This window comes from Cupriavidus sp. BIS7, assembly GCF_000292345.1.
GTDB lineage: Bacteria > Pseudomonadota > Gammaproteobacteria > Burkholderiales > Burkholderiaceae > Cupriavidus.
This window is the reverse complement of the sequence record NZ_ALOU01000027.1, coordinates 56,250-112,246: the sequence shown is the minus strand read 5'-3', so window position 1 is coordinate 112,246 and position 55,997 is coordinate 56,250. Positions and strand designations below refer to the sequence as shown.

Here is a 55,997-nt window from a genome sequence, read left to right as displayed (position 1 = left end):
CATGTCCCCGGTCTGCACACGTGGGAGAGGGGAGCGAACCGGAAGAGTTTGATGCTCAAGCCGGTGAAGGCGGCGGAGTAATTCGCTGGAATACCATCATCACAACCATGTCCGCCACGCCGCCCCCCGCCGAGTCCGCACTCGCACCAGCCCCCACGCCCCGCGCACTGTTCTTCGAATTCGCCCGCATGGGGTTGTCGGGCTTCGGCGGCGTGCTGCCGTTCGTCCGCCGCTCGGTTGTCGAGCGCAACCGCTGGCTCGACGATCGTGACTTTGTCGAAATCCTGAGCCTAGGGCAGGTACTGCCGGGGCCCAACGTCATCAATCTTGCGCTGATGCTCGGCCTGCGCTTCGCGGGGCTGCGCGGCGCGCTGGCGGCATTCTGCGGATTGGTGCTGGTGCCGCTGATCGTGGTGCTGTGTGCCATGGGCCTGTATCTGCACTATCAGAACGTGCCGCAAGTGCGCCAGATGCTGGCCGGCATGACTGCCGTGGCGGCCGGGCTGATCCTGTCCACAGGCTTGAAGCTCGCGGCAAGCCTGCCGCGAACGGTGCGGACGATTGTCGTGGGTGTTACCGCATTCGCTGCCATCGGGCTGTTGCGCTGGCCGCTGCTGCCGGTGATGGCCGTGCTGGTCCCCGTCGCACTGATCCTCGAACACCGCGCGATGCGCAAGGCGGGCGCATGACGTCGCCCGAGATTCTGCGCAGCCTGCTTGGCCATTTCGGCATGCTGTCACTGCTTGCCGTGGGCGGTGGCGGCACCGTGATCCCTGACATGCATCGCTTTCTGGTCGAGGCCAATGGCTGGATGACCGATGAACAATTCGCGGCGCTCTACGCCATCTCGCAGGCATCGCCGGGGCCAAACATCCTGTTCGTTGCGCTGTTTGGCTGGCAGGTGGCGGGGCCGGCGGGAGCGTTTGCGTCGATGCTTGGCATCTGCGGCCCGTCGAGCCTGATTGCGTTGGGGTTCGAGTACTTCGCGGGACGATCCCCGCATGCCGTGTGGCCGGGGCTGATCCGGCGCGGACTTGCGGCGCTGACCATCGGGCTGCTGATGTCTACGGGCTGGGTGCTGGCTGGCAGCGCCGGCCACAAATGGACGGCCGTGCTAGTAACACTGGTGACGGTGGGGTTGATGCTGAAGACAAAGGTGCACCCGCTGGTGCTGGTGGGGTTGGGGGCGGGTGCGGGGTTGTTGGGGTGGGTGTAGGGAAAGTGGCCCATGCTGTTTGCATGGCCACTTGCACATTGGGCAGTTCAATCAGAGATAGATGAGGCTAAGCGTCGCCAGCCCATCGATGGGGATCGCACTCGTCAATGCCGGAAGCTCCGAAGTAGGACCAATTGCGAGTCGCACAAATAGCGGCTGCACAATTGTGGAGTATGCACTTGGAGAAGTTGTCCCACTAGCGGCCCAGCTGTGTGCCCGCCTGCCACCTGACACCACCCAAGATTGGTCTGTGTCGTTGAAGCCCCCCCATGTAGCGCCATGGTCGTACGAACGGAGGGTGTCAACACTGCTCCCGTCCGCAGTAGCAGTGCCACGGTTGATCCCGATTCCGTAAGCGCCGATGTTATGGCCAGCGACCGTTCCTACACCAAACACAAAATTGCCGGTGCCAAAGCCGTTTGCTATGGCATTACCCGCGGAGACATTTGCAGTGGAGGCGCGATTGTCTGCCGAAACAAGGCTAACCCGGGTCGCTGCGTCACAAGTAATAGTTAGTGTCAGATTTCGCTCTGCCAGCGTTGTCGCGCTAGTCTCACTCTACGTCAGCGCCGAAATCGTCCCAAAATCAACTGTCCCATTCCCGGACAAACTGACATTGCAAGCCGAAGGCCGGATCGTCCCCTGTACGGCAAGGTCAGCGGACTCGGCGGCATGGGCCCCAAAAGATGCGGCCGCGAGCATCGTGGCGAGTGCGGCCAGGCGGATAGTGGTGGTTTTCATGATGGTATGACCTGATCCAGAGGTTCAAGGAAGCATCCCTGGCGGGAGTACCTGAATTCTGGCTTCTGGGCCGTCATCAAGAAATCGTAGATCGCTGAATTTCAGTCGCTAACAGCATCAATCGACCCCGACAAAGCCCCCGGTCTGGTGCGCCCACAGCCGCGCATACAGACCGCCGCGTTCCAGCAGCTCTGCGTGCGTGCCGGTCTCGACGATATGGCCGCCGTCGAGCACCACCAGCCGGTCCATGCGCGCAATCGTCGATAGCCGGTGAGCGATGGCGATCACGGTCTTGCCGTGCATCAGTTCTTCCAGGCTTTCCTGAATCGCCGCCTCCACCTCGGAATCCAGCGCGGACGTCGCTTCGTCGAGGATCAGGATTGGCGCGTTCTTCAGCAGCACGCGTGCGATGGCAATCCGCTGCCGCTGGCCGCCGGAGAGTTTCACGCCGCGTTCGCCGACCAGTGCATCGAGGCCGTGATTGCCGTGCGAATCAGCGAGCGTATCGATAAAGTCATCGGCCCGCGCGCGGCGCAGCGCTTCGCTCAGTTCGGCCTCGGTACTGTCTGGCTTGCCGTAGCGCAGGTTGTCGCGGATCGATCGATGCAGCAGCGACGTATCCTGCGTCACCATGCCGATCTGCGCGCGCAGGCTCTCCTGTGTGACACCGGCGACATCATGGCCATCGATGAGGATGTGGCCGGATTCCACGTCGTAAAGCCGCAATAGCAGATTGACGAGCGTGGACTTCCCCGCGCCAGATGGCCCGACCAGGCCGATCTTCTCCCCGGGACGCACGACGAGGTTCACGTTGTCGATGACGCCGCCGCCTTTGCCATAGTGAAAACCGACATTGTCGAATCTGACTTCGCCGTGTCGGATATCGAGTGGTCGTGCTTCGGGCCTGTCAATCACGCGTCGCGGCACGGCAATCGTCTTCATCCCGTCCTGCACCTGGCCCACGTTTTCGAAGATGCCGTTCACCACCCACATGATCCAGCCGGACATGTTGTTGATGCGGATGACCAGTCCCGTGGAAAGCGCAATCGCGCCGGTAGTCACCAGCCCCTGGTTCCAGAGCCACAACGCGATGCCCGTGGTGCCGGCAATCAGCAAGCCGTTCAGCGTGGTCACCGTGACGTCCATCGCGCTGACCATGCGGCCCGCCAGCCGCACCTTGTCGGTCTGCTCGGCCATTGCGTCGCGCGCATAGGTTTCCTCGTGCCGCGTGTGCGAGAACAGCTTGAGCGTGGTGATGTTGGTGTACCCGTCGACGATGCGGCCCATCAGGCGCGAGCGTGCATCGGTGGCCACCACCGAGCGCTCTTTCACGCGCGGCGTGAACCAAGCCAGTGCGGCGATATAGCCGATGATCCAGATCACCAGCGGAATCATCAGCCGCCAGTCGGCCTCGGCAAACAGGACCAGCGAACTGACTGCATAGACGATGACGTGCCACAGCGCATCCACCGCCTGCACGGCCGAATCGCGCAGCGAGTAGCCCGTCTGCATGATCCGCTGGGCAATGCGTCCGGCGAAGTCGTTCTGGAAGAACGACAGGCTCTGCTTGAGCACATAGCGATGGTTCTGCCAGCGGATCATGTTGGCCAGGCTCGGGTTGATGACCTGGTGCACGAGCACGTCGTGGGCGCCGATCATCAGCGGGCGCAGGACCAGCGCGACGAGCGCCATCCACAGCAGTTCGTTGCGATGCCGCGCGAAGAACGATCCGTCGGGCGTCTCGCGCGCAAGGTCCACCAGCCGGCCAAGAAAGCTGAACAGGGCCACTTCGACCAGCGCGCCAATCAGGCCGACAACCAGCAGCGCGATAAACACGCCACGGACCTCGCGCAGGAAATGGATATAGAAGCGCCACACGCTCTCGGGCGGCTGGCTGTCGGGCAGGCCGCGGAACGGGTCGATCAGTTTTTCCAGGCGGCGCATCAACATCGGGGCGGTCCTTATCGGGTCAGCTGGAGTGGACCGATCATCATACGCCCAAGAAAAAGCCCCGCTCGCTGGCGGGGCTTGAGGCTGTCTCAGAGTGGCAGATCAGTGAATCACCATCTGCGTGAACGGATGCACATAGGCCTGCAGCGTCACGAAGCAGCCAACCATGATCGCCAGCGCGATCGAGTGGAAGAACACGTAGCGCAGGATCTCGCCCTCGTGGCCGTACCACTTGGTGGCGGTGGAGGCCACGACGATCGACTGTGCGTCGATCATCTTGCCCATCACGCCGCCCGAGCTGTTAGCCGCGGCCATCAGCGTCGGGGACAGTCCAAGCTGTTCCGCCGTGGTCTTTTGCAGACCGCCGAACAGCACGTTCGATGCGGTATCCGAACCGGTCAGCGCCACGCCCAGCCAGCCCAGCATCGTGCCGAACAGCGGGTAGAGCACGCCCGTCTGCGCAAAGGCCAGGCCCAGCGTGGCGTCCAGGCCCGAGTAGCGGGTCAGGTAGCCGATGCCGAACATCGCGCAGATCGTCAGCAGCGAGTAGCGAACGAGCTTGATCGTCTCGAAGTACTCCTTGAACAGGCGCGGGATCGAATAGCCCATCAGCAGGCCGCCGACAATGGCCGATGCCAGGATGCCGGTACCCGCCATCGACAGCACGTTGAACGCGAACACGGCCGGCTCGGCGATTTCCTTGGGCACCACGGGCGGGCCCTTGATCACGGCCTTGTCCAGACCGGGGATCGCAAACTTCCATTGCCAGATCCCGTCCATCAGTTTCTTGAACTCGGGGACGCCCCAGACGAACACGAAGACAGTCAGGATCACCCACGGCATCCAGGCCTTGACCACCGAGATATTGGCCGATGCGGCTTGCGCCTTGGCTTCGGCCTCGATTGCTTCGGGGTGATCGACCTTGGAATCGTCGTGACGGCCCAGGATGCGCGTCGAGGTCCAGATTTCCTTCGGATGCCAGATCTTCAGGAATGCGGTCAGGCAGCCCATCGACACCAGCGCCGAAATCACGTCCACCAGCCACGGGCCATGGAAGTTCGACACCAGGAACTGCGGCACCGCAAAGCTGACGCCGGCCACCAGGATCGCCGGCCAGATCGCCAGCATGCCGCGGAAGCCCGCGAAGGCCCAGATCAGCCAGAACGGCACCAGCACCGAGAAGAACGGCAGTTGACGGCCGATCATCGCGGACAGCTGCACCTGGTCGATGCCGGTGACCGACGACAGGCCGATGATCGGAGCGCCGAGCGCGCCGAAGGCCACCGGCGCGGTGTTGGCGATCAGCGCCAGGCCCGAAGCAGCCAGCGGCGAGAAGCCCAGGCCGATCAGGATGGCGCCGGTCACGGCTACCGGCGTGCCGAAGCCTGCCGCGCCCTCGAAGAACGCGCCGAAGCTGAATGCCACCAGCAGCAACTGCAGGCGGCGATCCTCGGTCACGCCCGAGATCGAGTTCTGCAACACCTTGAATGACCCGTTCACCGTGGTCAGCCGGTGCAGGAAGATGATATTGAGTACGATCCAGCCGATCGGGAACAGGCCGGATACGATGCCAAGCCCGGCCGCCTTGCCGGCCATTGCCGCGGGCATCCCGAATACGAACGACGCCACGCAGATACCGACCACCAGCGCCAGTCCGGCCGCCAGGTGGGCCTGCATGTGAAAGAACGCCAGCGCTGCGAGCAGCACGGCAACCGGGACCCCAGCGGCAATGGTGGACAGCGCCATACTGCCGAGCGGGTCATACACTTGACTCCACACGATTGAATCCTCCTCTGGAAAGAAACGGCGGCCTTCCTCTGACGGGCCTGGGCTGCCGGACTACATGCACGTTCACAAGCGGCGAAATCGCCCCCCGGACGGACAGAAAGGGGATTGTAAAGACGGGTTCCGGGCAATCTGCCTTAAATGCGGTCATCGTGACGATGAGCCGGATTCAGGGATCAGGGTTTGCTCGGGGGCAGACTGCTGCACCTTACACCCTCGCGGGAGCGTACTCCTTAATGTGGGCATCCGAAATAGGGAATGTGGAGGGAAGGGAGCAAAACCAACACGGTGGTCAGGATGTGCGAAAGCCCATGCGCAATGGTATGGGTTTTCGCTTTGGGTTCCGATTGTGGAACAGGGGCGCGAGGAGGGGGCCTGGGCGGTGATCAGAGATAGACCACCTCGAACGTCGCCAGACCATCCAGGGAGATGTTTGTCGTCAGGTCAGGCAATGCAGATGTCGGTCCAATCGCCGGGGTCAGCGTGAACTGCTCCGTCATGGATGAGTAGGAGCCGGGCGTTGTCTGGCCCGAGTTTGCCCAGCCGATGATCGAGCTGTTGGTCGGCCAGCTGACGATCAGGGCGTTGGCGCTCGCCGCGGCCCACGAAACGCCGGCATTCGTTGAACCCACGAGTGCGACGGTATTGCCGTCCGCGGTGGGATTGGCATTCCGGCGAACGGTGAATGCACCGATTTTCTTTCCGCCAACGGCACCGAATCCGTAGGCATAGATATCGTTGTTAGCACCGAGCGCGGTCCGTGCAGCCTGCTGGATTGTGCCGGTCCGGCCATCGATGGACCGCAGGCCCACCCTGGTCGGAGCGTCACATGTCACGGTGAGGCTGAAATTCTGCGCGGGTAGCGTGGTGGCGGCGGTTGCGGACAGTGTCTGCGCGCTAATGGTACCCAGGTCGATCTGGCTGGCCGAGGTGGTCACATTGCACGCCGACGGGCGAATCATCCCCTTGACGGCGAGATCGGCGGTTTCCGCGGCATATGCCCCCATTGACATTGACGAAGTGACCGCCAGGGTGGCGAGGGCGGCGAACTTGATAGCGGTTTTCATGATCTTTTGACCTTTCTTGATGAATTCAGTGGTCCCAAGCGGTTCCGATTGAATTCTGGTCAAAGTCACGAGCCTGCTTAATAGTCGTTCACTTAAATCTGGATACGGGCGCTTCGCCCGGCTCGCACGCCGCCCCGAAAAGGGGCGGGTGCGCAGCAGGGAGTTACTTCAGTGGCAGTTCGAGGATACCCGTCGCCGCCGGCCGTGTCCGCATCGCTGTCAGCCAGCGTTCCAGGTTCGGCCTGGGCGTGTGCGCCCTCGGCATGCCCATCCAGCGGTGCGCCGCGCAGGCCAGCGAGATATCGGCCATCGTGAAGCGGTCTCCGCCGATGAACTCGCGGCCTTGCAGCGCGTCGTCCAGCATCTTCGCCAGCGGCTCGGCCCGCTCGCATGACTTGGCGATCACCGCCTCGTCGCGCTGCGCGGCCGGCGTGCGTACCAGTTGCAGGAACGCCTGGACCATCGCCGGGCTGAACGTGGTGGTTTGCCAATCCATCCAGCGGTCCGCCGAGGCGCGCGCCTTGACGTCGGACGGCCACAGCGTGTCCTCGCCGTAGCGCGCGCACAGGTAGCGCACGATCGCGTTCGATTCCCACAGCACGAACGGCTCGCCGGCCACGTCGGTGTCGCGGAAGTCCTCGATCACGGGAATCATGCGGTTTGGATTGAGGCGCACGTACGCCTCGGTATCGAGCTCGCCCTTCTGATTGCCGATGTCGATGCGTTCGTGGTCCAGGTGCAGCTCGCGCGCGCACCAGACCACCTTCTGCACGTTGATCGACGATAGCCTGCCCCAGATGCGCAGCATGTTGAGTGGCTCCTCGGGTTCCATGGCGTCTGCCTGATCAGGCGGCCCGTGCCTGCGGCGCGGCCTGTGCGATCGCTTCGCGGAACACTTCGCCCAGGATCGTCACGCCTTGCTCGATGCGCTCGGCCGACACGGTCACAAAGGCCAGGCGCAGCGCGTTCTTGCGCGGATTGCCTGCGTAGAACGGCGCGCCCGGCACGTAGGCCACGTTGCGGCGCACGGCTTCTTCCAGGATCTGCATGCTGTCCAGGCCCTCGGGCAGCTCCACCCAGATGAACATGCCGCCTTCGGGCACGTTCCAGGTCACGCCTTCCGGCATATGACGCTTCAGCGCGTCCAGCATGTACGCGCACTGCTTGCCGTAGAGTTCGCGGATCGTCGGGATATGGCGATCGAGCAGGCCATCCTTGATCGTCTCGTAGGCAACGCGCTGCGTGAACGTCGGCGTATGCAGGTCAGACGCCTGCTTGGCCTGGCACAGCTTGAAATGCAGTTCGGGCGGGGCGATCACGAAGCCCAGGCGCAAGCCGGGGGCCAGGATCTTCGAGAACGAGCCCATGTAGATCACGCCGTCCGGGTTCATCGACAGCAGCGACGGCAACTGGTTGCCCGAGTAGCTCAGTTCACCGTACGGATCGTCTTCGATCAGCAGCACGCCAAGGTCCTTCGCGCGCTTGACCAGTTCCTGGCGGCGCTCCAGCGGCAGGCGGCGGCCGGTGGGGTTCTGGAAGTTCGGCAGTGCGTACAGGAAACGTGCGCCGGCGGTCAGTTCGGGCGTCAGCGCCTCGGGGATCAGACCCTTTTCATCGGACGGGATCGACACGAATTCCGGTTCGAACAGCGAGAACGCCTGTAGCGCGCCGAGGTAGCTCGGCGTTTCCACCAGGATCGGGCTGCCCGGGTCGATCATCACCTTGGCGATCAGGTCCAGCGCCTGTTGCGAACCCGTGGTGATCAGCACGCGTTCCACGCCGACGTTGTAGCGCTTTGCCACGAACTCGCGCAGCGGCATGTAGCCTTCGGTGGCCGCGTATTGCAGCGCGCCCTGCGGGTTGTCAGCGAATACACGGGCCACCGCCGCTTCCATGGCCGCTACCGGGAACGACGCCGGCGAGGGCAGGCCACCGGCGAACGAAATGACTTCCGGACGCTCGGTGACTTTCAGGATTTCACGGATAGCCGAGCTGGTCAGTTGCTGTGCTCGGCGGGAGATGGCCCATTTCATGATTGGTCTCGTGGTGGGGGAATTCAATGCGCCGGTCCCTGGGGGCCGGCGCGGTATTGTCTGTTCGTATGGTTTCTGACTGCTTCAGATCTCGACGATCATTTCGATCTCGACGCAGGCGCCCAGCGGAATCTGCGCCACGCCGAATGCGCTGCGCGCGTGCTTGCCCTTTTCGCCGAACACTTCGACAAGGAACTCCGAGCAGCCGTTGGTGACCAGGTGCTGCTCGGTGTATTCGAGCGTGGAGTTCACCAGGCTCATCACCTTGACGATGCGATTGACGCGGTTCAGGTCGCCGATATGGGTGTGCAGCGTGGCCAGCAGGTCGATGGCGATGCTGCGCGCGGCCTGCTTGCCGGCTTCGGTGTCGATATCGTGGCCAAGCTTGCCGGCCCAAGGCTTGCCGTCCTTCTTGGCGATGTGGCCAGACAGGAATACGGTGTTGCCGGTGGTGGCTGCCATGACGTAGGCGGCGGCGGGGGCGCCGGCGGTCGGCAGTTCCACGCCCAGGCGGGCAAGGGTGTCATAGACGGACATGCATGTCTCCTGTCAGTGAAGTCGTCCTGGAAGGATGGGGGGCGCCTCCTCGGGCGTGGCAGCCGGTGGCATGGCGGGTGCGGTGTTGCGCACGGCGGCGCGTCGGCCAAGGGCCACGATGGCAATCACCGCAACTGCAAATGCGACGGTGGTGGCATCGAGGGGCTCGGCCAGGATCAGCGCGCCGCCCGCCAGCGTGAGGAACGGCTGCAGCAATTGTATCTGGCCTACGCGGGCCACGCCGCCTTTTGCGAGCCCGGCGTACCAGAACAGAAAGCCGATGAACATCGAGAACACGGACACATAGGCCATGCCCAGCCAGGCGCGCGGCGATGCCTCGGCGATTGCCGGGGCATTGGTCAGCCACAGCCAGGCCACCACGGGCAGCAACACCGGCAGCGACACTACCAGCGCCCAGCTGATGGTCTCCAGCCCGCCCAGTTCGCGTGACAGCTTGCCGCCCTCCGCATAACCGAGTGCGCCGAGCACCACGGCCAGGAACAGGAACCAGTCGGCGTGCTGCAGGCCGCCCGCGCCTTGCCACAGCGCAAAGGCCACCACGAGCGCGCTGCCCGTCAAGGCCGAAAGCCAGAAGCCCAGCGATGGCCGCTCGTTGCCGAACCACGCGGCAAACACGGCCGTGGCCAGCGGCAGCAGGCCGATCACGATCGCGCCGTGCCCGGCGGGCACTTCGCGCATTGCCAGCGAGGAAAACACCGGGAAGCCCACCACCACGCCCAGCGCGGTCACGGCCAGCCGCAGCCACTGGCCCCCGCGTGGCCATTTTTCCGGCGCCAGCGCACCGCGCGCGGCCAGCAGCGCCAGCGCCAGCGCCGCGGCGATCACGGCACGCGCGAGCGCAACGAACGTGGCATCAAGCTCGGCCACGGCCATGCGCGTGAACGGCAGCGTCTGGCTGAAGATCGCCACGCCGATAAAGCCGAGCAGCATGCCGCCGGAAGGAGTGTGGTGCCGAGTCATGGTCTTAGTGTGCTTGTGAGGCAATTGCAATCCATATGGCTGTCAGCGCCAGTGCCAGCCCCATCGCGCCGTTGAACCAGCGCACGCGCTTGCCCTGCATCAGCCAGCGCCGCAGCGATGCGCCCAGCACGCCATAGGCGCCGTTGCTGAAGAAGCCGAACACCGCGAACATCACGCTGACCAGCAGCACGCGCTGCCCCGGTGACGGCGCGCCCGCCATATACGATGCGGCCACCGCCAGCGCCAGCATCCACGCCTTGATGTTGGCGTACTGCAGCGCGGCCGATTGCCAGACGTTCATCGGCCTGAGCACGGTTTTCTCGGCCAGCGACGTGCTGCGCGCGATCCGGTAGGCCAGCCACAGCAGGTAGAGCACGCCAATCACGTGAATCGCCGTGGCCAGCATCGGACTGGTCAGAATCAGCGCCCCAACGCCGCTGGCGCACAGCGCGATGATGCTGGCGAAGCCGAACGACACGCCAATGCAATGCGGCAGCGTGGCACGCAGGCCGAAGTTGGCGCCCGTGACGGCGGCAATCGTCGTGTTCGGTCCGGGCGTGAAGGCACCCACCGCAAGCAGTGTGGCCAACGCAAGGAACTGGGCTGCCGAGAGCCCCGTGAGCCAGGCTTCCATCATCGGCTACGCAAAGTTCACGACCACGCGCCGATTGGTGCGGCTCTTCTTCTCGATCTTGGTCACGGCCACCGCACCGATCTCGCCCGTGTTCGCCACATGCGTACCGCCGCAGGGCTGCCGGTCAACGCCGGGGATCTCGACGATGCGGATCGTCGACGTGCCGGCTGGCGGCGCGGCGCCGATCGTGCGTACAAGGTCGGGCTGCGCGGCCAGTTCCTCGGGCGTGATGCGGTCGATGCTGACCGGCGTCTTCGCATTGATCAGCGCGTTGAGCTGCTCGGTCAGCACGGCTTTGTCGAGCGTCGACTCGGGCAGGTCGAAGTCGATGCGGGCGGAGTCTGGCGAGATGCCGCAGCCCGTCACCGGCACCGGGATCAGCGAACCGAGCAGGTGCAGGCAGGTATGCAGGCGCATGAGCTTGTGGCGGCGCGCCCAGTCGATCTTCACTTCGACGCGGTCGCCCACCTGCAGCAAAGGCGCATCCGGGGCCGGGACGTGCAGGATGCGCGCGCGGTCGTCGGCGTAGACGGTGTCAGCCAGCATGACGATGCGGCCGTCGGCGGTGGTCAGCGTGCCGGTGTCGCCGGCCTGTCCGCCGCTGCGTGCGTAGCAGACGGTCTGGTCCAGCTCGATGCCTGCTTCGCTCACGGCTACCACCGTGGCCTGACAGTGATCGAGGTAGGCGTCGTCGTCGAAACGCTTTTGCGTGGTGGCGGACATGGCGGGGGCTCCTTCAGTGTTTGTCTGTGTGTCTTCAGCGCAGGGTCTTGATGCCCGCTGGGGTTTCGATATCGGCGGCCAGCAGTGGCGGGCCGTCGGTCTGTTCGATTTCGATCAGGTCCATGGCGCCAATCCACGCCAGCCCTTGCCGCAGCAGTTCCGCATGCGGATGCTGGCCGTGCAGTCTGCGCAACGCCAGGTCCTGGCGCGGCAGGCTGATGGCCGGGTGACTGGAAACGTCCCACTGGATCAGCGTGGGGAACAGGCCATCGCCCGCATGCGCCGCGTCGCCGTGCCAGGCGGGCAGGCTGCCATCGTCGGGCACGGTCAGGCGCCAGCGCAGGTCACCGCGCGTCATCGGGATTACCGGGGCGATCCGGTCCGGGTACTGCGCCTGCCAGCGCGACAGGTCGGTCGGGCGATCCACGCGGGCCGCCCAGTGCGCCAGGAACGGGCCTTCGCGCAATCGCTGCTGCACGAGGTCGCTATCCAGGCCGAACCAGCGCGGACGTTTGGGCGCCGGGGCGGAAGGGTCGATCGCGATCACTTCGAGGTACAGGCCGCCATAGAGCCCCATGACGCGGTTGTGGGTGCCCATGCGCGGGTGCGTGCCGCCGCCCTGTGGGGCAACGCCGAGGGCGCTGGCCACGTACTCGGCTCCCGAGTCCAGGTCGGGGGCGGCAATCACGAGATGGTCGATGGCAAGTGTCATGGTCGGTTGATGTTAGTCAAGCTCGTCGGTACAGTACCGATACAGTTGAGCAGATCGTCTTCAGTACAGTTGCGGGAGCGCCACATGGAAGGCAGCCAGAAGGATAACCGGGGGGATCACGACGGTGCAGCAGGCAGCACACGGGCATTGCGGCTCGTGATGCCGGCGACGGGGCTTGAGCAGCTTCCGGACCCGATTCCATCCGCCCAGATGACGCTGGTGGAGCAACTCACGGAGTGGGCGCGGCTGCGCATCGACGAACGGGTGTTCCGGGCCGGCATGCGCATGCCGTCGATTCGCCAGCTGGCGACGGAGAAGGGGATCTCGCGTTTTACGGTGGTGGAAGCCTACGAGCGGCTGGTGGCTCTGGGCTACCTGGAATCGCGCCGTGGCTCCGGCTTCTACGTGCGCGAGCGCGCGCCGCATGCGTCCACGGTGGTGCAGCCGGCCTCGCCGGCCATCCGCAATGTCGATGTCACCTGGCTGCTGCGCAGCATGTTTCATTCGGCCGAAAGCCACAAGGCGCCCGGCTGGGGTTTCCTACCCAATGACTGGCTCGATGGCGAACTGGTCTCGGGCGCGCTGCGAAGCCTGGGCCGCCAGCCCGGCAACCATTTCCTGGTCAGCGGCACGCCGCAGGGCTTCCTGCCACTGCGGCAGCAATTGCGCACGCGGCTGGAGGAACTGGAGATCGGGGTTACGCCCGACCAGATCGTCATGACCTCGGGCATCACGCAGGCCTTCGACCTGATCGCGCGCCAGTTCCTGCAGCCTGGGGATACCGTCGTGGTGGGCGACCCCGCATGGTTCGTGATGTTCGCGCGCTTTGCCACGCAGGGCGCCAACGTGATTGGCGTGCCCTATACGGTCGATGGTCCCGATGTGGAAGCGCTGGAGCGGATCGCCCAGGCGCATCGGCCCAAGCTGCTGGTGGTCAACTCCGTGCTGCACAACCCGACCGGCACCTCGCTGTCCGCCGCGCGGGCATTCCGGCTGCTGCAACTGGCCGAACAATACGACTTCACGATCGTCGAGGACGACATCTACTGCGATCTCTGCCCGCCTGGCCATGCGGCCACGCGGCTGGCAAGCCTGGACCAGCTCAGGCGCGTGATCTACCTGGGCAGTTTTTCGAAGACGCTGGCCGCCAACCTGCGCGTGGGTTTCATCGCCGCCAGCCCGGACATGGCCGTGACGCTGACCGACAGCAAGCTCGTGACCGGCATGGCTACGCCCGAAGTCAACGAGCGGGTGGTCTACAAGGTGCTGACCGAAGGGCACTACCGCAAGCACGTGGAGCGCGTGCGCGGCCGGCTGGACCGTGCGCGCGACGAGACGCGCGACCAGCTTGAACGGCTCGGTTTGCGCATTTTCCCCGGCAACCACGCGGGCATCTACCTGTGGGCCGATACGGGCGTCGACACCAACGTGATCGCCACCGCCGGGCATGAAGAGGGGTACCTGTTCGCGCCGGGCAGCCTGTTTTCGCCGTCGCAGATGCCGTCCACGTGGACGCGCTTCAACGTGGCCAGCAGCGGCGACCCCGGCATGCTGCGCTTCCTGGCCAGCCAGATGGAGCGCCTGTCGGGCCAGCCCGCCAGCCAGCCCGCCAGCCAGCCCGCTAGCCAGCCCACTACCGTGGGGACTTGAAAAACCGCGCCTCGAACCCTATGTCGAGCCCCATCGATCCCGTTCCGGAATCACGGGCCGGGCAAGTTGGCGCACGTTTTCGTTTTTAAGAGGAGAACCATGACCGCACCGCACGAAACGATGAGCTTCCAGGCGGAAGTGAAGCAACTGCTGCACCTGATGATCCACTCGCTGTACAGCAACAAGGAAATCTTCCTGCGCGAGCTGGTTTCGAATGCTTCCGACGCTACCGACAAGCTGCGCTTCGAGGCGATCGCGGATCCCGCGTTGCTCGAGAACGATGCCGACCTGGCCATCCGGATCGAAGCCGACCCGGCCGCCCGCACGCTGAAGATCACCGACAACGGCATCGGCATGAGCCGCGACGAGGCAATCCGCAACCTCGGCACCATCGCCCGTTCGGGCACCCGGGAGTTCTTCCAGCAACTGTCCGGCGACCAGCAGAAGGACGCCGCGCTGATCGGCCAGTTCGGCGTGGGCTTCTACTCGGCGTTTATCGTGGCCGACCGCGTCACCGTGGAAACGCGTCGCGCGGGCCTGAGCGCCAGCGAAGCCGTGCGCTGGGAAAGTGCCGGCGATGGCGAATTCACGATCGACGCGATCGACCGCGCCGAGCGCGGCACCACGATCACGCTGCACCTGCGCGACGGCGAGGACGATTTCCTGTCGTCATACCGCCTGCAGCACATCATCCGCAAGTACTCGGACCATATCTCGCTGCCGATCCGCATGCCCAAGGAAGAATGGGATGCCGAGGCGCAAAAGCAGAAAGCCACGGGCGAGTGGGAAAGCGTGAACCAGGCCAGCGCGCTCTGGACGCGCAACAAGGCTGACATTACCGACGAGCAGTACCAGGCGTTCTACCAGCACATCGCGCACGACCACGAGGCGCCGCTGTCCTGGACCCACAACCGCGTGGAAGGCCGCAGCGAATACACGCAACTGCTGTATATCCCGGCGCGCGCGCCGTTCGACCTGTGGGACCGCAACCACAAGGCCGGCCTGAAGCTGTACGTGAAGCGCGTGTTCATCATGGACGATGCTGACCAGCTGCTGCCGGCGTACCTGCGCTGGGTCAAGGGCGTGGTGGATTCGGCTGACCTGCCGCTGAACGTATCGCGCGAACTGCTGCAGGAAAGCCGCGATGTGAAGGCCATCCGCGAAGGCTGCACCAAGCGCGTGCTGTCGATGCTCGAATCGCTGTCCGATAGCGAGGACGAAGCCGAACGCGCCAAGTACAAGACGTTCTGGGAGCAGTTCGGCCAGGTGCTCAAGGAAGGCATGGGCGAGGATCACGCCAACGCCGAGCGCATCGCCAAGCTGCTGCGTTTTGCCACCACCCACAACGACACGGCCGAGCAGTCGGTGTCGCTGGCCGACTACGTGGGCCGCATGAAGGAAGGGCAGGACAAGATCTACTACGTCACCGCCGATGCCTGGGCGCCGGCCAAGTCGAGCCCGCACCTCGAGGTGTTCCGCAAGAAGGGTATCGAGGTGCTGCTGCTGACGGACCGCGTCGACGAATGGATGCTGTCGTACCTGCAGGAGTTCGACGGCAAGCAACTGGTGTCGGTGGCCCGTGGCGACCTGAACCTGGGCGGGCTGGCCGATGAGGCTGAGAAAGCCGAGCAGGAAAAGGCCAGCACCGAATGGAAGGAAGTGGTGGATCGCGCCAAGGCCGTGCTCGAGGGCCAGGCCAAGGATGTGCGCGTGACGCTGCGCCTGACCGATTCGGCGTCATGCCTGGTGTCCGATGACGGCGACATGAGCGGCTATCTGCAGCGGCTGCTGAAGCAGGCCGGCCAGAAGGCGCCCGATGCCCAGCCGATCCTGGAACTGAACCCGGAACACGCGCTGGTGAAGAAGCTGCGCGACCTGCCAGATGGCGATGCATTCGGCGACCGCGTGCGCGTACTGTTCGACCAGGCCCTGCTGGCCGAAGGCGGCATGCTCGACGATCCGGCTGCGTATGTGCAGCGGGTGAACCGTCTGCTGGCTTGATGGCTGGCATCACAGCCTGATGCGCTTGCCCTCTCCCCCAGCCCCTCTCCCGCGAGCGGGAGAGGGGAGCGAACCGACAGGGTTAGCTATGCCCTTGGTGTTCTCCCCTCTCCCGCCTGCGGGAGAGGGGCGGGGGAGAGGGCAAGTCGGTCCATCTCTAATCACCCCATCCCGATGACCACCAAACGCTGCTTTCCTCCGGTCGTCGATACCCACACCCGCGTACTGATCCTCGGCAGCCTGCCGGGCGAAGCCTCACTTGCGCAATCGCAGTACTACGCGCACAAGCAGAACCAGTTCTGGCGTCTCGTCGGCGATGTTCTCGGCGTGGATCTGGTCGGCATTGAATATGCCGATCGGCTGCAGACGCTTCTGGCGCATCACGTCGGGCTATGGGACGTGGTGGCGGAAGCCAAGCGGGAGGGGAGTCTGGATAGCAACATACGCGACCACGCTGGCAATGACCTGGTGGGTTTGATCGAGTCGTTGCCGGAGCTGGCGGTCATCGCGTTCAATGGCGGGACCGCTGAACGCATTGGCTTGAAGGCCCTCCAGCGGCATGGCGACCAGCACCGCATTGTCAGGTTACCTTCCAGCAGCCCCGCTCATACGCTGGCATACGCGCAGAAACTGCTTGCGTGGGAAGCGTTGCGGGAGTGGTTGGGGGGGCAGGGCACTCGCTAGCGCCGTGGCTAGCGCCGTGGCTAGCGCAGATGGCGGACAAGGAAGTCCGTCTGATCGACAATCGAGCGCTCCCACAACGGCCCGCTGTAAAGGCCGAAATGCCCGCACGGATAGGTCTTCACCTCGGCCCGGGGCGTGCGTGCGGCCGCTTCATGGGCCAGATGCGCCGGCGCCAGATGAGCGTCCTCTTGCCCGATGCAATAGAGCGTCGGGCACTGGATCTTCCGCACGCCGGTAATCGGCCGGTACATGCCGTAATGCAGGGCAATGCGCGCGCAGACCTTGTTCACCCAAGTGGATTTCTCCGGCGTTACGCTCTCGAACCAGGACAGTGCGTCGGGCGTTGCCATGGCCGACCACGAGCCCGGGCGCCCGGCGGCCGCGATGTAGAACGGCGACAGGCCGACGAGCGAGCGCGCTGCGTCATACAGGCCGGCCAGCGTCAGTCGTGTCAGTTGAACAATCCCCAATGCCGGCAGGTTGCGCAAGCCGTCGCAAGTGGGCACTTGCGCTACTGCAGCGGCAACGGCCCGATCGCGCGCCGCCATCGTCAGCACATGGCCACCGCTCAGCGATGAACCGAACAGCGCGATGCGTTTTGGATCGATGCCGGGCAGGCTGCGCGCGAACGCAATCGCCGCTGCCCAGTCCTGCAACTGGTGGCCAATCTTCAGCAACTGACGCGGCATGCCATCGCTGGCGCCAAAGTACCGGTAGTCGAACAGCAGCACGGCCAGACCTGCCTGCGCGAAGCGTTCGGCAAAGGCGTCAAACCGCTGCTCGCGCACGGCCGAGAAGCCATGCGCCATCACCACGCATGGCAGGGGTCCGTCCACGCCCTCCGGGCGATAGAGCCAGGCGGCACACCGGACGTTGCCAGAACGAAACTCGACATCATCGCGCGTCATTTGCAGATCTTCCTGTCGTACCGGCCAAGGGGCCAAGGGCCAATGAGATACGGCAGTATGCGCAAACGCCCGGCAGACGCTTGATCGTAGGTGACAATGATTTGATGATCGGGGACAGTCGGTCTTGTGAGGCCGCTTTGTGAAGCGGAAATTGGCCCGCAAGGCGGGCCGATGCTGCCGATACCTCCGTTGACGTTATTACTTGCTACTGCTGCTGGTGTTGTTCATCGCGGCGAACTGCTGGGTCAGGTACGTGCTGGTGTTCTGCATCTGGGACATCAGCACATCGAGTTGCTGGAACTGCGCCTGGTAGTTCGCGATGGTCGCGTTGATCTGGCTCTGCGTGTCTGTGTACTGGGTTCCGAGATCCTTCAACGTGCTGTTGATGCCTGCCGTAGCCGCCGTAAGCGAGCCGTTGCTGCTGGTCAGGCCAGTGATGAGTGTGCTGATCTGATTGCCGTAGCCGCTCGTGCCGTCGGTATTGCCGAACAGGCTGGCCACCGCGCCCGCGTTGCTGTTCAGCGCCGTGGTCAGCTTGGAGGTATCGAGCGCCAGCGTTCCGTCGTTCTGAAACGAAATGCCGATCTGACCGAGATTGGTGAATGCATTGCCCGATTGCTGATTGTTCAGCACGCTGCGCAGCTGATTCTGAATGATGCTCAGTGTGGAATCGCCCGTCAGCGGGGAGCCTGTCTGCGTGCTGGGGTCATAGGCCGACAGCGACGCGGCCGTGCTCTGGAGGTTGTTGTAGGCCGTGACGAATGCCTGCACGCCGGTGATGATCGAGCTTGTGTCGCGCTGGACCGATACGCTGGTCGTGCCCGTCTGAGCCAGGCTCAGCGTCACGCCTGCCACCGCGCCGCTCACCGAGTTGCTGGCGCTCTGGATGCCGATGTTGTTGACCGTCAGCTGCGCGTTCTGGGCCTGGACAGTCTGTTGCATGTCCTGCGTGCCGGCAGGGTCGTATGTGGCGAGGCTGGAGAGCGCCGAGCCGCCATCCGTCTCGTTGACCGACATGCGCACGCTGTTGGTGGCGCCCGTGCTGTTCGAGTTGATCACCAGGCGGTAGGGCGTGCCCGAGCCATCGTTGATGATGCTTGCGGTGACGCCGGCATTGGCCTTGTTGATCGCGTCAGCAACGCCCTGCAGCGTGTTGTTGCTGCTGTCGATCGTGATATCCACACCGGTGCTGCCGCTGTTGGCCGTGAACGTGGCGCCGGTGTACGTGCCGTAGGTCGGGCTGGACGTGTTGGTGTCGAGCGTGCCGCCGGTGATGGCGCCGAAATCGATATGAATTGTGCCGGTGCCGATTGCCGTGGTCTGGCTGGACTGCCCCTTCGACACGAGCGATTGCGCCTGCGCCAGTTGCGTGACGTTGATGGCATAGCTGCCGGTGGCTGCGGTATTGCTTCCCGCCGCGCTGAGCACCGCGGTGTTGCTGGAACTGGCAGTGGTCGCCTGGAAGAAGGACGGGTTGCCAAGCTGGTTGGCCGATGCCTGGAATGCTCCCAGCATGCTCTGGACCTGCCCGTAGGCGGACAGCTTGGTCTGGTAGCTCTGCTGCTGTTGCGTGATGGCCGTAAGCGGCGCCTGTTCGGCCTGCGTGAGCTGGTCGAGCAGGGAGCTGAGGTCAAGGCCTGAGCCGACGCCAAGGTTTGTGATCAGGCCGGTGTTTGAGGAGGTACTGGATGCTGTAGCGGATGTAGTGGTCATGGATTACTTTCCGGGACAAGCAGACGTTTGTCTGCGACGGTTTCGGCCGGGCATGTTGCGTGTGCTACACGCTCGGCCTCTCGTCACACTAGCAACCGGAAAGACGGGTCTTGCGGAGGAATTGGCGCGGCTTTACGCGGTATTTAACCGCTTGTGATGATGCGTGACAGACTCGGTAATACTCGGGCGGGTGTTGTATGTCTGCGCATGCCAAATCCATACAAAGCGGATACACAGATCGGGAAGCGCCTCCGCCTCCAGCGTGGTCGACACGCAGCGCTGGAGGCGGTGCCACTGCACCTTGGAAGCGCGATTGGCCTGGCCGATCAGCTGGGGTTCGGCTGCGTGGCCGCAAAGCTTGGCCGCGCGCGCATCGCCGCGTGGGCGCGCCGGATATTCGGCCGCGACTCCAGCATCGCCGCTGTTTCCGGAAAGAGGCCCAGGTACTCGACGATTGGCGCGAAGAACAGGTCGGCCATCGTCAGCGAGTTGCCTGCCAGGAAATTGCCTCCGCCATACGCCTGCTCCAGTATGTCGAGCTGTTTGGCGATCTCTGGCAGCGCGGCATCGATCGTCTTGCGATCCGGCTGACCATCCTCGCCCTTCGGGAATACATACTGCAGGACGTAGCGGCGCACCATCGCGTCATATGCGTGGCAGTTGATCAGGCTGATCCACTGCTCGCACCGGGCACGCGCCGTGGGGCCGGCCTGCGAGATCAGGCTCGGGCCGTCGAAGGCTTCCTCGATATAGTTCAGGATGCCCCGCGTTTCGTAGAACTCCAGCGGGCCGTCCGCAAATGCCGGGATGCGTCCGAACGGCTGGTGCTCCAGAAGTTCGGGGTCGCGCGGAGTCAGCGGCTTGAGCGTGTAGGCGATGCCTTTTTCCGCCAGCGCCATCCGCACGGTACGCACATAGGTGCTGCGCCCGTCGCCATAGACCGTGATGGTGCCCGCGCTGCCTTCGGCATCGGCATAGTCGCTCAGGCGATTGAACACCGATTGCCAGCCGTGCGAATGCGAATCGCGCGTGGCCGCGTCCGGGAACCCGCTGTGGCGCATATGCAAGAGCGTGCCGCCGTCCTTGTCGGTCAGCGTGACCTCGATCAGCGTGCGCGTTCCCTCGGGCAACTCGCCGCCTTCCCATTGCCATGTGTAGGCCAGGAAATTGGCGCGGTCGATCTTCTGGTATTCGCCGCCAACCGTGTGGCGCGAGCCGTCGCGGCCGCCCATCACAAGCCGGTAGCGCCCGCCGACCCTGGCATCGGCGCTGACCTCCAGCACGTGCATGCCGCGCGGGCAATGCCAGGCCGCCAGGGCAGCCTGGTCCGTGAATGCATCGAAGACCCGCTCGCGCGGCGCGCGAATCTGGCGGGTCATCTCCAGATGAAACGTAGCAGCTTCGGTCATGACTTGAACCCCTTGTCATCGGTGACGATATGCGCCTGCTCGATAAAGGCGACGAGCCTGTCGAGGTTGTCCTCCCAATGCCGGCGATAGGCTTCCAGCCAGCCATGCGCATCACGCAACGCACCGGGGCGCAGATGACAGATGCGCCAGCGCGCGTTGACCTCCCGCTCGATCAGCCCGGCATCGGACAGCACGCGCAGGTGCTTGGAGATGGCCGGGGCCGACATATCGAACGGGCGGGCCAGTTCGCTCACCGGGGCCTCGCCTTCGGAAAGCCGCGCAAGAATCGCGCGGCGGGTCGGGTCGGCCAGTGCGGCAAAGATGATGGAGAGCTGATCTTCGGTATTGGGCATGCGCTCATTTAACTATTTGGTTAAATGAAGGTCAAGGGGAGTTACATGTGAATTGCAAGGTGCCTGCCGGGGAGTGCGTGAGGGGTGGTGTCAGTCGCCTGGCGGGAAATCGTCCGGCCAGGCGACGGTCATCTTCGTGACGAGCGGGAGGTCGTGTGCTGCTCACGCCGTCGTATCGACGATGTTGCCGGTGCTTGCGCCGCTTTGCTGCTGCATGACCTCGGCCAGTTTGGCGTATGCCTGTTGCAGGGCGCCGTTGGTGGTGGCCACGGCGCCCTGCAGGGTGGCTACCGTGCTGGCCTTGGTCCGTTCGTCGGTGCGGGCGTTCTGGGCGGCCTGGAGCTGCTGCATTTGCGTGGCGAGCAGTTTCTGTAGCGTCTTGATCTGCTGCTTGATCGCCGTGATGACGGCCGATTCGCTGTCACTGCTGCTGGAGCTGTCCGTGCCACCGGCGCTGGCGGCGCCTCCGGACTTGCCGGCTTTCCCAGCCTTGGCGGCTGCAGAAGGGGCGGCGATTCGGCCGTTGGCCGAGGCGCTGGTGTTCCAAGTGTTGCCCTGGGCCGAAGTATCGGCCGCCGCAGGCGAGGTCGCGGCGGTGGCTGCCGCGCTGCTGGCCGTGGATACCTGCGGCGTAACGCTGCTGATCGATGTCATGTCTTGATTTCCGGTCGAGGATGGAGCCCACCTGTCACATCGGTCCGGATCTGCAAAAACTTTAGGGCTGCCGCCGATGTCCTACCGGCTTCTGTCACAATCGCGGCCATGCATCATCCCGGTTGCACTTCTTCAGGATTGATCTGATATGTCCTCTCTTGGTATCGGCGGCATCGGCCTGCATGTGATCGTGGCGATTTTCTTCGCCGTACACGCCGTGCGCACGCACCAGAACATGTACTGGCTGTTGTTGCTGTTCATATTTCCCGGTCTGGGCAGCATCGTCTATTTCTTTGCGATCTATCTGCCGAGCCTGCGCGATTCGCGCGGTGCGCGGGCAGCGTCGCGTGCGATCAAGCAGATCGTCGACCCGAATCGCGCCGTGCGCGAGGCGCGCGAGGCATTCGACCGCGCGCCGACTGTCGACCACCGCATGCGCCTTGGTGCCGCACTGCTCGATGTCGGCAATGCGGCGGAAGCGCTGGAGCACTACCAGGCCGCGGCCAATGGTCCGTTCGCGTCTGATTCGGCGTTGCTCGAAGGGCTGGCGCGCGCGCAGGTGGCTACGGGCCGTCATGCCGATGCACAAGCGACGCTGGAGAAGCTGTTCTCCGCGCACCCGCAGGCACGCGATCAGTCCGAGCCCGCGCTGCTCTATGCGCGTGCACTGTCGGCCATCGATGCGCCCGGCACGCGTGAAGCGTTCGAGCGCGCGCTGACCTGCGCTAGCGATGCGGCGCCACGCTGCCTGTTTGCCGATTGGCTTACCCGGCAGGGCGATGCGGCCGACCGCGAACGCGCCAGGTCGCTCTATACCGAAATTGTTCACGACGCGCGCCACTGGCCGCGTCATGCCCGCGAGCACAATCGCGAATGGCTCCAGCGCGCGCAAGTCGCGCTGGGCCAATGATCCGCGCCTTGAGCGCGTTGTTTTCTTCCATGACGCTTTTGAAACGCAAATCTATCGAGGCCGTGGCCTCGCGCCGCCCGGCGCGCGGCGAACGTGAATCCTCGCGCACGAATTTTTCCAGGGATGCCGGCGAGAAACGCATGACGCCGCGCTTTGCACCGGTCACGTTCTCGGAAATGGACGGCGTGCGCTATCTCCATTTCGGCACCGAATGGGTACAGGGTGCGATGCGCCTGCGCAAGCCCGATGCCATCGAACTCGAATACGCCCAGCAGATGATGGCGTGGCTGCTGTTCCTGTCCCCGTCGGAGCCTGACTTCCACGTGGCGCAACTGGGCCTGGGTGCGGCGGCACTGACCAAGTTCTCCCATCGTCATTTCGCGCGTGCGAAGGTGACGGCCGTGGAGCTGAACCCGGCAGTGATCGTGGCCGGCCGAAGCATGTTTGCGCTGCGCGACGACGATGCGCGGCTGACGGTGCTGGAGCAGGATGCGTGGGACTACGTGATGGACGGCGCGCACACGGCAACGATCGACGCGCTGCAGGTCGATCTGTATGACGCCACGGCCCGTGGGCCGGTGCTGGACACTACAGCGTTCTACCGCGCCTGCCGCCGCGTGCTCAAGGCGCCCGGCGTGATGACGATCAACCTGTTCGGCGACCACGACAGCTTTCCGAAGAACATCGTGCGCATCTGCGACGCGTTCGACAATCGCGTGCTGGTCTTCCCCGAGGTGCACGACGGCAACGTCATTGCAATGGCGTTCAATGGGCCGGCGATCGATGTGTCGTGGGAAACGCTGGAGGCGAGGGCCGAAGTGGTCGAGTCCGCTACGAAGCTGCCCGCGAAGGACTGGGTGAAGAAACTGCGCGCGGCGAATGCGCGGCAGGAAGAACGGCTGGTAATTTGAGGTAGTGGTTTTCTCCCCTCTCCCGCCTGGCGGGAGAGGGGCAGGGGGAGAGGGCCAGCGGCTCAAGATGCGTTTGTCGCAATTTGAACCTCAAAGCCCTCTCCCCCAGGGGAGATACATCACTCCTTGTAGAAGAACTGCGCCAGCGACCACTCGTCGGTCCGGGCCTCATACCGCAGGCCCTTGCGCATTGCCCACATCGCCAACTGGCTGTGCGATGGAATGATTGCGTGGTCGGCCAGTGCAAATTTGGCGGCCGCGCGAGCGTTCTCCTCGCGGGCCTTGTCGCTGGACACGGTGGTCAGCGATTTCTCGATCAACTGGTCGAGCTGCGGATTGCTGTACTTGCCCCAATTCCACGTGCCGTAGCCGGTCTTCGGATTCGGTGTGCCGGTGATCGAGCGAAGCGCCACGTCGGCCGCTGCCGAACCCCAGCCGAGCATCTCGAAAGCAAAATCACCCTGCCGTGCGCGTGTGAAGTACACGGCGACGGGCAGCGTCTCCACCTTGGTCTGGATGCCGATGCGCGTCAGCATGCCGGCGGTGGCCTGCGCCACCTGCGCGTCGTTCAGATAGCGGTTGTTGGTGGCATGCAGCGTCAGGCCGAAGCCGTCGGGGTAACCGGCGGCAGCCAGCAGCTTCTTCGCCCCTTCGGGATCGTAGGCTTCAGGCTTGGTGCCCGGATGGCCAAAGATCTGCGGCGAGACGATCGACGAGGCGGGCACCGCCAGGCCTTCCATGATGCGGCTGACAATCGCGTCGCGGTTGATGGCCTTGCTGATCGCCGCACGCACGCGCGCGTCCTTGAACGGGTTCTTGCCCAGCGGTTTGCCGGCCTTGTCCGTGACGTAGGGCGGGTTGTCGCGCCACTGGTCCATCTGCCAGAAGATCGTGCGCCACGATACCGTCTGCTCGATCTTGAACTTCGGGTCCTTCCTGAGCCTGGCTACGTCGGTGGACGGCACGGCTTCGATCACGTCGACATCGCCCGCCAGCAGCGCTGCCGAACGGGCGGCGTTGTCGGTAATGATGCGGAAGATCGCGCGGTCCCACTCGGGCTTCGGGCCCCAGTAATCGGGATTCTTCGCCATCACAATTTCCTGGCCGCGCGTAAAGCGCACGAACTTGAATGGCCCCGTGCCGATCATCGCCTTGCCGGAATCGAAGTCCGCCTGGCTCAGGTTCGCGGCGATCTTCTTCGGCATGATCGGCACGCTGTTCAGGTCATTGGCGATGTTCGCGTAGTTGGGCACGCTCATTGTCAGGCGCACCGTCAGCGCGTCGGGTGTTTCAATGCGGGCAATCGGCTTGGTGTAGCTGGTGAACGATCCCGGGGCATTGGTCAGCTTCTCCGGGCGCTCCAGCGATGCCTTGACGTCTTCGCTCGTGAACGGCGAGCCGTCGTGCCACTTCACGTTCGGGCGCAGCTTGATTTCCCACGTGATCGCGTTGACGGGTTTCCACGAAAGCGCGAGTCCGGGGATATAGCGCGCGTTCTTGTCCAGGAATACGAGCGACTCGAAGATATGGAGCGCGATGGCATTGTTCGGACCTGAATTGTTCCAGTGCGGGTCCATTGACGTGACATCTGCGGAAAGGCCGATGCGCAAATCCTCGGCGTGGGCGGCCCGGGCGGGCAGCAGCGTCAGCGCGGCGGCGCTCAAGGCGATCGACAGGGATGCTTGCAGCAGCGTGCGGCGGATCATCGGTGGGCTCCTCGAGCGGTGTTGGGCGGTGTTTGGCGGTGTTGGCCGCTATTGTGCCGGTAAATATACATCGTTGCCGACCCGGTACAATCGCGCCCATGTTTGCCAATTCCCGCACGATTACTTCGGCCCAGTCCGATATCCATGAGCATCTGGCCGCGCTGGTCGAACGTCATCTGGCCGAGCCGTTCCGCAAGCCCATGGGCGCGCCGAGCCAACGCGCGTTCGATGCGGCAATCGAGGCGTGGCAGCGTGCGGGACAAGCACCGCTGATCATCGATGCCGGTTGCGGTGTCGGCGAAAGCACGCTGCGTCTGGCGACAGCGTTTCCCGACCACTACGTGATAGGCGTCGATCAATCAGAAAAGCGTCTGACGGCGGGCAAGGACTGGTGGGACGCGCCAATGCCAGGGAACTTCCATTGGGCCCGCGCCGACCTCGTTGATTTCTGGCGGCTGTTGCAGGCGGCCAGCGTGCCGGTTGCGCGGCACTATGTGCTGTATCCGAATCCCTGGCCCAAGATTGGTCATCTGGCACGGCGCTGGCACGGGCACGCCGTGTTTCCCGCGCTGGCCGCTTGCGGTGACTATCTGGAATGCCGCAGCAACTGGAAGATCTATGTCGACGAGTTTGCTGCCGCGCTGGCGATGGTGGGGCGGCCTGCGCGTGTCGAAGCCTGGCAGCCTGAAGTTGCGATGACGCCGTTCGAACGCAAGTACGCGGCGTCGGGGCACGAACTCTGGCGCTGCGTCAGCGTTTGGTGAAATGAAAAACCCGCCAAACTGGCGGGTTTCTTGTCAGTGGAACAGCGGCTGCTGCGTCGGGGCGTCTTCGGGCAGTTCGGCGTGCACGATCTCGCCAGAGCGGTCCGCGTAGAGCGGGGTACCGCAATCCTCGCAGTACTCGGGATCGAACAGCGCGGCATGACGGAAGATGTCTTCGACGCCGGCGTTGCGCAGTTCCTCGCAGATCTGCTCGACCGGGTTGCCTTTTTCCTCGGCGTCCACCTCGCCGGCTTCGCGGCCATAGACGGGCCAGACGATGCCGTAGATCACTTCCTTCTCGCCACGCATGGTGAAGCCGACGCGGTATTCCTCGACCACTTCCTCGCCGAAACCCGCCACCACGGCGGCCAGTTGGCCGGCCGGCACGTCAAGCGTGCCGCAGAGGTAGTTCACGGCCGCCCGCACGGTCAGCGGGCGAATGCTCTTGTCGGACTCGCGGCACGACAGGAAGAACGCGTCCGGCAGCAGCAGTTCGAATTCGCAGCCGGGCAGCAGGACCGCGACGGTAGGCTGCACCTGGTTGCGCCATTGCTCCAGGCAAACGGAGCGCTCGGCATGGTGCTCCTTGGCATCTTCCTGCCAGCGGAACAGGGCGCTTTCGTGCGGGGCCACCACCACGGCCAGCAGGTAGCGCGGATCGGCCAGGATCGGGGCGGTTTCGGGCAGGTCGCGCAGATCCACCTTCGGCATCGTGCCGGCCAGTGCCGCCGAGGCCAGCTTCTGGGTCAGCGCGAACGTATCGCTGTGGCTGCGCGGCAACTGGTCGATGCTGTAGAGGTACGGCGACAGCGCGACCTTGGTGTTGGTGGCCAGCACGTGCGCCTGCAAGTGCACGGCGAGCGTCTGGGCCAGTTCGGGCTTCAAGGCGCCCGAGGGGATCGCGTAGCGCGTATGGGCCAGGATCGGCGCGGCAATCAGCAGCGCATCCTGCTTGACGCCGTCGATTTCGATCGTCGCCGACTCGGCCAGTGTCTCGGCCTGCTCGGCCAGCACGTCGGACGCATCGGCGTTGTGCTTGAACAGGTGTTCGAGCGCCGCGTCGAGCGCGGTCTGGCTGCCGTTCTTCAGCAGGCGGTAGAGCCGCTGCGACAGCCGCCGCTCCCAATACGCGTCCTCCATGCGGCTGCCCGAGGCGTCCAGGGCGAGCGCGTCCGCCACCAATCGCTCGGCGTCGGGAGAGAGTCGGGAGGAAGACTTGGGGCGAAAACCTGCCATAAGTAGAGAACGTCCGTTTTTCGTAAAACGGTATTCTACTCGCTACGCTAGCGGGTGCAGTTCTCGCGAACCCTCAAACGAGGCGCGGAAACCCGTACTGGCTTACTTTTGCGCGGCCGGGGCGTGCGATTCGGTACCGTGCGATTCGCCGGCCATCGAGACTTCGCCGCCACCCTTGGTCAGCAGGTAAAGGCATGCGCCTGCAACGACTACGAACGCGATCAGGATCTTGGCCATGTCATGTCTCCGGATTGGTATGGGCAGCGCCGTGCGTTGCGCCGAATACTTATTGTGGGGACGAGTCTGGCAGTACAGGCTTGCGCAAAACTTACGCGAGGGGATGGGGATTACCCGCAAAACAAAACCGCCGCCCCGCGTTGAAGCGGGAGCGGCGGTTTCGGTCCGATGCTGGAAGGTTACGCCGCCAGCAACTGACGCAGCACGAACGGCAGGATGCCGCCGTGGTTGTAGTAATCGACCTCGATCGGCGTATCGATGCGCAGCAATACCGGCACGCGCTTCGTGTCGCCATTGGCGCGGTGGATCACCAGCGTCACGTCCTGCTGCGGCTTCAGTTCGCCTTCGATGCCCTCCACGTCGAAGGTTTCATCGCCGACGATGCCGAGCGACTGCACGCTGTCATCGCCCTTGAACTGCAGGGGCAGCACGCCCATGCCCACCAGGTTCGAGCGGTGGATGCGTTCGAAGCTGCGTGCGATCACGGCCTTGACGCCGAGCAGCTGGGTGCCCTTGGCAGCCCAGTCGCGCGACGAGCCCGTGCCGTACTCCTCGCCGCCGAACACCACGGTGGGCGTGCCTTCGCCGATGTACTTCATCGCGGCGTCGTAGATCGACATTTCTTCGCCGGTGGGCTGGTGCAGCGTGATGCCACCTTCCACGCGCGAGCCGTCGGCCTTGGCCGGGATCATCAGGTTCTTGATGCGCACGTTGGCGAACGTGCCGCGCATCATCACCTCATGGTTGCCGCGGCGCGAACCGTAGCTGTTGAAGTCGGCCTTGAGCACGCCATGCGACAGCAGGTACTTGCCGGCAGGGGAGGTGTCCTTGATCGAGCCGGCCGGCGAGATGTGGTCGGTGGTCACCGAATCACCGAACACGCCCAGCGCGCGGGCGCCATTTACGGTGACGGCTTCGCCGCTTGGCTCCAGCGAGAAGTCCTGGAAGAACGGCGGCTCGGCGATGTAGGTCGACGTCGGCCAGTCATAGACCTGACCCTTCGTGCCCTTGATGTTGGCCCACAGCTTGCTCGGCTTCTTGACTTGCTCGTAGTTGCCCTTGAACGTCTTGGCGTCCATGGCGTACTTCAGCAGCGCATGGATTTCCTCGGAAGTCGGCCAGATGTCGCCGAGCCAGATGTCCTTGCCACCGCGGCCCTTGCCGACCGGCTCGGTCATCAGGTCGCGCGAGACCGTGCCGGCGATGGCATAGGCCACCACCAGCGGCGGCGACGCCAGGAAGTTGGCGCGGATGTTCGGATGGATGCGCGCTTCGAAGTTGCGGTTGCCGGACAGCACGGCGGCAGCCACGATGTCGTTCTGCACGATCGCTTCGTTGAGTGCCGGCGTCAGGTCGCCGGCATTGCCGATGCACGTGGTGCAGCCATAGGCCGTGACGCCGAAGCCGAGCTTTTCGAGGTACGGCAGCAGGCCGGCGGCCTTCAGGTATTCCGTCACCACGCGGCTTCCCGGGGCCAGTGACGTCTTGATGTGCGGCGCCACGGTCATGCCGGCTTCCACAGCCTTCTTGGCCAGCAGGCCGGCGGCCAGCAGCACGCTGGGGTTCGACGTGTTCGTGCACGACGTGATCGCGGCGATCAGCACGTCGCCGTTCTTGACCTTCACGCCATCGGCGTTGGTGTATTCGCGGTCGAGGTCGGCGGCGTTCTTGTTGAAGCCGTTCTCGGACACCGGCTTGCTGAACAGCGACGAGAACGTGTTCTTGACGTCGCCGATCTCGATACGGTCCTGCGGGCGCTTCGGGCCGGCCAGCGACGGGGCCACGGTGCTCAGGTCCAGCGACAGCGTCTTGGTGTAGTCGATCTCGCCAGCGCGCGGCACGCCGAACATGCCCTGGGCGCGGAAGTAACCTTCGAACGCGGCGATCTCCTCGTCGGTGCGTGCGGTGCCACGGAAGTACTCAATGGTCTTTTCGTCCACCGGGAAGAAGCCCATCGTGGCGCCGTACTCGGGCGCCATGTTGCCGATGGTTGCACGGTCGGGCGTGCTCAGGCTGGCGGTGCCTTCGCCGAAGAACTCGACGAACTTGCCGACGACCTTCTCGCGGCGCAGCATCTCGGTGATGGTCAGCACCAGGTCGGTGGCGGTCACGCCTTCGCGCAGGCGGCCCTTCAGTTCCACGCCTACCACGTCCGGTGTCAGGAAGTAGACCGGCTGGCCCAGCATGCCAGCTTCGGCCTCGATGCCGCCCACACCCCAGCCCACCACGCCGATGCCGTTGATCATCGTGGTGTGGGAGTCGGTGCCCACCAGCGTGTCCGGATAGTAGACGCCATCCTTCTTGTGCACGCCACGGGCCAGGTATTCCAGGTTGACCTGGTGCACGATGCCGAAGCCCGGTTGCACCACGCCGAATGTGTCGAACGCCTGCATGCCCCACTTCATGAACTGGTAGCGCTCGTTGTTGCGCTGGAATTCCAGTTGCATGTTCAGGTCCAGCGCCTTTTTCTCGCGGAAGTGGTCAATCTGCACCGAGTGGTCGACCACCAGGTCCACGGGGACCAGCGGTTCGATCTTCTTCGGGTTCTTGCCCATCTTCTCGGCCACGTTGCGCATCGCGGCCAGGTCGGCCAGCAGCGGCACGCCCGTGAAGTCCTGCAGCACCACGCGCGCCACGACGAACGGGATTTCATCCACGCGCTCGCCATTGGGCTTCCAGTTGGCCAGTTGCCTGACGTGTTCCTCGGTCACCTTCTTGCCGTCGCAGTTGCGCAGCACGGATTCCAGGACCACGCGAATCGACACGGGCAGGCGTTCGATCTTGATGCCCAGGGCCTTGCCCAGTTGCGGCAGGGAATAGTACTGACCACGGCCGCCGGTGCCGATTTTGAATTCTTTGAGGGTTTTATTGAGGTTGTGGGGCATTACCTGACTCCAATCGAAAGACAACGCGGGATTCGAATTCTGGACGCTCTTGTTCTTGAGACCCCGGTGCGCGATTGGGTTCCGCCGCCTTGCAAGCGGCGCGGCCGGCAGACCGGACGCGCACCGTTACAACAACTCGGCTCGGCCCGTGCGGCGCAGGCTGGCGCGCCGCACGGGTCAGGCAAAGGTAAGACTAGGACTTTACTGCGGAATTTACTGCTTCGGCGCTTGAGCAGCCGGCTGGCCGTCGGCGGCCGGCTGGGCTGCCGGTTGCGACGGTGCCATCAGCAGCGGCGTGGCCACCGGGGCGCGCAGCGCGCCGGCTTGCGTCGGTGCGGAGCCGCCAGCTTGCATGGCGGCCGACTGGCATTCGTCCGCTACGCGCTCGCCCAGGTTCCGGTTGAACAGCATGGCCTTGCTCGGGATCACGACCAGGTCCATGCCCGAGCGTGCGTCGAGGTAACGGTCGGCGCCGGTCACGGTGTTCTGGCGCTGCAGCTTGTATTCCTTGCCTTCCCAGTTCAGGCCGATCACTTCATCGCGCAGCAGGTTGCCGTTGAGGTAGATCGAATGGCCGAGTTCGCATTGCCACTTTTCACCCTTCGGCTCGACCGCGGCGGCTGCCTCGGTAGATTTCTTGGTGCTCTTCTTCGCGGTTGACTTCTTGGTGGCGGCCGGCTTTTTGGCGGGCTCCTGGGCCAGTGCAGCGCCGGTGGAGGTCAGGGTCAGGGCGCCAAGGCAGGCTGCCAGCACGAGGTGTTTCATTGTGTGTTCCTTCCGGATTGCTGGATAAAGTCAAAAACGGCTCGTCTCTTGTACGGTCCGGCTGGGAGCGCGGGAGGCGCTCGGGCTACAACTTTCCGCCGCTATTCTCTACGATTTGCCTGACATGGCGAAGCCCATCAGACATTGGTTACATAATCGCGTGCGGACGGCTTGTCATCGGCCACTTGGCGGCAAAAATGAGCAGTGTTCGCGCGATTCCTGCCGCCCTGGCGTCAATCGAAGAATAGTTCGGTAACTGGCGCAGGCAACGTCGTGCCGGTGGCGTGGGCGCGCTGCATCAGCGACCAGTAGTAACGATAGCTCGCGCGGTCGTGAAGCTGGCCGTCGTGGCGGATCGGCGCCCAGTTGTTTTCGTGCGCGGCAAGCAGGATCTGGCTCGCGGCGCCAATTTCGCTGTCGCTGGGGCGGAAAGCAGCCACGATCGGCTCGATCTGGGCCGGATGGATGCTCCATTTGCGCAGGTAGCCGAATTCGGTACGTGCCCGCAGCGCGTCTTCACCGGCGCGTTCAGGATTCTGTACATCGGTACTCACGTTGTGCGACGGCACCTTGCCGTGGCGATGGCAGGCGGCCGAGATTTCCAGCATGGCGCGGCGGATCAGCGGGTGCTGGAACTGACCGGGCGAGCGCATGGCATCGCCCGGAATCGCGCCGTGGTGTGCCGACACAAAATCCATCAGGCCGAAGCTCAGGCATTCCACCTGCACCAGCGAGGCAATGTCGAAAGCCTGTTCGAGCGCCGCGTGCGTCTCAATCAGCACATGAATCGGAATGTGACGTGCGATGCCTGCGGATCGGGCGACGTGGTTGACGTGGTCGGTGACGCGGGCCACCTCGACCACGTCGGTCACCTTCGGCACCACGACGTAGGCCATGCGCGCGCCGGCCGCCTCGACCAGGATTTCCACGTCCTCGCGCCAGCTCGGGTGCGCCGGGTCGTGAATGCGCACGCCGACCCGGTTGTGCGCGTTCTCCGCGCTGTTGATCAGTTGCGCGCAAAGTGCGGCGTGTTCGCGTTCGAGTCCAACGGCGGCGCCGTCTTCGCAGTCGAAAGTGATGTCGAACACGGGCCCAAGCGCTTGCTGCAGGGCGAGCGACTTGCGCATGAGCTTTTCGCTGCCTGCATAGTGGTCACAGACCGGCAGTTGCACCGGAATGGCTTCGCCCTGGAACAAGACCTCGGATGGATGCACTTTGAATACTTAAGGTGAGTAGGGTTATTCGGGGGCGCGTTGCGCGCGCCCAAAGAAAAACCGGGGTCCGCGCCGATTTTCGAGAATCGATGCGGAACCCCGGTCTTTCATGAGCGGGTTGGCTCGCGGAGGATCAGCCCAGCAGGTGTTGCACGCCGGCACGCTCTTCTTCGAGTTCCTTGAGCGTGATGTTGATCTTTTCCTGGCTGTACGCGTCGATTTCCAGACCCTTGACGATTTCGTACTTGCCGTTGGCCGTGGTGACCGGGTAGCCGAACATTACATCGTTCGGAATGCCGTATTCACCGTTCGACGGGATGCCCATCGTGACGACCTTGCCGTTCGAACCCAGCACCCAGTCGTGCACGTGGTCGATGGCGGCGTTGGCAGCCGAAGCGGCCGACGACAGGCCACGGGCTTCGATGATGGCGGCGCCGCGCTTGCCGACGGTCGGCAGGAACACGTCGTTGTTCCACACCGGATCGTTGATCATGTCCTTGACGCTCTTGCCGTCGACGGTGGCGTAGCGGTAGTCGGCGTACATCGTCGGGCTGTGGTTGCCCCACACGAACATCTTTTCGATCGACGTCACCGGCTTGCCGGTCTTGGCGGCGATTTGCGACAGGGCACGGTTGTGGTCCAGGCGCAGCATGGCGGTGAAGTTCTCGCGCTTCAGGTTCGGCGCCGACTTCATGGCGATGTAGGCGTTGGTGTTGGCCGGGTTGCCGACCACCAGCACCTTGACGTCACGGCTGGCCACTTCGTCCAGTGCCTTGCCTTGCACCGTGAAGATCTGGGCGTTGGCTTCGAGCAGGTCCTTGCGTTCCATGCCCTTGCTACGCGGACGGGCACCCACCAGCAGGGCAACGTCGGCGTCCTTGAAGGCGACCTTGGGGTCGTCGGTGATCACCACGCCGGCCAGCAGCGGGAACGCGCAGTCTTCCAGTTCCATCACCACGCCCTTGACGGCGGCCTGGGCTTGCGGGAGATCGAGCAGTTGGAGGATGACCGGCTGGTCTTTGCCGAGCATGTCGCCGTTGGCGATGCGGAACAGCAGGGAATAGCCGATCTGGCCTGCGGCGCCGGTGACTGCGACGCGCATTGGGGCTTTAGCCATGAGTAAGTCTCCAAACGAAAAGAGGGGTAACCGGTCGGTGGCGCTCGGGTCTCCAGGGAATGGAGCGGCCCGGCGCGTCACCGGGTGCTGGTCGCGTGTCGCCACGAAGGCAGGCTGGCGTGCGCCGCGGAACCCGCGGGCACTGCACGCGGCCGGGCGGCGAGGAGGGCGCTTCCGGCCAGAGTGCGAGCGTCGTGGGCGACAAGGCGTAAGTCTACTACTGCTGTGTGGTGCGTCGCATCCCGGAAACGGTTTGGGGAGCGACGGCGCGGACCTGCGCGAGTGTAGGGTGCCCCCCGATTGATGTCAATTCATATGTCTTATATAAGACATAAGACATTTCATAGCGCGCTGGACGCGATTCTCTTTTTTGTGGTTGAATCCGGGCTATGTCATCCCTGCCTACGTCCCTGACCGCAGCCGCCGCCAACGGTACACCGGAGTCAGGCGCCCCCCTGAGCGGCGCCGGGACGCAGTCGCCCTCGAATACACCGGGCGCGTCCGTCGCGCCGGCCGGTGTCTCGCCGTCACCCACTTTCAGCCCGCTCTACCAGCAGATCAAGGCCCTGATCATGCAAAGCCTGCAGACAGGCGAGTGGAAGCCGGGCGAGATGATCCCCAGCGAGATGGATCTGGCCGCCCGCTACAAGGTCAGCCAGGGCACCGTGCGCAAGGCCATCGACGAACTGGCCGCCGACAACCTGGTGGCGCGCCGGCAGGGCAAGGGCACGTTCGTGACTACCCATTACGAGGACGTGGTTAAATTCCGCTTCCTCCGCCTGGTGCCCGACGAGGGCGAACCGCATTATGGCGCCAGCCGCGTGCTTGAATGCAAGCGCCTGCGCGCACCGGCCGAAATTGCCCGCCTGCTCGATATCCGCACTGGCGACAGCGTCGTGCAGATCCGCCGTGTGCTGACTTTCTCGAATGAAGCCACGGTGCTGGACGAGATCTGGCTGCTGGGTGCCAACTTCAAGGGTCTGACGGCCGAGAAGCTCAATGAGTGGAAGGGCCCGATGTACGCGCTCTTCGAAGCCGAATTCGGTACGCGAATGATTCGTGCCTCGGAAAAGATCCGGGCAGTCGCCGCCGACGATACGGCTGCCGAATTGCTGTCTGTTGAGCCCGGCTCGCCGCTGCTTTCGGTGGAGCGCGTGTCATTCACCTACGGTGATCGCCCGGTGGAAGTCCGGCGTGGCCTGTATGTCACGACACGGCACTATTACCAGAACGACCTGAGCTGAGCTGAAGTGTCATGACCATGGAAAGTCTGTCCGGTACGCTGATTATTGTCATGCGTATATGGGACGCGCGCCGGCCATTGTCGATCGTGAATGGAATCGTCGGAAACTTTGTGCCCGGGGTGGTGCGCGCATTGTCGCGTGCGATTGTCGGGCGCTCCGCGTTGGTGTGCGATAGGCGAAAATTATTGGTGCGCCGCGCAACAAAGGCGCTAAAATCACGTGGATTTGCTCCCCTGCATCCATTTGCATCCAGTGAACCCACACGCTTGGTGCAATCAGGTGCATTTACGGTAACCGCTGTGCGGTGCCAATGCAATCGGGGGTAATGGCAATGTCGTTCTTTTGCAGTTTTCTTTTCACAGCAAATGGGGTCTCGCATGGCTGAAGCCGTCAAACAAGCCAGGCCGGAGTTCCGGAACATCGGTATCGCGCAAATCTCGCGCTACCGTTTGCCCTGGGCCGGCAAGGTATCCATCCTGCATCGCGTAAGCGGTGCCATGATGTTCCTCCTTCTTCCTTTCATTCTGTACCTGTTTGAGCAGAGCGTCACCTCCGAACTGAGCTTCGCCAAGTTCTCGGCCCTGTTGTCCAACGGCTTCGTCAAGCTGGTGATCCTGGCCCTGATCTGGGGGTACCTGCATCACTTCTGCGCCGGTATCCGCTTCCTGCTGCTCGATGTGCACGTCGGCGTTTCCAAGCCCGCTTCGGCCAAGTCGGCTGTCACGGTGCTGGTGGTCAGCCTGCTGCTCACCCTGATCTTCGGCCTGAAGCTGTTCGGCCTGTTCTGAGGAGAATCAAGGTGGCAAACAATAATATCGGTCCCAAGCGCCTCGTCGTTGGTGCGCACTACGGTCTGAAAGACTGGCTCGCGCAACGCGTCACCGCAGTCATCATGGTGGTGTTCACCGTGGTGCTCGCCTTCGTGTATCTCGCCTTTGGCAATCCTTCCTACGAAGGCTGGTCGGGTCTCTTCGCCAATCAGTGGATGAAGATCCTGACGTTCCTTACCATCCTGTCGCTGCTGTTCCACGCATGGATCGGCATTCGTGACATCTGGATGGACTACGTGAAGCCGATGGCCGTGCGCCTCGTGCTGCAAGTTCTTACGATTCTGTGGCTCGTCGGTTGTGCGGGCTACGCTGCTCAGATTCTCTGGAGGGTGTAATAAATGGTCGCAGTCAAGACTGGATTGCCGCGTCGCAAATTCGACGTGGTCATCGTCGGGGCGGGCGGCGCCGGGATGCGCGCATCCCTCCAGCTCGCAGAAGCCGGCCTGAACGTGGCCGTGCTGTCGAAGGTTTTCCCGACGCGCTCGCACACCGTGGCGGCGCAGGGCGGTATCGGTGCTTCGCTCGGCAACATGAGCGAAGACAACTGGCACTATCACTTCTACGACACCATCAAGGGCTCGGACTGGCTGGGTGACCAGGACGCCATCGAGTTCATGTGCCGTGAAGCACCGAAGGTCGTGTACGAACTCGAACACTTCGGCATGCCGTTCGACCGTAACGCCGATGGCACGATCTACCAGCGTCCGTTCGGCGGCCACACCGCCAACTACGGCGAAAAGCCGGTGCAACGCGCCTGCGCGGCCGCTGACCGTACCGGTCACGCGCTGCTGCACACGCTGTACCAGCGCAACGTTCGCGCCAAGACCCACTTCTTCGTGGAGTGGATGGCACTGGACCTGATTCGTGACGAAGAAGGCGACGTGCTGGGCGTGACCGCGCTGGAAATGGAAACCGGCGAAGTCTACATCCTCGAAGCCAAGACCACGCTGTTCGCGACCGGCGGCGCCGGCCGTATCTACGCGGCTTCCACCAACGCCTTCATCAATACCGGTGACGGCCTGGGCATGGCGGCGCGTGCCGGCATCCCGCTGGAAGACATGGAATTCTGGCAGTTCCACCCGACCGGCGTGGCCGGCGCGGGCGTGCTGATCACGGAAGGCGTGCGCGGCGAGGGCGGTATCCTGCGTAACAAGGATGGCGAGCGCTTCATGGAGCGCTATGCCCCGACGCTGAAGGATCTGGCGCCGCGTGACTTCGTGTCGCGCTCGATGGACCAGGAAATCAAGGAAGGCCGCGGCTGTGGTCCGAACGGTGACTACGTGCTGCTGGACCTGACGCACGTCGGCGCCGAGACGATCATGAAGCGCCTGCCGTCGATCCGCGAAATCGGCATGAAGTTCGCCAACGTCGACGCGATCAAGGAACCGATCCCCGTCGTGCCGACCATCCACTACCAGATGGGTGGCATTCCGACGAACTTCAACGGTCAGGTCGTGGTGCCGAAGAACGGCAACCCGAACGAAGTGGTCAACGGCTTCTACGCGATCGGCGAATGCTCGTGCGTGTCGGTGCACGGCGCCAACCGCCTGGGTACCAACTCGCTGCTGGATCTGGTTGTGTTCGGCCGTGCCGCCGGCAACCACATCGTTGCCAACGCGAACAAGCAGAAGGAGCACAAGCCGCTGCCGGCCGATGCCGCCGACCGCGCCATGGCCCGTCTGGCCAAGCTGCAAGGCACGACCTCGGGTGAGTACACCCAGGACGTTGCCAACGACATCCGCCGCAACATGCAGTCGCATGCCGGCGTGTTCCGTACGCAGAAGCTGATGGACGAAGGCGTCGAGCGCATCCTGGAAGTGGCAGAGCGCGCCAACAACATCCACCTGAAGGACAAGTCCAAGGTCTTCAACACCGCGCTGGTGGAAGCCCTGGAAGTGTCGAACCTGGTGGAAGTGGCCAAGGCCACGATGATCTCGGCCGCAGCCCGCAAGGAATCGCGTGGCGCCCACGCCCACAGCGATTTCCCGAATCGCGACGACGACAACTGGCTCAAGCACTCGCTGTTCTACAGCGAAGGCAACCGTCTCGACTACAAGCCGGTGAAGATGCAACCGCTGACGGTGGAATCGGTTCCGCCGAAGGCCCGTACGTTCTGATCCCCGCGTCGTAGAGAAAACAGGACCCACAGAAATGAAGCGTATTTTCGAAGTCTACCGCTACGATCCGGACAAGGACGCCGCGCCCCGCATGCAGACCTACGAGGTAGAACTCGACGGTCACGAGCGCATGCTGCTGGACGCGCTGGTCAAGCTGAAGAAGCTGGATGAAACCATCTCGTTCCGCCGTTCGTGCCGCGAAGGCGTGTGCGGCTCGGACGCGATGAACATCAACGGCAAGAACGGCCTGGCCTGCCTGACGAACATGCGCGAGCTGCCGGACCGCATCGTGCTGCGTCCGCTGCCCGGCCTGCCCGTGGTGCGCGACCTGATCGTCGACATGACGAACTTCTTCAAGCAGTACCACTCGATCAAGCCGTTCCTGATCAACGACGAGCCGCCGCCCGAGAAGGAGCGTCTGCAGTCGCCGCAGGAGCGTGACGAGCTGGATGGCCTGTACGAGTGCATCTTGTGCGCCAGCTGCTCCACGTCGTGCCCGTCGTTCTGGTGGAATCCGGACAAGTTCGTCGGCCCGGCCGGCCTGCTGCAGGCCTACCGCTTTATCGCGGACAGCCGCGACCAGGCCACCGGCGAGCGTCTGGACAACCTGAACGACCCGTATCGTCTGTTCCGTTGCCATAGCATCATGAACTGCGTCGACGTGTGCCCGAAGGGCCTCAACCCGACGAAGGCGATTGGCAAGATCAAGGAATTGATGGTTCGCCGCGCTGTTTAATCGGCCGGTATAAACTGCCTTGTGTGCGCCCAAGCAGAATCAGCGTGAACAGGCAGTCTGTAGTTGATGTAAGCGGCGCGTCAGTCCGATGCGGTATCAATCGGGTGGCGCGCCGGTCGCAAGAAGGCTGACCATGAGTCTTTCCACCACTTTCTCCCATCAGGCCGACCCGCACAAGCGCGCACGTCTTCGCTGGCGCGCACGCCGCGGCCTCCTGGAGAACGACATCATCGTCGAACGTTTTTTCAACCGTTACGAGGAGAGCCTGTCCGACGAGGACGTGGCATCGCTGGGCGAGCTGTTCGAGCTCAGCGACAACGAGTTGATGGACCTGCTGCTTGCTCGCAAGGAGCTTGACGGTGAGCTCGACACGCCCCCGATGCAGCGCGTTCTTGGCCTGCTGCGTTCGGTCTGAGTTTGGTCAACATTATTATTCACAGTATTTGAAGGAACCGACATGACGCCGTCCGATGTGAAAGCCACGCTATCGTTTTCCGATGGTTCCCCCAGCGTTGAGCTGCCGATCTACCAGGGCACCGTTGGCCCGGACGTGATCGACATTCGCAAGCTGTACGGACAAACCGGCAAGTTCACCTATGACCCGGGGTTCATGTCGACCGCTTCGTGCAACTCCAAAATCACCTACATCGACGGTGACAAGGGCGAACTGCTGTATCGCGGCTACCCGATCGAGCAGCTCGCAGAGAAGTGCGATCACCTCGAAACCTGCTACCTGCTGCTGAAGGGCGAACTGCCCAACGCCAAGCAGAAGGAAGAGTTCGTGGGCGCGGTGATGAACCACACGATGGTTCACGAGCAACTGCAGTTCTTCCTGCGCGGTTTCCGTCGCGACGCACACCCGATGGCTGTGCTGACGGGCCTGGTGGGTGCGATGAGCGCGTTCTACCACGACGCGATGGACATCGACGATCCGCACCAGCGCGAGATCTCGGCCATCCGCCTGATCGCCAAGATGCCGACGCTGGTCGCCATGGCGTACAAGTACAACATCGGCCAACCGTACATCTACCCGCAGAACGACCTGTCCTACTCGGGCAACTTCATGCGCATGATGTTCGGCACTCCGTGCGCTCCGTACACCGTGAACCCGGTGCTCGAGCGCGCGCTGGACCGCATCTTCATCCTGCACGCCGACCACGAGCAGAACGCGTCGACCTCGACCGTGCGCCTGGCCGGTTCGTCGGGCACGAACCCGTTTGCAGCCATCGCCGCCGGCGTGGCCTGCCTGTGGGGTCCGGCCCACGGCGGCGCGAACGAAGCCGCGCTGAAGATGCTGGAAGAGATCGGCAGCGTGGACCACATCGGCGAGTTCATCAAGCAGGTCAAGGACAAGAATTCGGGCGTGCGCCTGATGGGCTTTGGCCACCGCGTGTACAAGAACTACGATCCGCGCGCCAAGCTGATGCGTGAGACCTGCCACGAAGTGCTGAACGAACTGGGCCTGCACAACGACCCGCTGTTCAAGCTGGCGATGGAGCTGGAAAAGATCGCGCTGGAAGACGAGTACTTCGTGAGCCGCAAGCTGTACCCGAACGTGGACTTCTACTCGGGTATCGTGCAGCGCGCGCTGGGCATCCCGACCTCGCTGTTCACCTGCATCTTCGCCCTGGCACGTACGCCGGGCTGGATCTCGCAGTGGGAAGAGATGATCACCGATCCGGAATACAAGATCGGCCGTCCGCGCCAGCTGTTCAACGGCGCCGCTTCGCGCGCCGTGCCGGATCTGGCCAAGCGCTGATCCACGCAGGTCTGCCGGGGTGGTGAAAGCCGCCCCGCACCGCAACAAAACAAAACGCCCCGGCTTGCCGGGGCGTTTTGTTTTGCAATGACTGACCACGGTTGCAACCGGTTGTGCAAAGCGGGCAAGGCATCACTTGTCTGACTATGCACACATGTTGTGAAACCTGAATTTCACGATGCTTCCTGCCGTGCGAGGGTTGCAACAGACAGCAATAGTTGTCGGATTTTCCGCAATTCGGGAGAACCTCACTCCATCTGGTTGCAACTTTGCCCCTATAATGCGGGCAGCTTTGCCACCGGCAGCCGGGCCACCCTTCCGGCCAGCCGGGTTGGAAAAGCGGGGCAGGCGAAGCGCTTGCGCAATAGAGAACGCATCAACGTTGTCTTTCCGAACTTTTGGCGGCCGCCCTATTCCTGGGATTGGCGGACGCCGACACATGCCGGGCCCCGCACTGCTTCACTGTCTTCACCGCAGGCCCGACTTCCGCTTTGGGCCTTACCGTTCGCCACGTCAGGCGGCGCTTCTCCCGCGGGTGTTGTTCGATTGCGCCGGTCATGCCGAATCTGCCCGGGTGACCACTACATAATCGAGGAGCTCCTGATGACGTTGTCCCGTCTCACGTCCACTGCCATGGCCGCCGTGCTTGCCACTGCCGGCCTCGCTGCCTTCACTTCGGCCAACGCCGAAACCATCAAGATCGCCATTGCCGGCCCGATGAGCGGCTCGGTTGCCCAGTACGGCGACATGGTCAAGGCTGGCGCCCTGACCGCCATCGAGCAGATCAACGCCTCGGGCGGCGCCAACGGCAACAAGTTCGAAGCAGTCATGATGGATGACGCCTGCGAACCGAAGCAGGCCGTGGCTGTTGCCAACAAGATCGTGAGCCAGGGCATCCACTACGTGATCGGCCACGTGTGCTCGGGTTCGACGATTCCGGCATCGGACATCTACGAGAACGAAGGCATCGTGATGGTTACGCCGTCGGCCACCGCGCCGCAGCTGACCGAGACGAAGAAGCGCAACTTCATCTTCCGTACGATCGGCCGTGACGACCAGCAAGGCCCGGCAGCCGCCCAGTACATCATCAGCAAGGTCAAGCCGAAGAAGGTCGCCGTGCTGCACGACAAGCAGTCGTACGGCCAGGGCATCGCCAGCTCGGTGAAGAAGGACCTGGAAGCGGCCAAGATCCCCGTGGCGGTCTTCGAAGGCATCAACGCCGGCGATTCCGACTACTCGGCCATCATCACCAAGCTGAAGTCGCAGGGCGTGGACTTCGTCTACTTTGGCGGCTATCACCCGGAAATGGGTCTGCTGCTGCGCCAGGCACGCGAGCAGGGCGTCAAGGCGACCTTCATGGGTCCCGAAGGCGTGGGCAACAAGGACGTGACGGCGATTGCCGGCCCGGCCTCGGATGGCATGCTCGTGACGCTGCCGGCGGATTTCTCGGCCGATCCGGCCAACGCCGCCCTGGTGAAGGCTTTTGCCGACAAGAAGCGTGACCCGAACGGCCCGTTCCAGATGCCCGCCTATGCGGCCGTGAAGATCATTGGCGATGCGATTGCCGGCGCCAAGAGCACGGACCCGACAAAGGTGGCCGCGTACATGCACAAGAACGCGTTCAACACGCCGATCGGCAAGGTCGAGTACGACGCCAAGGGCGACCTGAAGTCGTTCAAGTTCGTCGTCTACACGTGGCACAAGGACGCCACGAAGACCGCCGCCAACTAAATCCCGGCGCCACTCTGGCGAGACGCCCCGCTCCCGACCCGGTGAGCGGGGCGTTTTGGTATCGGCCTGATGTCGACTGATCGTCACATGATGACGATCAAGCCCCCGCATCGGGCTTCTCGATCCACAAGGTCCCTCGCATGAACGAATTTCTTCCGCAGTTCACCCAGCAACTGGTCAACGGCCTGACGCTGGGTGCGATCTATGCGTTGATCGCCATCGGCTACACGATGGTCTACGGCATCATCGGCATGATCAACTTTGCCCACGGCGAGATCTACATGATCGGCGCATACGTGGGTCTCGTGACGCTGACCGCCATTGGCGCGCAGGCGGGCTATCCGCTGCCGCTGGTGCTAGGTGCGGCGCTGATCGTCGCCGTCGCCGTGACAGGCGTCTATGGCTATGCCGTCGAGCGCGTGGCGTATCGCCCCCTGCGTGGCGGCCCGCGCCTGGTGCCGCTGATCTCGGCGATCGGCATGTCGATCTTCCTTCAGAACTATGTCCAGATCGGGCAGGGCGCGCGCGACGTGTCTGTGCCGATCCTGATCTCGGGCGCCATCGAATTCCAGATGGGCGGCGATTTCACGGTGACCGTTCCGTACTCGCGCCTGCTGATCGTCTGCGTGACATTGCTGCTGATGATTGCGCTGACGATGTTCATCGGCCGTTCGCGCATGGGCCGCGCGTGCCGCGCCTGCGCCGAAGACATGCGCATGGCCAACCTGCTCGGCATCGACACGAACCGCGTGATCTCGTTCACGTTCGTGCTCGGCGCGATGCTGGCCGCCGTGGGCGGCGTGCTGATCGGACTGACGATCGGCAAGCTCAATCCCTTTATCGGCTTCATCGCCGGCATCAAGGCCTTCACGGCCGCGGTGCTGGGCGGCATCGGCAGCATTCCGGGCGCGATGCTCGGCGGCGTGCTGCTGGGCCTGGCCGAAACCTTCGCCTCCGGCTATATGCCGTCCGAGTACAAGGACGTGGTGGCCTTCGGCCTGCTGGTCCTGGTGCTGCTCTTCCGTCCCACGGGCCTGCTGGGCAAGCCCGATGTGGAAAAGGTCTAAGGGGAGAACGACATGACTCAAGCGACTTCGATTTCGCGGGCGGCAATCCCGCAGGCGTCGGTCTCCGATACGCTAAAGAACGCCGTGACGGCCGCCGTGTTGACGGCCATCCTGACCGTGCCGCTGCTGGGCCTGCAACTGAAGCTCGATGGCTACAAGGTCGTGCTGGAGCCGCACTGGCGTCCGGTGTGGATCGCCGTGGCACTGGTGTTCCTGTTCCAGCTATTCAAGCCGACGCTGACGCGCGCGCGCAGTGCCGTGAAGCTGCCGACGCTGCCCGCGATGGGTGCGCAGCAGCAACGCCGCGCGGTATGGGTGCTGCTGGCCGTGGGCCTGGTGTTTCCGTTCTTCGGCTCGCGCGGCGCGGTGGACGTGGCCACGCTGGCACTGATCTACGTGATCCTCGGTCTGGGCCTGAACATCGTGGTGGGCTTTGCCGGTCTGCTGGACCTTGGCTACGTGGGCTTCTACGCCGTGGGTGGCTACACCTATGCGCTGCTGAACCAGTACTTCGGCCTGACGTTCTGGGAATGCCTGCCGCTGTCCGCTGGACTGGCCGCCACGTTCGGTTTCATCCTCGGCTTCCCGGTGCTGCGCCTGCGCGGCGACTACCTGGCCATCGTGACGCTGGGCTTCGGTGAAATCATCCGCCTGCTGCTGAACAACCTGACCAGCCTGACCGGTGGTCCGGATGGCGTATCGGGCATCCCGAAGCCGACCGTGTTCGGCATCGAGCTGGCCCGCAGTGCCAGCGTGGAAGGCGCGCAGACGTTCAACGACCTGATCGGCATTCCGTACACCGGCCAGCACATGGTGATCTTCCTGTATCTGCTGGCGCTGCTGCTGGTGGGCTTCACGCTGTTCGTGACCAGCCGCCTGATCCGCATGCCGATGGGCCGTGCCTGGGAAGCACTGCGCGAGGACGAGATCGCCTGCCGCTCGCTGGGACTGAATCCCACGCGCATCAAGCTGTCGGCGTTCACGCTGGGCGCTTCGTTCGCGGGTCTGGCCGGTGCGTTCTTCGCGGCGCGTCAGGGCCTGGTCAATCCGGAATCCTTCACATTCATCGAATCGGCGCTGATCCTGGCCGTGGTCGTGCTCGGCGGCATGGGTTCGCAGCTCGGCGTGATCCTGGCCGCGATCCTGCTGACCGTGCTGCCCGAAGTGGCGCGTGATTTCGCCGAGTACCGGATGCTGATTTTCGGTCTGGTGATGGTGCTGATGATGATGTGGCGTCCGCAGGGCCTGCTGCCCGCTAGCCGTCCCCACGTGGAGTTGCCGCGATGAGTGCTGAAATGCTGAAAGTATCGGGCCTGCAGATGCGCTTCGGCGGTCTGTTGGCCGTCGACGGCATCGAGTTCGATGTGCGTCGTGATGAGGTCTTCGCCATCATCGGCCCCAACGGCGCGGGCAAGACCACCGTGTTCAACTGCGTGGGCGGCTTCTACAAGCCCACGGCCGGCGAGATCTCGCTCGACGGTCACTCGATCGCGCGCCTGCCGAGCCATCAGGTGGCACGCCGCGGCCTCGTGCGCACGTTCCAGAACATCCGCCTGTTCAAGCAGTTGACCGTGGTGGAAAACCTGATGGTCGCGCAACACCTGCAGGTGAAGGCGGGGCTGCTGCGCGGCCTGCTTGCTACGCCGGCCTATCGCCGTTCGGAGCGCGAGGCACTGGCCCGTGCCGCCGAGTGGCTGGAGCGCATGGGTCTGACCAGCGTGGCCAACCGCGAGGCTGGCACGCTGTCCTACGGCCACCAGCGCCGCCTGGAGATCGCGCGCTGCATGATCACGAAGCCGCGCCTGCTGATGCTCGACGAACCGGCTGCGGGTCTGAACCCTCAGGAGAAGATCGAGCTGCAGCAGTTGATCGACAAGCTGCGCCGCGAGTTCAACATCTCGGTGCTGCTGATCGAGCACGACATGAGCCTGGTGATGGGCGTGTCGGACCGCATCCTGGTGATGGAGCACGGCAAGCCGATCATGATCGGCAAGCCCGAGGAAGTGCGCAACGACCCGCGCGTGATCAAGGCCTATCTGGGAGAGGACTGATGCTGAAGCTGGAAAACGTCCATACCCACTATGGCGCCGTCGAGGCGCTGTCGGGCGTATCGATCGAAGTCAAGAAGGGGGAGATCGTCACCCTGATCGGCAGCAACGGCGCCGGCAAGACGACGCTGATGATGACCGTGTGCGGCACGCCGCGTGCGTCCAGTGGCCGCGTGCTGTTCGAAGGGCAGGACATCACGCGCCGCAACACGCACGAGATCATGCGCCTGGGCATGGCCATCTCGCCGGAGGGCCGCCGCGTGTTCCCGAGCCTGACCGTGCTGGAAAACCTCAAGATGGGTGGCTTTTTTGCCAACCGTCATGAGATCGAGGCGGGCATCGAGCACGTGTTCAAGCTGTTCCCGCGTCTGAACCAGCGTGCCAGCCAGCGCGCCGGCACGATGTCGGGTGGCGAGCAGCAGATGCTGGCGATCGGCCGCGCGCTGATGAGCCGCCCGCGTCTGCTGCTGCTGGACGAGCCCACGCTCGGCCTGGCGCCGCTGATCATCGCGCAGATCTTCGACATCATCCGCACGATTCGTGAAGAAGGCGTCACAGTGTTCCTGGTCGAGCAGAACGCCAACAAGGCGCTGCATGTGGCCGACCGGGGCTATGTGCTGGAAACCGGCAAGGTGGTGCTGGCCGATACCGGCAAGAACCTGCTGGCCAACGACCGCATCCGCGCGGCGTATCTGGGCGGTTGACGGATTTGCTCCCCTCTCCCGCAGTGCGGGAGAGGGGCTGGGGGAGAGGGCAAGGCAGTTCTGCTTGCCAACAAATCGCATCTTGAGCCGCCAGGCCCTCTCCCCCGACCCCTCTCCCACAAGTGGGCGAAGGGAGCAAAACTTGGGGGTACAACCCCCTTCGCCATCCACGAAAGCCCCCTTTCGCCAATGACCGCCGCCCGGGCGGTTTGTCCGGCCCGTTCGCGGCCGGTGCACATGGCATAATCGATTGCGATGTCAAGCAATTGCCGGCGCCGCCGGAAAAGCAGCAAAATTAGCTGCTTGCCCGCGAAGGCATCCGGAAAACAAATCCCCTGCAAACCAACGCGCAGATACGCGCCGTTCTTGCCGCACATGGCCGGACGGACGGTCTGCCACCCGCATCATGGCCAAGACGCTCTACGACAAACTCTGGGATGACCACACCGTCCACGTCGAGGAAGACGGCACCACGCTGCTCTACATCGATCGCCACCTGCTGCATGAAGTGACCAGCCCGCAGGCGTTCGAAGGGCTAAAGCTGGCGGAGCGTCCCGTGTGGCGCATCAGCTCAAACCTGGCAGTGTCCGACCACAACGTGCCGACCACGGACCGCTCGCAAGGCATCGCCGATCCGGTTTCGAAGCTCCAGGTCGACACGCTCGACACGAACTGCGATGCCTTTGGCATCACCCAGTTCAAGATGAACGATCACCGCCAGGGCATCGTTCACGTGATCGGGCCGGAGCAGGGCGCCACGCTGCCGGGCATGACCGTGGTCTGCGGTGACTCGCACACCAGCACGCACGGCGCGTTTGGCGCGCTGGCCCACGGCATTGGCACGTCTGAAGTGGAGCACGTGCTGGCCACGCAGACGCTGCTCGGCAAGAAGGCCAAGAACATGCTGATCAAGGTGGAAGGCAAGCTGCCGCGCGGCTGCACCGCCAAGGACATCGTGCTGGCAATCATCGGCAAGATCGGCACGGCCGGCGGCACGGGCTACACGATGGAATTCGCCGGTTCGGCCATCCGCGACCTGACGATGGAAGGCCGCATGACGGTCTGCAACATGGCGATCGAAGCCGGCGCGCGTGCCGGCCTGGTGGCCGTGGACGATGTCACGCTCGAATACGTGAAGAATCGCCCGTACGCGCCGCAGGGCGTGGAATGGGACCAGGCCGTGGCCTACTGGCGCACGCTGCACTCGGACGCCGGCGCCCAGTTCGACAAGGTGGTGGAACTGCGTGCCGAGGAAATCCGCCCGCAGGTGACCTGGGGCACGTCGCCCGAGATGGTCGTCAGCATCGAGGACCGCGTTCCCGATCCCGAGAAGGAAAAGGACTCGAACAAGCGTAACGCGATGGAGCGCGCACTCGAGTACATGGGCCTGCAGCCGAACATGCCGATGGAATCGATCAACATCGACAAGGTGTTCATCGGATCGTGCACCAACAGCCGCATCGAGGACATGCGCGCCGCCGCGTGGGTGGTGCAAAAGCTGGGCCGCAAGGTGGCATCGAACGTGAAGCTGGCGCTGGTGGTGCCGGGTTCGGGCCTGGTGAAGGCGCAGGCCGAAAAGGAAGGGCTCGACAAGGTATTCAAGGCTGCCGGCTTCGAATGGCGCGAGCCGGGCTGCTCGATGTGCCTGGCGATGAACGCCGACCGTCTGGATGCGGGCGAGCGCTGTGCGTCGACGTCGAACCGCAACTTCGAAGGCCGTCAGGGCGCCGGTGGCCGTACGCACCTGGTCAGCCCGGCCATGGCTGCCGCAGCCGCGATCGAAGGGCATTTCGTCGATATCCGCAAGCTCGGCTGAGCAACATGAAAAAGTTCGTGATCACGCTGCTGGCATGCCTGGGCATGCTGCAAATCGCCGGCTGCAACACAATGGCCGGCCTGGGCAAAGACACGCAAGCTGCCGGCCGTTCCCTTGAGAACGCCGCGAAGAAGTAAGGGACATCACATGGAAAAGTTCACCGTACACAGCGGCCTTGTGGCGCCGCTCGATCGTGAAAACGTCGACACCGACGCGATCATCCCGAAGCAGTTCCTGAAGTCGATCAAGCGCACGGGCTTTGGCCCGAACCTGTTCGACGAATGGCGCTACAAGGACGTCGGCCAGCCGGGCCAGGACAACAGCAAGCGTCCGCTGAACCCGGATTTCGTGCTGAACCAGCCGCGCTACCAGGGCGCGTCGATCCTGATCGCGCGCAACAACTTCGGCTGCGGCAGCTCGCGCGAGCACGCACCGTGGGCGCTGACGCAATACGGCTTCCGCGCCGTGATCGCGCCAAGCTTTGCCGACATCTTCTTCAACAACTGCTACAAGAACGGCCTGCTGCCGGTGGTGCTGACCGATCTGCAGGTTGACCACCTGTTCAACGAGACCAACGCGTTCCCGGGCTACAAGGTGACGATCGACCTCGACAAGCAGGTAGTCGTCACGCCGGGCGGCGACAGCTATTCGTTCGACATCGCCCCGTTCCGCAAGTACTGCATGCTGAACGGCTTCGACGATATCGGCCTGACGCTGCGCCACAAGGACAAGATCAAGGCGTATGAAGCCGAGCGTCTGACGAAGATGCCCTGGCTGGCGAATCGCCTGGTTGGATAACACGTTTAGGAAGACACATGAAAATTGCAGTCCTGCCGGGCGACGGCATCGGCCCCGAGATCGTTGCAGAAGCCGTCAAGGTGCTCAACGCGCTTGACGAGAAATTCGAGATGGAAACCGCGCCCGTGGGCGGCGCCGGCTACGAGGCCGAAGGCCATCCGCTGCCGGACAACACGCTGAAGCTGGCCAAGGAGGCTGATGCCATCCTGTTCGGCGCCGTGGGCGACTGGAAGTACGACAGCCTGGAGCGCCCGCTGCGCCCCGAGCAGGCCATTCTGGGCCTGCGCAAGCATCTGCAGCTGTTCGCCAACTTCCGCCCGGCCATCTGCTATCCGGAGTTGACCGGCGCATCGAGCCTGAAGCCCGAACTGGTGGCCGGTCTGGACATCCTGATCGTGCGTGAACTGAACGGCGATATCTACTTCGGCCAGCCGCGTGGCGTGCGCGAAGCGCCGGACGGCCTGTTCAAGGGCGCCCGCGAAGGCTTCGACACGATGCGCTACAGCGAGCCGGAAATCCGCCGCATTGCCCACGTGGCGTTCCAGGCAGCGGCCAAGCGCGGCAAGAAGCTGTGCAGCGTCGACAAGGCCAACGTGCTGGAGACCTTCCAGTTCTGGAAGGACATCATGATCGACGTCAGCAAGGAGTACCCGGACGTCGAGCTGTCGCACATGTACGTGGACAACGCCGCGATGCAGCTGGTCAAGGCACCGAAGAGCTTCGATGTGATCGTCACCGGCAACATGTTCGGCGACATCCTGTCCGACGAGGCCGCGATGCTGACGGGTTCGATCGGCATGCTGCCGTCGGCCTCGCTCGATGCCAACAACAAGGGCCTGTACGAACCGTCGCACGGCTCGGCACCGGATATCGCCGGCAAGGGCGTGGCCAATCCGCTGGCCACTATCCTGTCCGCCGCGATGATGCTGCGCTACTCGCTGAATCGCGCCGAACAGGCCGACCGCATCGAAACCGCCGTGAAGAAAGTGCTGGCCCAGGGCTACCGCACCGGCGACATCCTGACGCCGGGCTGCAAGCAGGTTGGCACGAGGGAGATGGGTGAGGCGGTGCTGGCTGCGCTGTAAGGCCGATTCGGTGCAAGCAAAAGGGGGCGACGTGAAACCGTCGCCCCCTTTTGCTTCTGCGTTGTCTTACAGGTACTGGATCTGGAATGTGAGGGAGCCGTCAATCGGCACGCCGCCGGTGAGTGCGGGGAGTGTATCGGTGGAGTTGACGTAGACAGCGATGCTCATCGGTTGAGTCACGGTACTGAATGCCTCAGGCGCGGTCTCGCCATCATTCGCGAATCCGTGTGTCCGGATCCCGGGTTGAGCCATGGCATATACGCCGAGGGCGCCAGTTCGAAAGTTCGCGGTCCAAGTGCTGCCACCGTTCTGCGAGTAGATGCCAGCTATGGAGCTGCCGTCGCCGGTCAATCCATTGTTAAGGAGAAACACCGTATATCCACCGACGGCCGTTCCGTTCACGGTACCAAGCCCCATCATTTGGCTATGGGCGGCGCCTGCAGCCGCGAGAGCGGTTGCACCAACCGTACCCGCACGATTGTCAGTGGTGGAGATGCCAAACCTGGTTGCGGCATCGCAGCTAACGGTCATGGTCATCGAACTGTTGGCAACCTGGGTACCTGCCGTCTCGCTTAGCGTGGTCGCCGAGATAGTCCCAAGGTCAAGTTGGCCGCCGCCGGACAGTTCAACGTTGCAGGCTGAGGGACGGATGGTGCCCCTGACCGCCAGGTCCGCCGACTCGGCTGCAAAAGCGCTGCTGGATGTTGCGACCAACGTAGTGATAAGCAGTGCTTTGAGAGCGTGGGTTGTCATGATGTTGCTCCGTCGTCAGGTTCGTGAAACGTGACTGAATTCTGGATCGCAGCAACGACTCTGAAAATCGTATTTCCCTGAATTGGGGGTGCTGAGGGGGTCGGGGCAGTTCGATTGTTTGGGGGCGGGCGGGCGCGTGAGGATGCGTTTTCGCAATTTGTTGCCTTTCTCCCAGGTTTCCGAGCCTCTCCCGCGTGACGGAGAAGGGGGAAGTCCCCGCAAAAAGCAAGAAAACACCCCATATTTCCCCTGCGGCACTGCCGCAAATTCGTGTAGACTCTCCCGCTATGGCCCGAATCTCCCAGTCCATCCTGACTGCATCCGCTGCTCGCACCGCTATCCGCGGCACGATCGGCGTGGATTCGCTCGGCCTGGCGGTTACCGCAACGACGATTAAAACTATTACCAAAACGATCCCCTAGATCGTTCGTCGTGCCTGCCCGTCTTCCCCGCGCAGCCACGCCGGGCGAGGAAAATGGCGGGGAAGTTCACATCACATCCGAGGTAAGTCATGATTGTAGGTCTCGTCGGTTGGCGGGGAATGGTCGGCAGCGTCCTGATGCAGCGCATGCAGGAAGAGGGCGATTTCGACCATTTCGAGCCCGTTTTCTTCAGCACGTCCAACGCCGGCGGCAAGGCCCCGGCCATGGCGAAGAATGAAACCACGCTGAAAGATGCGAACGACATCGAAGCGCTGAAGAAGTGCGACGTGGTGCTCACCGCCCAGGGCGGCGACTACACCAACGACGTGTTCCCGCGTCTGCGCGCAGCCGGCTGGAACGGCTACTGGATCGATGCGGCATCGTCGCTGCGCATGAAGGACGACGCGATCATCGTGCTCGATCCGGTGAACATGGGCGTGATCAAGGATGCACTGAAGAAGGGCGTCAAGAACTTCATCGGCGGCAACTGCACGGTCAGCTGCATGCTGATGGGCCTGGGCGGCCTGTTCCAGTACGACCTGGTCGAGTGGATGACCTCGATGACCTACCAGGCTGCTTCTGGCGGCGGCGCCCAGCACATGCGCGAGCTGCTGACGCAGTTCGGCACGCTGAACGCCGCGGTCAAGCCGCTGCTGGACAACCCGGCCTCGGCCATCCTGGAGATCGACCGTCAGATCCTGTCGACCCAGCACGGCCTGTCCGCCGACGAAACCAAGCAGTTCGGCGTGCCGCTGGCGGGCAACCTGATTCCCTGGATCGACAAGGATCTGGGCAACGGCGTGTCGCGCGAAGAATGGAAGGGCGGCGCCGAGACCAACAAGATCCTGGGTCGTGGCGAAGGCTTCCTGGGCGCCACCGGTGCCTCGCCGATCGCCGTGGACGGCCTGTGCGTGCGGATTGGCGCCATGCGCTGCCACTCGCAGGCACTGACGATCAAGCTGCGTAAGGATGTACCGCTCGACGAGATCGAGGGCATGCTGGCCGAAAACAACCAGTGGGCCCGCGTGGTGCCGAATACGCGTGAGGCCAGCATGAAGGACCTGACGCCGGCCGCCGTGACGGGCACGCTGACGATTCCGGTGGGCCGTCTGCGCAAGATGCAGATGGGTGGCGAGTACCTGTCGGCCTTCACGGTCGGCGACCAGTTGCTCTGGGGTGCCGCCGAGCCGCTGCGTCGTATGCTGCGCATTCTGATCGAGGGTTGATTCCCGGAATTGTCCCGCCGCTTTCGTTGCGGCGAGGCAACAGAATCTGCCGCTTTCCCTACAACGCCGCGCCCCAGCGCGGCGTTGTTGCATGTGGGTGCCTATTTTCTCCGGGCTTGCGTCACAATACGCCGGCATGCCGCCAGGCCAAAGGGGTCGGCGTCACCCTGCATCAGGGATGCGGGGTAACGGGGAGGGCGAGGCACTCGGAACGGTTTTATAGCCGGACGGTTGCCACATCGCCTGTCATGCGTTTGGGGTCGGGTTAACTTTTTGCTACTAAAAACATAAATGGAGCACAAGGTGAGTGTGAACCTACATCGCCGGAAAGATGCGCCTAATGTCCGTCAGCGCTGGTCAACGCTGGCCGTCACGGCTTTCGGCCTGCTGCTTGCTCAGCCTGCCGCGTATGCCGCGGGGTTTGGACAACTACGGGTACAGTCCAATCTGGGGCAGCCGCTCCAGGCTGAAATCGACATTACTGGCGTGTCCGCCGAAGAGGCTGGCAGCCTGTCCGTCAAGCTTGCTCCGTCGTCGGCCTATGCGCGTGCAGGGCTGACGTACCTGCCGGCCATTTCGGGCGTGAAGCTCGATGTGCAGCAGCGGCCGAACGGCAGCTACGTTGCCATGGTCCGCTCGAACCAGCCGCTCAGCGAGCCGTTTGTCGACATCCTTGTCGACATGACCTGGTCAAGCGGCAAGGTCACGCGCGCCTACACGTTCCTGCTCGACCCGGCTGGCGCCAAATCGTCCAACCAGTCGTTCGCGCCGACCACGGTGGTGCAGGCTGCCACGCCTGATGCGTCACCGGCGGCTGCACCGGCACCGGTGGCGGCACCGGCGCCCGTGGTCGCTGCGCCCGAGGCCGCACGCCCCGCGCCGGCTGCTTCGGCGCCGACGCACGCCCAGCGCCAGCCGCGCCACGCCGCGGCCCCTGCACCGGCCCCGGCCGCAACCGAGAGCGCCGCAGCCAACGGCAGTTACACGGTCCAGCACGGCGACACGCTCTACAGCATCGCCAACGACGCGTCACAGGGTCAGGAATCCGTGTCGCTCGACCAGATGCTGCTCGCGCTGTATCGGAATAATCCCAACGCCTTCATCGGCGGCAATATCAACCGGATCAAGTCCGGTGCCGTGCTGAAGGTGCCAAGCACCCAGCAGGCCCAGTCCGTGAGCCCGCGCGAAGCCCGCCGTGAAGTGGTGGCCCGCACGCAGGGCTTCGACAGCTACCGCAGCCGTCTGGCCGCCGCGGCTGCCGCCAAGTCGGTGGAGCCGGGCTCGGGCCGCGAGCAATCGGGTAACGTCACTGCCCGCGTGCAGGACACCACGGTGCCTGCGGCAGGTCCGCGCGACGAGCTGAAGCTTTCCAAGGCTGATCGCGGCGCGCAGGCGAAAGCCCAGGCGCAGGCCGAGGCCGACGTAGCCAGCCAGCGCAAGCTCAAGGAAGCCGAGTCGCGTGTGGCAGACCTTGAGAAGAACATCTCCGACATGCAGCGCCTGATGGAGATGAAGAACTCGGAGATCGCCAAGCTGAACCAGGCGAACCAGACTGCCAAGGCGGCCGCGCCTGCTGCTGCCGCTGCTGCTGGTGCAACGGCCGCCGCTGCTGCCACGGCCGGCGCTGCGCCGGCAGGCAAGCCCGCCGCTGCGGCCACCGCAGCGCCGGCGCCTGCGGTTGTACCGGCGGAACCGGCCAAGGCCGATGCCGCCTCCCCGAGCACCGCCACGCCCGAGCCCGCTCCGGCCGCTACTGCCGCCACGGCAGATGCGTCGGCTCCGCAAGCCGCGGCTGCATCCGCACCGCAGGCCCAGGCCGCCGCTTCGGCGCCGGCTGCCGCCGCGTCCGCGCCTGCCGTTGCGAAGAAGAAGCCGATGGTTCAGCCGCAGCCACAGCCGTTGCCGGAACCGTCGTTCGTTGACAATCTGTTCGCCAACCCGATGCTGCTGCCGGGCGCAGGCCTGATGGTTGTGCTTCTGGGTGGGTATGCGTACTATCGCCGCCGCCAGAAGCAGAAGTCGAGCGAGAACACCGGTTTCGGCGACAGCATTCTGTCGCAGGAAAGCACGGTGATGGCCGGTGGCCACTCGCTGTTTGGCACCGCTGGCGGCCAGAGCGTCGACACGTCGCAGCACAGCGTGTTCGGCGCGGACTTCCGCATCGGCAACAACTCGCCTGACGCGACGGAAGTGGATCCGATCGCCGAGGCCGAGGTGTACATCGCCTATGGACGCGACGTGCAGGCAGAGGAAATCCTGCGTGAAGCGTTGCAGCAGAACCCTGAGCGTCAGGCCATTCGCCTGAAGCTCATGGAGATTTACAGCACTCGTCAAGATGTGGAAGGTTTCCGAGTGATCGCAGAAGAAATGTTCGCCCAGACTGGCGGACACGGCGCGGACTGGGAACAGGCCGCTGAAATGGGCCGCAAGCTGGACCCGAGCAACGCGTTGTATCTGTCCGTCACCCCGGACCAGTCGTCCGAGGCTGACACGACCACGCCGGTGGCCGACCAGTGGCGCACGCAGGACCCCACGCAAAACCCCGCCAAGCCGCCGAAGGAATCCGCCATGCCGGACCTGGCGTTGCCGCTCGACGCGTTCCCGGCGCCTGCGCCTGGTGAACCCATCGTGGCATCGGAGTCGGCCTCGCTGGTATTCGGTAACGATCACCTGGCGGAGCCGGTGGCACGTCTGGACGACGTACTCGACGAAAGCCATGACGCCGGCCTGCCGGCGGATGGTGTGCCGGCACTCGACACGCCGACGCGCTCGCGACCGCTCGAGTTCGACATGTCGAGCCTTTCGCTGGATCTGAATCCGGAGAAGCACGAGACGGCCGTCGCGTCGCTGACCGATGAGGATGCGTTGCTGGCCGAGTCGACCCTGCCGCTGCCGGCGCCGACGATGCTCCAGAACGGCAAGCTCGTCGAGCCGATCGACCTGTCGCGCGTGACATCGGAAGGTGTCCATGGCGATTCGAACGGCATGTCGGCCAGCACGCTGTCGGCCACCACGATGGATGGCAGCCGCGACATGCAGATCAAGCTCGATCTGGCGCGAGCCTACATCGAGATCGGCGACAAGGAAGGTGCCCGCGAACTGCTGCAGGAAGTGGTCGATCAGTCGCAGGACTCCCTCCGGGACGAGGCCCGATCGCTGCTGCGCGAGGTGGCCTGAGCCGTTGATGGCCTGAGGAGTCCGCTCCAAAGGCCGGTATGATGCAGGGTTTGCGGCAGGTCTCTGCCGCGACCCGAAGCGATGCGCCGGAAGCGTCCCTTCCGGCGCATTTTGTTTTTGCGCCACCAGGAAACAGTTCTTACCCGTGAACCGCATCGCCATCGGCCTTCATTACGACGGCTCGGCCTTTTCCGGCTGGCAGTCGCAGCCCCATCGCAACACCGTGCAGGATCACCTCGAAGACGCGATCGAGCGCTTCGCGGGCGTGCGCCTGTTGACCACGGTGGCCGGGCGGACCGATGCCGGCGTGCACGCGCTGGGGCAGGTGATCCACCTCGATACCGAACTGTCGCGCGACCGCTTTTCGTGGGTCCGCGGCGTCAATGCCTTTCTGCCGCCGTCCATCGCACTGCAGTGGGCCGAGCCGGTCGACGAGAGTTTTCACGCGCGCTTCCTGGCGTTCGAGCGCATGTATTACTACGCGCTCTATACCGGGCCGCATCGCGTGCCGATGATCCACGGACGCGCTGGCTACCTGATGCTGCCGCCGGACCAGCGCCTGGACGTCGACGCAATGCGCCGCGCTGCTGCCTGCCTGATCGGCGAGCACGATTTCTCCGCGTTTCGTGCTGCCGAATGCCAGGCCAAGTCGCCGGTCAAGACGATGTACGACGTGACGTTGAAGGCGGATGGCAGCTGGGTGTTCCTGCGTTTTCGCGCCAGCGCGTTCCTGCACCACATGGTCCGTAACCTGATGGGCTGCCTGGTGGCGGTGGGGCGGGGCCGCTATCCGGCCGAGTGGATGGCTGAGGTACTGGAAGGGCGCAGCCGCCAGAAGGCCGCGCCGACGTTCATGCCAGACGGCCTCTACCTGGCCGACGTGAAGTATCCTGAGCCGTACCGGCTGCCCAAGTCGGACCCGGCGGCCAGTTTCTTCCACGGAGTTTTTACCGATGACAGCCATGATGGCGCCTGAGTGCCGCACGCG

General features: G+C 63.8%; 52 protein-coding genes (1 of these 52 only partly in view). 28 read left to right on the top strand and 24 right to left on the bottom strand.

The genetic code is table 11. The annotated features are described in order from the left end of the window. Positions 1-107: 107 nt before the first annotated feature. Both B552_RS0111125 and B552_RS0111120 read left to right on the top strand, forming a co-directional pair. Positions 108-689, top strand: a complete 582-nt coding sequence (locus B552_RS0111125; RefSeq protein WP_019449099.1) for a chromate transporter — start codon at positions 108-110, stop codon at positions 687-689. Next, positions 686-1,216: a chromate transporter gene (locus B552_RS0111120; protein ID WP_019449098.1), complete on the top strand. Its 531-nt coding sequence runs from the start codon at positions 686-688 to the stop codon at positions 1,214-1,216. The genes B552_RS0111125 and B552_RS0111120 overlap by 4 nt, the downstream gene beginning before the upstream one ends. A gap of 558 nt (positions 1,217-1,774) precedes the next feature. On the opposite strand, the gene B552_RS28835 is transcribed toward B552_RS0111120, so the two are convergent. From B552_RS28835 to B552_RS0111070, 11 genes are all read right to left on the bottom strand, one after another. Beyond that, a complete protein-coding gene (locus tag B552_RS28835; protein WP_157160233.1) occupies positions 1,775-1,957 on the bottom strand; it encodes a DUF1120 domain-containing protein in 183 nt (60 codons plus the stop codon). 117 nt (positions 1,958-2,074) lie between these two features. Continuing rightward, a complete protein-coding gene (locus B552_RS0111115) occupies positions 2,075-3,907 on the bottom strand; it encodes an ABC transporter ATP-binding protein (RefSeq protein WP_019449097.1) in 1,833 nt (610 codons plus the stop codon). 102 nt (positions 3,908-4,009) lie between these two features. Continuing rightward, positions 4,010-5,686, bottom strand: a complete 1,677-nt coding sequence (locus tag B552_RS0111110; protein ID WP_026035548.1) for an L-lactate permease — start codon at positions 5,684-5,686, stop codon at positions 4,010-4,012. 392 nt (positions 5,687-6,078) lie between these two features. Then, complete coding sequence (locus B552_RS0111105; protein ID WP_019449095.1) at positions 6,079-6,759, bottom strand: DUF1120 domain-containing protein; 681 nt, start codon at positions 6,757-6,759, stop codon at positions 6,079-6,081. 163 nt (positions 6,760-6,922) lie between these two features. Beyond that, positions 6,923-7,567: a glutathione S-transferase gene (locus B552_RS0111100; RefSeq protein ID WP_026035547.1), complete on the bottom strand. Its 645-nt coding sequence runs from the start codon at positions 7,565-7,567 to the stop codon at positions 6,923-6,925. A 37-nt stretch (positions 7,568-7,604) separates the two neighbouring features. Continuing rightward, complete coding sequence (locus B552_RS0111095) at positions 7,605-8,792, bottom strand: PLP-dependent aminotransferase family protein (protein ID WP_019449093.1); 1,188 nt, start codon at positions 8,790-8,792, stop codon at positions 7,605-7,607. An 84-nt stretch (positions 8,793-8,876) separates the two neighbouring features. Continuing rightward, entirely contained in the window at positions 8,877-9,329 is a 453-nt protein-coding gene (locus B552_RS0111090; protein WP_019449092.1) for a RidA family protein, read from the bottom strand. 12 nt (positions 9,330-9,341) lie between these two features. After that, a complete protein-coding gene (locus B552_RS0111085) occupies positions 9,342-10,310 on the bottom strand; it encodes a DMT family transporter (RefSeq protein ID WP_026035546.1) in 969 nt (322 codons plus the stop codon). A 4-nt stretch (positions 10,311-10,314) separates the two neighbouring features. Next, on the bottom strand, positions 10,315-10,944 hold the full coding sequence (locus B552_RS0111080) for a LysE family translocator (protein WP_035879717.1): 630 nt from the start codon (positions 10,942-10,944) through the stop codon (positions 10,315-10,317). A gap of 6 nt (positions 10,945-10,950) precedes the next feature. Next, on the bottom strand, positions 10,951-11,667 hold the full coding sequence (locus B552_RS0111075) for an alanyl-tRNA editing protein (RefSeq protein ID WP_019449089.1): 717 nt from the start codon (positions 11,665-11,667) through the stop codon (positions 10,951-10,953). Positions 11,668-11,701: 34 nt separating this feature from the next. Beyond that, positions 11,702-12,379 carry a VOC family protein gene (locus B552_RS0111070; RefSeq protein WP_019449088.1) on the bottom strand — a complete coding sequence of 226 codons (678 nt, stop codon included), beginning with the start codon at positions 12,377-12,379 and terminating at the stop codon, positions 11,702-11,704. Positions 12,380-12,463: 84 nt separating this feature from the next. On the opposite strand from B552_RS0111070, the gene B552_RS0111065 reads away from it, so the two are divergent. From B552_RS0111065 to B552_RS0111055, 3 genes are all read left to right on the top strand, one after another. After that, complete coding sequence (locus B552_RS0111065) at positions 12,464-14,029, top strand: PLP-dependent aminotransferase family protein (RefSeq protein WP_019449087.1); 1,566 nt, start codon at positions 12,464-12,466, stop codon at positions 14,027-14,029. Positions 14,030-14,128: 99 nt separating this feature from the next. Continuing rightward, a complete protein-coding gene (htpG, locus tag B552_RS0111060) occupies positions 14,129-16,030 on the top strand; it encodes a molecular chaperone HtpG (protein WP_019449086.1) in 1,902 nt (633 codons plus the stop codon). A 174-nt stretch (positions 16,031-16,204) separates the two neighbouring features. After that, the gene (locus B552_RS0111055) at positions 16,205-16,714 is read left to right on the top strand and encodes a DNA-deoxyinosine glycosylase (protein WP_019449085.1); all 510 of its coding nucleotides are present in this window, start codon (positions 16,205-16,207) and stop codon (positions 16,712-16,714) included. Between the two features lie 20 nt (positions 16,715-16,734). On the opposite strand, the gene B552_RS0111050 is transcribed toward B552_RS0111055, so the two are convergent. The 5 genes from B552_RS0111050 to B552_RS0111030 all read right to left on the bottom strand — a co-directional run bounded on the left by B552_RS0111050 (position 16,735) and on the right by B552_RS0111030 (position 21,751). Further along, positions 16,735-17,622, bottom strand: a complete 888-nt coding sequence (locus B552_RS0111050) for an alpha/beta hydrolase (protein WP_019449084.1) — start codon at positions 17,620-17,622, stop codon at positions 16,735-16,737. Between the two features lie 198 nt (positions 17,623-17,820). After that, entirely contained in the window at positions 17,821-19,335 is a 1,515-nt protein-coding gene (fliD, locus tag B552_RS0111045) for a flagellar filament capping protein FliD (RefSeq protein WP_019449083.1), read from the bottom strand. A gap of 326 nt (positions 19,336-19,661) precedes the next feature. Continuing rightward, positions 19,662-20,744 carry an SRPBCC domain-containing protein gene (locus B552_RS0111040; RefSeq protein ID WP_019449082.1) on the bottom strand — a complete coding sequence of 361 codons (1,083 nt, stop codon included), beginning with the start codon at positions 20,742-20,744 and terminating at the stop codon, positions 19,662-19,664. After that, positions 20,741-21,097, bottom strand: a complete 357-nt coding sequence (locus B552_RS0111035) for a metalloregulator ArsR/SmtB family transcription factor (RefSeq protein WP_019449081.1) — start codon at positions 21,095-21,097, stop codon at positions 20,741-20,743. The genes B552_RS0111040 and B552_RS0111035 overlap by 4 nt, the downstream gene beginning before the upstream one ends. Positions 21,098-21,259: 162 nt before the next feature. Then, entirely contained in the window at positions 21,260-21,751 is a 492-nt protein-coding gene (locus B552_RS0111030) for a hypothetical protein (RefSeq protein WP_019449080.1), read from the bottom strand. A 148-nt stretch (positions 21,752-21,899) separates the two neighbouring features. Between B552_RS0111030 and B552_RS0111025 the strand changes: the two genes are divergently transcribed. After that, entirely contained in the window at positions 21,900-22,661 is a 762-nt protein-coding gene (locus B552_RS0111025; RefSeq protein ID WP_019449079.1) for a tetratricopeptide repeat protein, read from the top strand. 29 nt (positions 22,662-22,690) lie between these two features. After that, positions 22,691-23,572 carry a spermidine synthase gene (locus B552_RS0111020; RefSeq protein ID WP_026035545.1) on the top strand — a complete coding sequence of 294 codons (882 nt, stop codon included), beginning with the start codon at positions 22,691-22,693 and terminating at the stop codon, positions 23,570-23,572. A 119-nt stretch (positions 23,573-23,691) separates the two neighbouring features. On the opposite strand, the gene B552_RS0111015 is transcribed toward B552_RS0111020, so the two are convergent. Continuing rightward, a complete protein-coding gene (locus tag B552_RS0111015; protein WP_019449077.1) occupies positions 23,692-25,278 on the bottom strand; it encodes an ABC transporter substrate-binding protein in 1,587 nt (528 codons plus the stop codon). 98 nt (positions 25,279-25,376) lie between these two features. On the opposite strand from B552_RS0111015, the gene B552_RS0111010 reads away from it, so the two are divergent. Next, positions 25,377-26,042 carry a methyltransferase domain-containing protein gene (locus tag B552_RS0111010; RefSeq protein ID WP_019449076.1) on the top strand — a complete coding sequence of 222 codons (666 nt, stop codon included), beginning with the start codon at positions 25,377-25,379 and terminating at the stop codon, positions 26,040-26,042. Positions 26,043-26,075: 33 nt separating this feature from the next. Here B552_RS0111010 and B552_RS0111005 read toward each other — a convergent pair whose 3' ends face one another. From B552_RS0111005 to B552_RS0110980, 6 genes are all read right to left on the bottom strand, one after another. Next, positions 26,076-27,278: a DUF2863 family protein gene (locus tag B552_RS0111005; protein ID WP_026035543.1), complete on the bottom strand. Its 1,203-nt coding sequence runs from the start codon at positions 27,276-27,278 to the stop codon at positions 26,076-26,078. Between the two features lie 102 nt (positions 27,279-27,380). Then, a complete protein-coding gene (locus B552_RS29360) occupies positions 27,381-27,515 on the bottom strand; it encodes a hypothetical protein (protein ID WP_019449074.1) in 135 nt (44 codons plus the stop codon). 179 nt (positions 27,516-27,694) lie between these two features. Beyond that, positions 27,695-30,400, bottom strand: a complete 2,706-nt coding sequence (gene acnA / locus B552_RS0110995) for an aconitate hydratase AcnA (RefSeq protein ID WP_019449073.1) — start codon at positions 30,398-30,400, stop codon at positions 27,695-27,697. Positions 30,401-30,613: 213 nt separating this feature from the next. Continuing rightward, positions 30,614-31,165, bottom strand: coding sequence for a hypothetical protein (locus B552_RS0110990; RefSeq protein WP_019449072.1), 552 nt, complete (start codon positions 31,163-31,165; stop codon positions 30,614-30,616). 233 nt (positions 31,166-31,398) lie between these two features. Then, positions 31,399-32,379 carry an aldolase/citrate lyase family protein gene (locus B552_RS0110985; RefSeq protein WP_019449071.1) on the bottom strand — a complete coding sequence of 327 codons (981 nt, stop codon included), beginning with the start codon at positions 32,377-32,379 and terminating at the stop codon, positions 31,399-31,401. A 133-nt stretch (positions 32,380-32,512) separates the two neighbouring features. Beyond that, positions 32,513-33,496 carry a malate dehydrogenase gene (locus B552_RS0110980; protein WP_026035542.1) on the bottom strand — a complete coding sequence of 328 codons (984 nt, stop codon included), beginning with the start codon at positions 33,494-33,496 and terminating at the stop codon, positions 32,513-32,515. A gap of 389 nt (positions 33,497-33,885) precedes the next feature. Between B552_RS0110980 and B552_RS0110975 the strand changes: the two genes are divergently transcribed. The 16 genes from B552_RS0110975 to leuB all read left to right on the top strand — a co-directional run bounded on the left by B552_RS0110975 (position 33,886) and on the right by leuB (position 49,431). After that, positions 33,886-34,740: a GntR family transcriptional regulator gene (locus tag B552_RS0110975; protein ID WP_019449069.1), complete on the top strand. Its 855-nt coding sequence runs from the start codon at positions 33,886-33,888 to the stop codon at positions 34,738-34,740. Positions 34,741-35,117: 377 nt separating this feature from the next. After that, the gene (gene sdhC, locus B552_RS0110970; RefSeq protein ID WP_019449068.1) at positions 35,118-35,528 is read left to right on the top strand and encodes a succinate dehydrogenase, cytochrome b556 subunit; all 411 of its coding nucleotides are present in this window, start codon (positions 35,118-35,120) and stop codon (positions 35,526-35,528) included. A gap of 11 nt (positions 35,529-35,539) precedes the next feature. Next, positions 35,540-35,905: a succinate dehydrogenase, hydrophobic membrane anchor protein gene (sdhD, locus tag B552_RS0110965; protein WP_019449067.1), complete on the top strand. Its 366-nt coding sequence runs from the start codon at positions 35,540-35,542 to the stop codon at positions 35,903-35,905. A gap of 3 nt (positions 35,906-35,908) precedes the next feature. Then, positions 35,909-37,687, top strand: a complete 1,779-nt coding sequence (sdhA, locus tag B552_RS0110960; RefSeq protein ID WP_019449066.1) for a succinate dehydrogenase flavoprotein subunit — start codon at positions 35,909-35,911, stop codon at positions 37,685-37,687. A 34-nt stretch (positions 37,688-37,721) separates the two neighbouring features. Beyond that, positions 37,722-38,423, top strand: a complete 702-nt coding sequence (locus tag B552_RS0110955) for a succinate dehydrogenase iron-sulfur subunit (RefSeq protein ID WP_019449065.1) — start codon at positions 37,722-37,724, stop codon at positions 38,421-38,423. Between the two features lie 127 nt (positions 38,424-38,550). Beyond that, complete coding sequence (locus B552_RS0110950; protein WP_026035541.1) at positions 38,551-38,838, top strand: succinate dehydrogenase assembly factor 2; 288 nt, start codon at positions 38,551-38,553, stop codon at positions 38,836-38,838. Between the two features lie 42 nt (positions 38,839-38,880). Continuing rightward, positions 38,881-40,182: a citrate synthase gene (gltA, locus tag B552_RS0110945; RefSeq protein WP_019449063.1), complete on the top strand. Its 1,302-nt coding sequence runs from the start codon at positions 38,881-38,883 to the stop codon at positions 40,180-40,182. Positions 40,183-40,785: 603 nt separating this feature from the next. Continuing rightward, positions 40,786-41,913, top strand: coding sequence for a branched-chain amino acid ABC transporter substrate-binding protein (locus B552_RS0110940; RefSeq protein WP_026035540.1), 1,128 nt, complete (start codon positions 40,786-40,788; stop codon positions 41,911-41,913). Between the two features lie 140 nt (positions 41,914-42,053). Then, positions 42,054-42,980, top strand: coding sequence for a high-affinity branched-chain amino acid ABC transporter permease LivH (gene livH, locus B552_RS0110935; RefSeq protein WP_019449061.1), 927 nt, complete (start codon positions 42,054-42,056; stop codon positions 42,978-42,980). A 12-nt stretch (positions 42,981-42,992) separates the two neighbouring features. After that, positions 42,993-44,267, top strand: a complete 1,275-nt coding sequence (locus tag B552_RS0110930) for a high-affinity branched-chain amino acid ABC transporter permease LivM (RefSeq protein ID WP_019449060.1) — start codon at positions 42,993-42,995, stop codon at positions 44,265-44,267. Beyond that, complete coding sequence (gene livG / locus B552_RS0110925) at positions 44,264-45,031, top strand: high-affinity branched-chain amino acid ABC transporter ATP-binding protein LivG (RefSeq protein WP_019449059.1); 768 nt, start codon at positions 44,264-44,266, stop codon at positions 45,029-45,031. Before B552_RS0110930 ends, livG begins: the two co-directional genes overlap by 4 nt. Next, positions 45,031-45,732, top strand: a complete 702-nt coding sequence (locus tag B552_RS0110920) for an ABC transporter ATP-binding protein (RefSeq protein WP_019449058.1) — start codon at positions 45,031-45,033, stop codon at positions 45,730-45,732. The genes livG and B552_RS0110920 overlap by 1 nt, the downstream gene beginning before the upstream one ends. Before the next feature lie 406 nt (positions 45,733-46,138). Beyond that, a complete protein-coding gene (gene leuC / locus B552_RS0110915) occupies positions 46,139-47,548 on the top strand; it encodes a 3-isopropylmalate dehydratase large subunit (RefSeq protein WP_019449057.1) in 1,410 nt (469 codons plus the stop codon). 5 nt (positions 47,549-47,553) lie between these two features. After that, the gene (locus B552_RS0110910) at positions 47,554-47,685 is read left to right on the top strand and encodes an entericidin A/B family lipoprotein (RefSeq protein WP_019449056.1); all 132 of its coding nucleotides are present in this window, start codon (positions 47,554-47,556) and stop codon (positions 47,683-47,685) included. 10 nt (positions 47,686-47,695) lie between these two features. Continuing rightward, positions 47,696-48,346, top strand: coding sequence for a 3-isopropylmalate dehydratase small subunit (gene leuD, locus B552_RS0110905; RefSeq protein WP_019449055.1), 651 nt, complete (start codon positions 47,696-47,698; stop codon positions 48,344-48,346). Between the two features lie 17 nt (positions 48,347-48,363). Beyond that, the gene (gene leuB, locus B552_RS0110900) at positions 48,364-49,431 is read left to right on the top strand and encodes a 3-isopropylmalate dehydrogenase (protein WP_019449054.1); all 1,068 of its coding nucleotides are present in this window, start codon (positions 48,364-48,366) and stop codon (positions 49,429-49,431) included. Positions 49,432-49,497: 66 nt separating this feature from the next. Here leuB and B552_RS27415 read toward each other — a convergent pair whose 3' ends face one another. After that, complete coding sequence (locus B552_RS27415) at positions 49,498-50,184, bottom strand: DUF1120 domain-containing protein (protein ID WP_019449053.1); 687 nt, start codon at positions 50,182-50,184, stop codon at positions 49,498-49,500. A gap of 511 nt (positions 50,185-50,695) precedes the next feature. Between B552_RS27415 and asd the strand changes: the two genes are divergently transcribed. The 4 genes from asd to B552_RS0110875 all read left to right on the top strand — a co-directional run. Continuing rightward, positions 50,696-51,832: an aspartate-semialdehyde dehydrogenase gene (gene asd, locus B552_RS0110890; RefSeq protein ID WP_026035539.1), complete on the top strand. Its 1,137-nt coding sequence runs from the start codon at positions 50,696-50,698 to the stop codon at positions 51,830-51,832. A 303-nt stretch (positions 51,833-52,135) separates the two neighbouring features. Further along, positions 52,136-55,009, top strand: a complete 2,874-nt coding sequence (locus tag B552_RS0110885) for a FimV/HubP family polar landmark protein (protein ID WP_026035538.1) — start codon at positions 52,136-52,138, stop codon at positions 55,007-55,009. Between the two features lie 145 nt (positions 55,010-55,154). Further along, positions 55,155-55,985 carry a tRNA pseudouridine(38-40) synthase TruA gene (gene truA, locus B552_RS0110880; RefSeq protein WP_019449050.1) on the top strand — a complete coding sequence of 277 codons (831 nt, stop codon included), beginning with the start codon at positions 55,155-55,157 and terminating at the stop codon, positions 55,983-55,985. Next, positions 55,963-55,997, top strand: the 5' end (the start) of a protein-coding gene (locus B552_RS0110875; RefSeq protein ID WP_019449049.1) for a phosphoribosylanthranilate isomerase. It continues 673 nt past the right edge of the window; the window shows 35 of its 708 coding nt (coding positions 1-35); its start codon is at positions 55,963-55,965; the stop codon falls past the right edge of the window. The genes truA and B552_RS0110875 overlap by 23 nt, the downstream gene beginning before the upstream one ends.

Excerpts from the sequence above, each read along its gene's own strand:
- B552_RS0111125 (WP_019449099.1), top strand. The coding sequence starts at position 108 with ATGTCCGCCACGCCGCCCCCCGCCGAGTCCGCACTCGCACCAGCCCCC.
- B552_RS0111120 (WP_019449098.1), top strand. The coding sequence starts at position 686 with ATGACGTCGCCCGAGATTCTGCGCAGCCTGCTTGGCCATTTCGGCATG.
- B552_RS28835 (WP_157160233.1), bottom strand. The coding sequence starts at position 1,957 with ATGAAAACCACCACTATCCGCCTGGCCGCACTCGCCACGATGCTCGCG.
- B552_RS0111115 (WP_019449097.1), bottom strand. The coding sequence starts at position 3,907 with ATGTTGATGCGCCGCCTGGAAAAACTGATCGACCCGTTCCGCGGCCTG.
- B552_RS0111105 (WP_019449095.1), bottom strand. The coding sequence starts at position 6,759 with ATGAAAACCGCTATCAAGTTCGCCGCCCTCGCCACCCTGGCGGTCACT.
- B552_RS0111100 (WP_026035547.1), bottom strand. The coding sequence starts at position 7,567 with ATGCTGCGCATCTGGGGCAGGCTATCGTCGATCAACGTGCAGAAGGTG.
- B552_RS0111095 (WP_019449093.1), bottom strand. The coding sequence starts at position 8,792 with ATGAAATGGGCCATCTCCCGCCGAGCACAGCAACTGACCAGCTCGGCT.
- B552_RS0111090 (WP_019449092.1), bottom strand. The coding sequence starts at position 9,329 with ATGTCCGTCTATGACACCCTTGCCCGCCTGGGCGTGGAACTGCCGACC.
- B552_RS0111085 (WP_026035546.1), bottom strand. The coding sequence starts at position 10,310 with ATGACTCGGCACCACACTCCTTCCGGCGGCATGCTGCTCGGCTTTATC.
- B552_RS0111080 (WP_035879717.1), bottom strand. The coding sequence starts at position 10,944 with ATGGAAGCCTGGCTCACGGGGCTCTCGGCAGCCCAGTTCCTTGCGTTG.
- B552_RS0111075 (WP_019449089.1), bottom strand. The coding sequence starts at position 11,667 with ATGTCCGCCACCACGCAAAAGCGTTTCGACGACGACGCCTACCTCGAT.
- B552_RS0111070 (WP_019449088.1), bottom strand. The coding sequence starts at position 12,379 with ATGACACTTGCCATCGACCATCTCGTGATTGCCGCCCCCGACCTGGAC.
- B552_RS0111065 (WP_019449087.1), top strand. The coding sequence starts at position 12,464 with ATGGAAGGCAGCCAGAAGGATAACCGGGGGGATCACGACGGTGCAGCA.
- htpG (WP_019449086.1), top strand. The coding sequence starts at position 14,129 with ATGACCGCACCGCACGAAACGATGAGCTTCCAGGCGGAAGTGAAGCAA.
- B552_RS0111055 (WP_019449085.1), top strand. The coding sequence starts at position 16,205 with ATGACCACCAAACGCTGCTTTCCTCCGGTCGTCGATACCCACACCCGC.
- B552_RS0111050 (WP_019449084.1), bottom strand. The coding sequence starts at position 17,622 with ATGACGCGCGATGATGTCGAGTTTCGTTCTGGCAACGTCCGGTGTGCC.
- fliD (WP_019449083.1), bottom strand. The coding sequence starts at position 19,335 with ATGACCACTACATCCGCTACAGCATCCAGTACCTCCTCAAACACCGGC.
- B552_RS0111040 (WP_019449082.1), bottom strand. The coding sequence starts at position 20,744 with ATGACCGAAGCTGCTACGTTTCATCTGGAGATGACCCGCCAGATTCGC.
- B552_RS0111035 (WP_019449081.1), bottom strand. The coding sequence starts at position 21,097 with ATGCCCAATACCGAAGATCAGCTCTCCATCATCTTTGCCGCACTGGCC.
- B552_RS0111030 (WP_019449080.1), bottom strand. The coding sequence starts at position 21,751 with ATGACATCGATCAGCAGCGTTACGCCGCAGGTATCCACGGCCAGCAGC.
- B552_RS0111025 (WP_019449079.1), top strand. The coding sequence starts at position 21,900 with ATGTCCTCTCTTGGTATCGGCGGCATCGGCCTGCATGTGATCGTGGCG.
- B552_RS0111020 (WP_026035545.1), top strand. The coding sequence starts at position 22,691 with ATGACGCTTTTGAAACGCAAATCTATCGAGGCCGTGGCCTCGCGCCGC.
- B552_RS0111015 (WP_019449077.1), bottom strand. The coding sequence starts at position 25,278 with ATGATCCGCCGCACGCTGCTGCAAGCATCCCTGTCGATCGCCTTGAGC.
- B552_RS0111010 (WP_019449076.1), top strand. The coding sequence starts at position 25,377 with ATGTTTGCCAATTCCCGCACGATTACTTCGGCCCAGTCCGATATCCAT.
- B552_RS0111005 (WP_026035543.1), bottom strand. The coding sequence starts at position 27,278 with ATGGCAGGTTTTCGCCCCAAGTCTTCCTCCCGACTCTCTCCCGACGCC.
- B552_RS29360 (WP_019449074.1), bottom strand. The coding sequence starts at position 27,515 with ATGGCCAAGATCCTGATCGCGTTCGTAGTCGTTGCAGGCGCATGCCTT.
- acnA (WP_019449073.1), bottom strand. The coding sequence starts at position 30,400 with ATGCCCCACAACCTCAATAAAACCCTCAAAGAATTCAAAATCGGCACC.
- B552_RS0110990 (WP_019449072.1), bottom strand. The coding sequence starts at position 31,165 with ATGAAACACCTCGTGCTGGCAGCCTGCCTTGGCGCCCTGACCCTGACC.
- B552_RS0110980 (WP_026035542.1), bottom strand. The coding sequence starts at position 33,496 with ATGGCTAAAGCCCCAATGCGCGTCGCAGTCACCGGCGCCGCAGGCCAG.
- B552_RS0110975 (WP_019449069.1), top strand. The coding sequence starts at position 33,886 with ATGTCATCCCTGCCTACGTCCCTGACCGCAGCCGCCGCCAACGGTACA.
- sdhC (WP_019449068.1), top strand. The coding sequence starts at position 35,118 with ATGGCTGAAGCCGTCAAACAAGCCAGGCCGGAGTTCCGGAACATCGGT.
- sdhA (WP_019449066.1), top strand. The coding sequence starts at position 35,909 with ATGGTCGCAGTCAAGACTGGATTGCCGCGTCGCAAATTCGACGTGGTC.
- B552_RS0110955 (WP_019449065.1), top strand. The coding sequence starts at position 37,722 with ATGAAGCGTATTTTCGAAGTCTACCGCTACGATCCGGACAAGGACGCC.
- gltA (WP_019449063.1), top strand. The coding sequence starts at position 38,881 with ATGACGCCGTCCGATGTGAAAGCCACGCTATCGTTTTCCGATGGTTCC.
- B552_RS0110940 (WP_026035540.1), top strand. The coding sequence starts at position 40,786 with ATGACGTTGTCCCGTCTCACGTCCACTGCCATGGCCGCCGTGCTTGCC.
- livH (WP_019449061.1), top strand. The coding sequence starts at position 42,054 with ATGAACGAATTTCTTCCGCAGTTCACCCAGCAACTGGTCAACGGCCTG.
- B552_RS0110930 (WP_019449060.1), top strand. The coding sequence starts at position 42,993 with ATGACTCAAGCGACTTCGATTTCGCGGGCGGCAATCCCGCAGGCGTCG.
- livG (WP_019449059.1), top strand. The coding sequence starts at position 44,264 with ATGAGTGCTGAAATGCTGAAAGTATCGGGCCTGCAGATGCGCTTCGGC.
- B552_RS0110920 (WP_019449058.1), top strand. The coding sequence starts at position 45,031 with ATGCTGAAGCTGGAAAACGTCCATACCCACTATGGCGCCGTCGAGGCG.
- leuC (WP_019449057.1), top strand. The coding sequence starts at position 46,139 with ATGGCCAAGACGCTCTACGACAAACTCTGGGATGACCACACCGTCCAC.
- B552_RS0110910 (WP_019449056.1), top strand. The coding sequence starts at position 47,554 with ATGAAAAAGTTCGTGATCACGCTGCTGGCATGCCTGGGCATGCTGCAA.
- leuD (WP_019449055.1), top strand. The coding sequence starts at position 47,696 with ATGGAAAAGTTCACCGTACACAGCGGCCTTGTGGCGCCGCTCGATCGT.
- leuB (WP_019449054.1), top strand. The coding sequence starts at position 48,364 with ATGAAAATTGCAGTCCTGCCGGGCGACGGCATCGGCCCCGAGATCGTT.
- B552_RS27415 (WP_019449053.1), bottom strand. The coding sequence starts at position 50,184 with ATGACAACCCACGCTCTCAAAGCACTGCTTATCACTACGTTGGTCGCA.
- asd (WP_026035539.1), top strand. The coding sequence starts at position 50,696 with ATGATTGTAGGTCTCGTCGGTTGGCGGGGAATGGTCGGCAGCGTCCTG.